Here is a 57,518-nt window from a genome sequence, read left to right as displayed (position 1 = left end):
CCGGGGAATCGGGCCCGGAGACGTCGTGGCCCTGAAGCTGACCAACCGCACCGAGTTCGTGGTGCTGCTGTTCGCGACCTGGCGGCTCGGCGCCACCATCACCCCGGTCAACCCGACCCTGACCGACGTCGAGGTCGCTCGGCAGCTCGCCGACTCCGCCGCACGGCTGCTCGTCGTCGAGGACGGCACGACCCTATTGGGTGGCGTTGCCACTCTCGCCGTCGACGAGCTGTTCCAGGAGGCGACCGAGTCCGATCACACACCACCTGCGGACACGTCCGCACTCGCCCTGCTGATTTACACCAGCGGCACGACCGGGGTGCCGAAGGGCGTGATGCTCGACCACACCAACATCGACGCCATGGCCGAGATGGGTGTGCAGGCGCTGCAGCTGGGGCCGGCAGACCGATGCCTGCTGATCCTGCCGCTCTTCCACGTCAACGGCATCGTCGTCAGCGTCCTCACCCCGCTACTCGCCGGCGCGAGCGTCGTCATCGCCGGCCGATTCGATCCCCGAACCTTCTTCGACCTCGTCGAATCCGAACGCCCCACCTACTTCAGCGCGGTGCCGACGATCTACAGCATCCTGGCGGCGCTTCCGGCCGATGTTCGGCCCGACACGTCCTCACTGCGGTTCGGCATCTGCGGTGCCGCACCCGCCTCAGCGGAGTTGCTGACCCGGTTCGAGGACCGGTACGGGGTTGCCCTCCTCGAGGGCTACGGGCTGTCCGAAGGGACCTGCGCCTCCACCCTCAACCCTCTCACCGGACCCCGGCGCGCCGGAACGGTAGGGATCGCTTTCCCCGGTCAGGAGATGCGCATCGTCGACGAGAACGGCGTCGAACTGGGCCCCGGGGTGGACGGCGAGGTCGTCGTGCGCGGCCCCAATGTGATGCGCGGCTACCTCGGCCGTCCGGAGGACACCGCACAGACCGTCATCGACGGATGGCTGCACACGGGCGATGTCGGCCACCTCGATCCGGAGGGCTACCTGACCCTGGTGGGGCGCTCGAAAGACATGATCATCCGCGGCGGGGAGAACATCTATCCCAAGGAAATCGAGGACGTCCTCGCCGGCGACCCGTCCGTGCTCGAGGCCGCCGTGATCGGCGTTCCCGACACCATCTGGGGTGAGGTCGTCGTCGCCTATGTCCAGCCGACACCCGATTCGACCGTCGATCCCGCTGCGTTGCAAGCGCTCTGCGCGCGCAAACTCAGCCGCTACAAGCGCCCCACCGCGCTCGTCGTGGTGGACACCATCGCCAAGAACGCGGTCGGCAAGATCGACAAGGTTGCACTGCGGGCCGCCCACACAGCGCTCTCTGCAACGTCGTGACCAACGAATCCGTCTGAAAGGAAACCTCTATGACGTCCCTCCACGACCCGTTACCACTGCCTTGCGGCCAGGTGCTCCCCAATCGAATCATGAAGGCCGCGTTGAGCGAAGCGCTCGGCGACGCGCGGAACGCTCCCGACGGCCGCCTCGAGCGGCTCTACACCACCTGGAGTCGAGGCGGGTACGGTCTACTCGTCACCGGCAACGTCATGATCGACCGCACCCAGCTCGGTGAGCCGGGCAACGTCGTCATCGAGGACGAACGCGACCTCGACGCACTGACAAGCTGGGCCAAGACGACCAAAGACGCCGGCGTACCGATCTGGGTGCAACTCAACCATCCGGGACGCCAGTCGAACCCGCTGGCGCTCGGGCACACTCCCGTCGCCCCCAGCGCGGTCCCGCTCGATATTCCCGGCGCGGTAACCCCGCGTGAGCTGACTCCCGGCGAGATCGAGGACATCATCGAACGTTTCGCCGCCGCCGCTCTCGTTTGCGAGACAGCGGGTTTCGACGGCGTGCAAATTCACGGTGCACACGGCTACCTCGTCGCCCAGTTCCTCTCACCGCTGGCGAACCGGCGCGACGACGACTGGGGCGGTGACCCGGAGCGGCGGATGCGGTTCGTCCTCGAGGTCGTGCGCCGCATCCGCGCGAGGGTGTCGCCCGGCTTCGCGGTCGGCATCAAACTCAACTCGGCCGACTTCCAACGCGGCGGATTCACCGAGGACGAGTCGCGCGGCGTGGTCGCGGCACTGGCGCAGGAAGGCCTCGACCTGATCGAGGTCAGCGGCGGAAGCTACGAGTCCCCCGCCATGATGGGCACCGCCGCGGCCAGTACACGCGCCCGCGAGGCGTATTTCCTCGAGTACGCGCGCACGGTCCGCGCGCTGGCAGGAAATGTCCCGCTGGCGGTCACCGGCGGTTTCCGCTCCCGCACCGCCATGGATCAGGCGATCGGGGCCGGCGAATGCGATGTCGTCGGTATCGGCCGACCCACCGCAACGACGACCGACGCAGCCGACGTGATTCTCACCGGGCGAACCGACACCCTCACCACACACCAACTGCGATCCGGGATGCGAGGCGTCTTCGGCAAGGTGGTCGACCTGAAAACACTCGACGGGGTACTCGACCTCGGCTGGCACACCGACCAGCTGCACCGCATAAGCGCCGGTCTCGAACCCGACCCGAATCGGGGGCGCCTCGCCACCACGGTGGCACTGCTGCGCCGCAACGGCCGGGGGTCCTTCGGACGCAAACGCGGCGGCTAGCACAGACTCCGGACGGGTCGGAGGCTCAACGTTCGATGATTCGTCCGCGGTCCTGCATGTTCACGATCGCGGCTGCGGTGGCCGCGATCGTCCGGTCGCCGTCGTGGGTCAGCCCGTCGAGTGCCCGCCGGGCCGCGGTGCCGGGAATCTCGGCAAGGGCCTGCGTTATCCGCAACCGCGTGGGCGCGTCCTCGGCGCCACCGAGCGTGTCCTGCAGGGCCTGGACGATGTCGTCGGCCGAGGGTGAGACCGTCGTCAGCAGGCCCAGCACTTCGGCGGCCTCCACATCGCGCCGCCCCTCGACGACCATCTCGATCAGGGCGGGTATCGAGTCGACGCTTCCGCGGCTGCCGAGAGCGAGGGCCGCGTACCCGCGGACCGTGGCGTCCGAATCATCGAGGGCTCGTCTCAGATGAACCGCCGCCTCCGCGGTGTGGATTGCCGCTATCGCGGTAGTGACGCGACGCCGGACATCGACCTCCTCCGCGTCGAGACCGTCGGCCAGATCCGCGAGTACCGGGCCGGCGGCCCGCGCCAACGACCACTGCAGCGCTCCGGCCACATTGGTGTCGTCCTCCGACAGGATGGCCTCGACCAGCGCTTCGACGGGCAGCGACGCAGTCCCGTCCTGAGACAGGATCGCTTGCTGACGGCGGGCCGCGGACTCCGATTCGAGCGCACGCAACAGACTGACGACGCGCAGGACGTCGTCCCACTCCGCAGGCGAGGCGGCGTCGACGCGTTCGAGCTTGCCGAGCAGTTCCTGCTCGGCAGCGATCCGCCGGCGCGTGTGCCGGATGAGGTCTCCCACCAGATCGGCCGGTGCGAAATCGGGCTCGTCCAGTGCCCGCTTGGCCTCGTTCAACGACAGCCCCAAGGTCCTCAGGCTCTCGACGTGGAAGAGGCGTCGGATGTCGTCGGCGGAGTACTCGCGGTAGCCGCCGGACGTGCGGCCCGTGGGCTTCACCAGTCCCAGCCCGTCGTAGTGGCGCAACATCCGCGTGCTGACACCACAACGCCGGGAGACCTCACCGATCAACATTCCATCGCCTCCTGCTACGCGTCCGGACCGGTGACCGCGACGCGTTTCGCCGTCTCGACCGAGAGGGTGAACCCGCTGTCGGGGTCGTGACAGAGCCGCTTCGTCGCCTCCGCATGCGCTCGAATACGCGGATCGGGATTCGTCCCGGCCGCGTCGAGGACCGGGAGGACAGCGTCCCCGAGTCCCACCAGAGCACGGCTCAGACTGAGCTGCATGTGCTGGTCGCCCCGTCCGAGTTCGGTCGTCAGATCGGCCGCGAGGGCAGCCTCGTCGCCGGGCGGCACGAGTGCCACGGCGGCCCGCCACGCGCTGCGCGCGACCTCGTCGTGCTCGTCGTGCAGCAGTGCCGACACGGCGGGCCAGGCGAGCCGGTCCCCGATCTTGGACAGGGTGTGCAGCGACTGACTGCGAGCCTGCGCGGTGTCCGACCCGAGCTCCCGGACCAGTCTCGGCACCGTGAGCTCGGTCGGGAAGCGGCACAATGCCCAGGTCAGCATGTCCCGGACGAAGAAGTCCGGTTCGACGGCGCACCGATCGACGAGAGTGTCCGTGAGATGCGGATCGGGGCGTGTGCCTGCGGAGAGCGCCGCCCGCAGCCGACCCGACGGGTCGGCTGCGGACAGTGCGTCGACGAGGTGGGCATTCGACCCACCGTGGTTGGTTGTGTTCACGACAACCACCTCCTTCGCCGACCATTCGAGTCCTTGTCACTGTGTCAGGGTCAAGGGCTCGTTGTCAGGAGGCTGTCGTCTGCCGGTCAGCTCGTCATACTGGCGAACATGCCGGGCTCGTACGAACCCGCCGGATTGCGCACGATCACGTTGATCCGGTTGGCGGCGTTGATCAGGGCGACCAGCGAGACCAGCGCGGCGATCTGGTCGTCGTCGTAGTGCTTGCGCACCTGGGCCCAGGTCTCGTCGGACACGCCGTGGTGGGCGTCGGCGAGCCGGGTGCCTTCCTCGCTGAGCGCCAGCGCGGCCCGCTCTGCCTCGGTGAACACGGTGGCCTCGCGCCAGGCCGCGACGAGGTTGAGCCGGACCGGGGTCTCGCCGGCAGCTGTGGCGTCCTTGGTGTGCATGTCGGTGCAGAAGCCGCAGCCGTTGATCTGACTGGCCCGGATCTTGACCAGTTCCTGAGTGGCCTTCGGCAGTGGCGATTGGTCGATCACCAGGGACGCGTTGGCGAACCTCTTGCCGAACTTCAGGGCGATCTCGTTGTCGAACAGGTTGAATCGGGCGTCCATGACTTCGTCCTCACTCGTGGTGTCGTGTACTGCTCGGAACGAACATGAGATGCCGGCGACCCGATCCTTGTGACAAATCGTTCACGCCGCTGCCTCGCGGTCACGTAATTTGGCAGCGGGCAACACGGCTGGGTGTCACAAAACGGCGGGGTCCGGTGTCTGGTGTGTGACACAGTCGAGAGTGAAGAGGAGCCACCCATGGCCGGCACGTCGCAGACCACACCCGCAGATCGCGGCGGGAGCCAGGACGATCGTTCGGACCCCGCCACCGAGGCGTTCGTCGCCCACCGCAATCTGCTGTTCACCGTCGCCTACGAGATGCTCGGTTCGGCCGCCGACGCGGAAGACATCCTCCAGGAGACCTGGCTGCGGTGGGCGGGGGTCGATCTCGACACGGTCCGCAATCAGCGTGCGTACCTGGTCCGGATCACCACCCGCCAGGCGCTCGTCCGGCTGCGCACACTCAGCAGGCGCAAGGAGTCCTACGTCGGCCCCTGGTTGCCCGAGCCGCTGCTGACCGCGCCCGATGTGGCCGAGGACGTCGAGTTGGCCGACAGCGTTTCGATGGCGATGCTGCTGGTGCTGGAGACGCTCGCGCCGACCGAGCGGGCCGTGTTCGTGCTGCGTGAGGTGTTCGCTCTGGAGTACGGCGAGATCGCGGACGCCGTCGGCAAGAGCCCGGACGCCGTCCGTCAGATCGCGCACCGGGCGCGGGCGCATGTCGCGGCGCGCAGGCCGCGCGGCGTCGTATCCCCGGCTGAGTCCCGAGACGCACTCGAGGCCTTCCAACGGGCGCTCGAAACGGGCGATCTGCAGAGCCTGCTCGACCTGCTCGCACCGGACGTCGTCCTCCTGGGTGACGGTGGCGGAGTCAAGCAGGCCGTGCTGCGGCCCATCGTGGGGGCCGACAAGGTGGGTCGCCTGCTGGCGGCCGGCCTGCCCCGGATCGACGGCACGGTGTCGGTCGAGCCGGTGCAGATGAATGGCTCCCCCGCGCTGATCGTCCGGCTCGACGGGGAAATCGACGACGTCGTGGCGGTGCGGATGGACGACGGCAAGATCACCGGGCTCTACATCGTGCGCAACCCGGAGAAGCTGTCGCGCGTCGAGCGGGAAACCGCGGTGAGCCGCTGAGTCCGAAAGCCGTCTACCTCGTCGCCGCTTGGTGGCGGTCGCGCCACGCTCGCTCCCATTGCCGGGTCAGGGCGGGGTACACGACGAGGTATCGGAAAGGCGCGATGGCGGTCATGTAGAGCCGCCCGAACCATCCGTTGGGCTTGACGAGAACGGTCATCTGCAGTTCGTAATCGCCGTTCGCTCCGCTCGCCCAGCCGAGATGCATCACGGTGTGCACGGTCTTGTTCGCCAGCTCGCGGGCGGACTCCGTGTCGAGCTCGTACACCGCGGTGAGGGGCATGCCCGCGTCGTCCGGGCCGCGCGGAGCGGACCGGAGATCGCTGGGCAGGCGGTCGCGGAGCGAGGCAACCCGCTCACCGACACCAGTTGAGGCATTGTCCCAGCCGAAGAGTGCCCCGAGTTTCCATCGGGCGGCGAACAGGAACCTCACCAGCCAGGGCTGCTTCGCGGGTCCGCCTGCGGCTCGCATCGCCGCGAGCATCGTCGGGAAGTCGTCGGGCCCGGCTCCGGGAGTGCGGAACGACCACACGTCCTCGACGTCGAAGTCTCGCGTGAATTCGTGGATGCGCCAGGGCTGCTCGATGTAGGTGGCCTCTGCTATTCGTGGCACTGTCGTCCCCGATCTATACGGCACCGTATATTTCATCTATACGGTACCGTACAAATTGAACGCGATCAATGGAGGTGGCCCGATTCCCGCCGTCGCCCGCACGACACGAGCCCGCTGGATAGAGGCGGGCCTCGACGCCCTCGCGCGAGGAGGGCCCGACGCCGTCCGCGTCGAGACTCTCGCCGCCGAACTCGGCGTGACGAAGGGCGGGTTCTACGGCTACTTCGACGGCCGTCCCGCGTTGCTCACCGAGATGCTCGACGAGTGGGAACGCCGCTGCACCAAAGCCGTTATCGCCCAAGCCGATGCCGAAGGCGGCACCCCCGCCGACAGAATCCGGCGCGTGGGGCAACTGACCTACTCGGAGGACTTTCAACGGATCGATCTCGCGATCCGGGCCTGGGCCCACCACGACCGGTCCGTCGCGGCGCGCCTGCACGCCATCGACAACGAGCGGATGGACTTCCTGCGAAAGATGTTCGGCACCTTCGTCACCGACCCCGACGAAATCGAGGCACGCAGCACCCTCATGTTCGGACTTGCGATCGGCCGCCACTTCATCGTCGCGGACCACCCCGGGTACACCAAACGCGAAGCCATCCAACTCGCCGGAGAATTCCTCCTGCGCCCGTCCGGTACGAACAGCTCAGCCGGGTAAGGGTTTCCGACTGCTGACTCAGTCGAGGTGAGCCGACAGCAGCCACGCCGGCAACTTGGACCGGCCCTGCTCGTCGTGCTCCCAGCTGGCGGCCTGTTCCGGGCCGAGCAGCGCGTGGATGAAGGCCGGGCGAATGTCGTCGATGGTCCAGAACTCGGCGACGGCCTCGCGCAGCTCGTCGTCGGTCACCGGGTTCGGGCCCTCGCCCTCGGGGAAGGCGCCCTTCGCGAACACCAGGATGTAGTAGGACGCGCCGGGCGCGGCCGCCCGAGCGACCGCGTGCAGGTAGTCGCGCCGCCGATCGACGGGAAGGGAATGGAACAGGGTGCTGTCGACGATCGTGGAGAACCGGCCGTCGAAACCCGTGAACGAACTGATGTCCGCCACCTGATATGTCGCCGTCGTCAGTCCACGCTCAGCGGCGGCCGCCTGAGCCACCGCGATGGCCGTCGGCGACAGGTCCAGGCCCACCACCGTGTACCCCTGCGCCGCCAGCTGAAGGGACGTCTCGGCATGTCCGCAGCCCGCGTCCAGCACGTCGCTGCGGAACTTGCCCTCCGCGATCAGCCCGGCGATCTCGGGCTGCGGCTCACCGATGTTCCACGGCACCGGTCCCGTAAATTCCTCCGCGTCGCCTCGGTAGATGTCGTCCCACGGCGCAACCTGGTTGTCCTCGGTCATGACATCGACGGTACGCCCGCACTACCGTGCCGATGTGGATCTTTTCTCGCACTCGTGGTCGGCGTTACGCACGGCGGTCGCCGACCTGCCGGACGAGGACTTCGCACAGCAGTCCGGCTGTAGCGGCTGGCTCGTGCGGGATCTGGTGTGCCACCTGATCATCGACGCGCAGGACGTCCTGATCACCCTCGTCACCCCCGCCGACACGGAACCGACTCGCGACGCCGTGACCTACTGGGACCTCGCCGACACGCCGCCGACCGGCGACGACCCGCTCGACGCGCTGATCGTCCGGCTGGCCGCCGCGTACCAGGAGCCTCGGCTGCTCAAATACCACTTCGACGACGTCGGCTCCGCCGCCGGCCGCGCCGCCGAACTCGCCGACCCGAATCTGCGGATCAGCACCCGCGACGAGGTCCTCACTGCAGGCGACTACCTCTCCGCGTATGTCCTGGAATCGACGCTGCACCACCTCGACCTGATCGCTTACCTCCCAGGCGTGGCGGAACCGCCCGCAGAGGGCCTCGCCCGGTCCCGCGACTTGCTGGAGAAGATCGCCGGGGCCGCATTCCCCGCGTCGTTCTCCGACAGGGACGCACTGCTGGTCGGCACCGGACGGCGGGACCCGACCGACACGGAGAAGGCCGAACTCGGCGAGCTGGCGACGAAACTCCCGCTCATCCTCGAATGACTCGGATTACGTCTACCTCAGTGATGAGTCAGCTGGATCACGCCGTCGGGCAGATTTCATCGAACGTATCGCGGACCGGATGAATCGATCTGGACGAATTCCGGTATCAGCCGAATCTGCGGGACGCTATGGACTTCTGCGTGAGGAAGCTGAAATCAAACGCGCTCGAGGTACGGGCGAGGTTCGGGTGCGAAGGAATCAGGCCGAGGCGGCAGGGTCCTCCTCGGACCCCAGATTCCGCACCAGCCACCGATCGTCGACGAGATGCATCAGGATCGGAAACACCGGCCGAGGAACGTTCGGCTCCCACACACCGCTGTCGAGCGTCGACATCTCGTGCACATAGAGCACCTCCACACCGGGGCCCACGATCCTTGTTCCGGTACCGATCCCCCACGTCGCCGGGTCCGGCAGCATCGCCCGGAACGACCGCACATGCACACGCTCGAAATGCACCCACAGCGGATGCTCCGGCACCGGACCCGCGAGGGCCGCCGCGACCGCCTCACCCTCCCAACCGTCGACAGTCATCTGATAATGGTTGTCCCGCACCCACCGCCATGCGAGTACCGACCGGAAGTCGGGATCCACGTTCGGCCACACCGATAACAGATCACCGTCGACGCACACCGACGTCAAGAACGCCCACGCCGCACTCACCAGCTTCGTATGCCCGAGGAACCGCAATAATTCCGCCGGATCCATCGCACGAAGCTCGAGGTAGGCCTCCCGCATCTCGGGCAGCAAGGCGCTGACCTGTTCGTCGGTCAACTCAGGAAAGGAGGACGCAGCCGGCACCGCACCAATGTCGGGAGCCTCGCCCCGGGCGACGAGCAAGGCGCGGACGGCGTTGACGAACTGTGGGGTCAGCCGCTCGAGCGACTCGAGCAGTTCCCCCACCGTGCGCGGCGGGAGCATGTTCCGTTCGAGCAGTACGTGCATGCTCTCGAGCACTGCTTCCGGGTCCAGATCGAGCAGATCACAGAGGAATTCGTCGGGGTGGATCGCCTCGACGTCGAACGGATCGAGGGCCGCCGGCGGGAAATCCTGCAGGGTGGCGGTCACGATCACACCCGCACCGGACCGCACCGCCGCAGCCAGGACGTGCCGGTCCTTCGGATCGTTGGTCATCGCGGGGATCAGCTCACGGTATCCGCGTGATTCCTCCTCTGCGAGGGGGAATGCTCTGCGCATCTGCTGCACTCGCCGCGCCGCCTGCTGCGGCGACGTACCGAACCTCTCCCCGGACAGGTTGCGCTCGACCTCGTCTAGCAGATCCGCTGTCCACACCGGCCGGAACAACTCGGAATCGGCCAGCGTCAGCAGCAGGTTGTTCAGGGCCTGGGGAAGCATGACGCACGTGTCGAGAACTACCCGCAAGGTCGTCATAGGTCACCCTGCCCAGATCAACGAGTCGACACGAAGCCGTCAGCGGCATCGCCCGGGTCCGGGGGTTCCTCGTGCGCCATCTCCTCGAACACCTGGCCCCGGCGCGCCCGCTCACCCTGCTGGAATTCGAGCACGTCCGCCAACTCCACCCGCCGATGCCGGCCCGGCGACGTGTACGGAATCTTCCCCGCTTCCAACAACCGCACCAACGTCGGCCGCGTAATGCCCAACAGGTCCGCGGCCTCCTGCGTCGTCAACACCGTGCGATGAGGTTCCACCGTCACCGCCTGACCCCGATCCAAAGCAGCAACCGCGTCGACGAGCAACCCCCGAACACTGTCCGGCAACGGCACCGACCCGCCCGGGGACGAGATCGACACCTCCTCAGAACCAGCAAGAACGGCCTTCAGTGCTGCGAGAAGATCCCGATCGTCGGTGGCAGGCGGCAATACCGTGTGGTTCGACCCAGCGCCCATACCTCACCATAAAACGAAAAAAACGAACACACAATGCGACTGGGCGCGGCAGCGTAACGGATGACGGACTCAGGAACGAGATCGCGAGCACCATTCCCAGCCAGGCGAGACGGCATGGGCTGTGGTCATCTGGCCTCCCTGTCTGTCCTCGCCGGTGCGGCGAGGGTGATCTCGGACAGGCTGCACCGGAACTCGTCATTCGACAGCTGCGGACGGCTGATTCTCCCGAGTAGTCTGTCTGGGCATGGCACGGGATGAGCGTGGTGTGACAGCCCAGAGTGAGGACTTCGCTGCCTGGTACAACGAGGTGGTGTTCAAGGCGGGTCTCGTGGATCGAGGTCCGGCCAAGGGCACCATGGTGATCCGGCCGTACGGGTACCGGCTGTGGGAGCTGTTGCAGTCCGAGCTGGACCGTCGCATCAAGGACACCGGTCACGAGAATGCGTACTTCCCGTTGCTGATTCCGGAAAGCTACCTGGGCCGGGAGGCCGAACACGTCGAAGGGTTCTCCCCGGAACTGGCGGTGGTCACTCGTGCCGGCGGGAAGGTTCTCGAGGAGCCGTTGGTGGTGCGGCCGACGTCGGAGACGGTGATCGGCGAGATGATGGCCAAGTGGATCAGCTCGCACCGCGACCTGCCGCTGCTGTTGAATCAATGGGCGAATGTGGTGCGGTGGGAGTTGCGGCCGCGAATGTTCCTGCGCACGACAGAGTTTCTGTGGCAGGAGGGTCATACCGCGCACGTCGACGAGGTTTCCGCCCGCCGCGAGACGATGCTGGCCCTGGACATCTATCACGAGGTGGCGCGTGAGTTGGCCGCGATCCCGGTCGTTCCGGGTGAGAAGACACCCGGCGAACGGTTCGCCGGTGCGGTGGCGACCTACACGATCGAGGGCATGATGCGTGACGGCCGTGCACTGCAGTCCGGCACCTCGCATTACATGGGCACCAAGTTCGCGTCGGCGTTCGACATCCGGTTCACCAGCGAGGAGGGCCGAGAGAAGCTGTGTCACACCACGTCCTGGGGAATGAGCACCCGGATGATTGGTGGCATCGTCATGACGCACGGCGACGACAAGGGCCTGGTGTTCCCGCCGCGGTTGGCGCCCCACCAGGTGGTGATCGTGCCGATCACCCGCGGCGGCAACGTCGCGGTCGAGGAAGCGGCCGACGAGCTGGCCCGCCGCCTGCGGTCGGTAGGGGTGCGGACCCATGTCGATGCCCGTCCCCACCTCACCCCGGGTTTCAAGTACAACGAGTGGGAGATGCGCGGCGTCCCGGTCCGGCTCGAGCTCGGCCCGCGAGATCTGGAGGCCCGCACCGTGATGATGGTGAAACGGCTCGGCGACGACGGCAAGCAGGCCGTGCCGATCGGCTCCCTGCCCGAGACCATGCCGGGGGTCCTGGACGACTTTCAGGCCTTCCTGCTCGCTCGGGCCACCGCGTTCCGCGACGACCACACCCGAACCGTCGACAACTGGGAGGATTTCGCGGACGCGGTGTCGACCGGGTGGGCACTGGCCCTGCACTGCGGGATTGCCGCGTGCGAGGAGGAGATCAAGTCCCTCACTGCTGCCACCCCGCGATGTGTTCCGCTCGGCGGCGAACCGGAGGCAGGTGGGTGCGTGCGATGTGGCGCGGCGTCGGCGTATGGCAAGCGGGTGATCTTCGGGCGAGCGTACTGACGGGGCGTACGTACAGGGGTGGCTATCACCACCCCTCGGGGGACTATTCGAAGGCCGGGCACTCGACGGACGCTGGGGATCTCGAAAACCGACTACTCGGAGAGAAACCCCACGACCGAAAGGAACCCCCCATGCCCCGCATCCTCGGTGCCACCGTCCCTGACGTCCACGAACACGATCCGCCGGGCGCCGCCCTGCCCGCGGCCGAATCCGTCCAAAAAGAAGCCCGTCACCACTGGGCCTTCGCCCGGATAGGCCTGTATCTGCTGCTCGCCTCCCTACCACTGCTCGCGATCTCGGCGCAGGTGTTCGGTGTCGTGCCGATGAATGCCACCGGTGCGCTGGTGATCATTCCGCTCGCCGCCACCCTCGCCGTGTTGTGCGTGTTCGCTCCGCACCCGATCGACCGCATCGTCGGCCACGGCCTCGGCTGGGGGATGTTCGCGTGTCTGGCCTACGACGTCTTCCGCCTCGACACCGTGTATCTGCTCGGGTTGTGGGGCGACTTCATTCCGAAAATGGGTACGTGGCTGCACTCGGGAACCGACACCCGGACCGGCGCGATCGTCGGCTACCTGTGGCGGTACCTCGGCGACGGCGGCGGCATCGGAATCGCCTTCTTCCTCATCGCCCTCGCGCTCGGCCTCCAACATCGGTCACGCCGCGTCGTCCTCCTCGCGTTCGTCACCTTCGCGGTGTTCCCGGTGTGGGCCGGGCTCATCGGAACGGTCGCCCTGTCGCCGCACGGACAGCACGACATGTTCCCGCTCACGCCGACGACGATCACGTTGTCGCTGATCGGGCACCTGATCTTCGGGCTCGTGCTCGGTCTCGGCTTCCTGCGCGCGCGGGGCCGACTCGGCCAGCACTGGCCGTGGCCGCCGCTGCTCCCGGTGCGGTCGCGGGCCGGTACGCCGCAGCCGCGCAGTGAGGCGCTGGTGCCCGCGTGCGGCGAGTGCGGCGCGACCGCACGGTAGGACCCTCCCCAGGTGAGTGGCGAAGCGTGCTCGGGCACGTTTCGCCACTCACGTGTGGGTGAGGTGCCGGTCCTTCACCTTCCGGCCCACCGCCACGGACAGCAGCATCAGCAGTGCCGCCCCCACGAAGCAGGTGGCGTAACCGAGGTGCGGGGCGAGGAGTGAGATGACCAACGGGACGGCGAAGCCGACGTAGATCAGGCAGTAGAACACCGCCACGGTCTGCGCGAGTTCGTTTGCCGGTGCCAGTCTTTCGACGGACGCGAGACCGGAACCGAGCAGTATGCCGTAGCAGGCTCCGAGGAGGAAGGCCGCGACGACGATCGCGGCGACGGCCGGCGCCCCGTCCGTGTACGCGACCACGGTCGCGGCGCCGAAGCCCAGCACCCCGAGGGTGATGCCGACCCGGATTCCGGCGGCGGCGTCGTCCTGCTGCGACCACCGTTTGGCCCACGGCTGGATCACCGCACCGGTGATCAGGGTCAGCGCCGCGACGAGCCCGGTGAAGGCCACCGACGTGGACCGCAGCGACTCGGAGACGAGCGGCGGAAGGGTCGCGAACGACACGGTCGCCACACCGAACACCCACGGTGCCCAGGGTGCGATGCCCCATCGGAACTGGGGTGTCGCCAGCGCCGACAGGGGTGTGGCGGTGAGGTCGGTCGCCCGGACCCGAACGTCGGGCACCGCCCACACCAGCGCCAGGGCTCCGAGCATCAGCGCGATGTGCACCAGGTACGGGAGCAGTTCGGGGGCGGGGAGCCACTGCGCGATCACGCCGGCGAACAGGGCTCCGCAGCCGAATCCCGCGGACAACGACACGGCGGCGCGGCGTGCACCCGCCCCGGCCGGGGCGGTGGAGCCGAGTTCCTTCATCCAGGCGGTGCCGGCGCCGAACGCCATGCCGGACGCGAGTCCGGCCAGCACCCGGCCCAGGTAGAGCAGGTCGGGGACGGCGGCGCCCGCGATGAGGACGAGGGAGGAGACGATGCCGACGGGGATCATCGGGCGGATCACCGCGCGCCGCCCGAACCGGTCGGACACGCGCCCGAAGTACAGCAGAGCGGGCACCAGCCCGACGACGTACGACGCGAGCATCGCGGTGAACGAGCCGTTGCCGAGACCGAGATGTTCGCGGTAGACGAGCTGCATCGGGGCGAACTGGTTGGCACCCCAGCTGACCGCGAACAGCGCGGCGGCGAGGCGGACCCAGGGCGGAAGCATCACCTGATCCTCCCAGAGCCCGTAGCGCGGCGAAGTATCAACTCTTCACAGCTCGGGCCACGGTTTCCTGTGCACACTGGCCGTGTGCGGCGGGTCCGGCGATGTCTAGCGTCGACCCCTGAGCACGAGCCGAGGAGGACATGTGTGGGGTAACGACGGCAGTTGGGTCGGCTCGGACGCGCAGACGATCGCCCGCGCGGTGACGAACCGGGAGGTGTCCGCGAGCCAGGTGCTCGACGACCACCTGGCGCACATCAAGGCCCGGAACCCGGAGCTGAACGCCGTCGTCACCGTCGCGGAGGATCAGGCGATCCGGGCCGCCGACGACCTCGACATCCGGATCGGCCGAGGGGAGGACGTCGGTCCTCTGGCCGGGGTCCCGTTCACCGTGAAGGACCTGATCGCCACCGCGGGTGTCCGGACGACGGCGGGATCGCGCGCGCTCGAGCACAACGTGCCTTCTGTCGACGCGCCCGCGGTGGCCGCGATGAGGGCGGCCGGCGCGATTCTCGTCGGGAAGACGAACACCCCGGAGTTCGGGGCCAGCGGCCTGACGCACAACGACCTGTTCGGGTACACCGTGAACCCGCTGCGGCCCGGCGGTGTTCCCCGCTCCCCCGGCGGTTCGAGCGGCGGCGAGGCGGCGGCGATCGCGTCCGGGATGAGTGTTGTCGGTCTCGGCACCGACTTCGGCGGCTCGGTCCGCTGGCCCGCCCACTGCACGGGTCTGCGGTCCGTGCGCCCGACGATCGGCCGGGTGAACCCCGACGGACAGTATCCCGGCGTACCGTCGGGCGATCACGTGCTGACCAATCCGGCGACCATGCACGGCACGCTGCAGACGATCGGCCCGATGGCGCGGACACTGGACGATGCGGCGCTCGTGCTGCGGGTGCTCTCGTCCCGGCAGTACCGCTGGACGGACCCGGCTTCGGTGGACCTTCCGCGTCTCGACATCACGTGGGCGCCCGGTGACGGAACCGTGCCCGTCGGCGAGGAGATCGCCGCGGCCGTCGCCGGCGCCGCCGGCAGGCTCGATGCCCGACCGTACCGAGGGGCGGCGCTGTCGGAGGGGAACGAGCTGTTCGGTACTTTGCGTTCGGTCGAAACCCACACCGACATAGAAGAACTCGGCACCGACTTCGGAACGAACATCGCCACGATGCTCGCCGACGCGCGGGACGTGGACCGGCGCCTGGTCGAGCGACTGTGGGCGCAGCGAGCGGAACTCGTCCACCGATTGCTCGGCGAGATGGGCGACGTGCTCGTCCTTCCCGTCGCCTCGATCCCGGCGCCACCGCTCGGCGAGGAACTGTTCGACGTCGGTGGGCAGTCGCTCACGTGGGCTCAGGCCCTGGCGAGTTGCCGCGCGATCAGTGTGACGGGTCTGCCGTCCGTCGTCGTTCCGGTGGGAAGCACCCGGTCCGGGTTGCCGATCGGCGTGCAGGTCGTCGCGCGCCCATGGTGCGAGCACGTGGCGTTGGCCGTGGCCGCCCGGTTGTGAGGCGACCACGGCCGACGCGGGTGTCAGATCACCCGGTCTCGCCGCAGGCCCTCGATGTCTTCGTCGCTCAGCCCGAATTCACCGAGCACCTCGGCCGTGTCCTGTCCCAGCACCATCGGCGGCGCATTCCGGATGGGCAGGGTCTCGTCGTCCACCCAGAACGGACCACGGACCAGCGGCACTTCACCGCCGTTCGGTGTGGCCACCGGCTGCACCATCTTCAGCGCCTGCACCTGCGGGTCGGCGAAGGCCTGATCGATCGTGTGGACGGGACCGCACGGGATGCCCGCCGCGCGAATCGCCGTCACCCATTCGGCGGCCGGCCGCACGGACAGCAGTTCGAGGAGTTCCTTGGTGAGCCGATCGCGGTGCGCGAGTCGCGACTGGCCGGTGCGGTATTCGGGCCGGTCGGCGAGTTCGGGATCCCCGAGAACCTGGCACAGCGACTCCCAGTGCCGATCCGAGCCGGTCGCGATGATGATGGGGAAATCGGCCGTGTCGAACGTGCCGTACGGCGTGATCGTCGGGTGCGTGTTGCCGTTCGGCTCCGCGACGCGTCCGGTGCTCAGATAGTTCTGCGCCTGGAACGACATGATCGACAGGGCCGATTCGAGCAGCGACGTCTGCACGTGATGGCCGGCGCCGTCACGGCCCCGCGACACGAGTGCCGCCGTGATGCCCAGCGCCGCATAGATACCGGACACCGTATCAATGATCGGGATGCCGACGCGCATCGGCGTGTGGTCGCCCGCGCCGGTCACCGACATCAGGCCCGACATGCCCTGCGCCACCTGATCGAGTCCCGGGGAGAACTGCTCGGGTCCGGTCGGGCCGAAACCACTGACACTCATGACGATCACTCCGGGATTGTCCTCGGCGAGCGACTCCTGATCGAGTCCCATGTCCGCGAGGACGCCGGGTCGGAAGTTCTCGACGATGACGTCCACGTCGACGGCCATGCGGCGCAGCAGTTTCCGACCCTGCTCGCTGCGCATGTCGAGCGCGACGGACCGTTTGCCGCGGTTGACGGAGGCGAAGTACAGGCTGTCGCTGCCGTCGAACGGCGGCCACTGCCGGGAACTGTCGCCACCGGAACGGGTCTCGACCTTGATGATGTCGGCGCCGAAATCGGACAGCAGTGCCGTGCACAGCGGACCGGCGAGGGCCCGCGTGAGGTCGAGGACCCGGATCCCGCTGAGCAACTGGTTCATGGTGGATCCTCGGTTCTCTGTGAAGGAAGGGGGACCGTCCGAGAATTGCGGACCCGCCGATCGATAGCGATGGCGAGAATGCACAAGCGGCCGCTGGGGATTTCGGCGCATTGTGTGCCGCGACGGCCGGTCGCCGCCGGTTAGCGTGAGGGTCCCGACGAAGCACCCGAGGAGTACGAGGCGATGCGCGACATCCTGACGGGCCTGCAAGCGTGGTTCGATCGCGGCGAGAACTTCGTCCTCGCCACGGTGGTGCGCACCTGGAAGTCGTCTCCGCGGGCACCGGGCGCGGCGATGGCCGTGTCGGAATCCGGTGAGGTGCTCGGAAGTGTGTCCGGTGGGTGTGTCGAGAGCGCGCTGTACGAGACGGCGCGGGACGTGCTGGCCGACGGGCGCAGCCGGACCGAGGTGTTCTGCGTGGCGGACGACGACGCGATCGGTGTCGGTCTGACGTGCGGCGGCACCATCGAGGTGTTCGTTCAGCGTATCGGGCACAACGACTTCCCGGACTTCGCGGACGTGGCGCGCAGGATCCGCGGCGGTGAGCCGATCGCCGTCGTGACGGAGACCGGCGACGGAGCACGGACCCGGCGCTGCGTGATCACCGGGGACGGGGCCGCGGGCGACCTCGACCTGCCCGAGACCGATGTCGATAATGTCCGCCGTCGCCTCGACGCCGGTGAGTCGCGGGTGTATCAGCTGCGGTCCGAGACGGTATGCATGGTCGAGATCTTCGCGCCCCCGCCGCGGATGTACATCTTCGGGGCCATCGACTTCGCGGCGGCCATGTGCACGTTGGGCGCGTTCGCCGGCTACCACGTCACGGTGATCGACGCCCGCGCCGTGTTCGCGACGCGCGCCCGGTTCCCGGACGCCGACGACGTCGTCGTGATGTGGCCGCACCGCTTCCTCGAGACCGCGCCGGTCGACCACCGAACGGTCCTCGCGGTGCTCACCCACGACGAGAAATTCGACATCCCACTGCTGGGCCTGGCCCTGCGATCGGACGCCGCGTACATCGGCGCGATGGGCAGCCGGGCCACGCACGAGCGCCGGGTCGCGCTGCTGCGGGAACAGGGGACGACCGCGGCGGAGCTGGCACGGCTGCACTCCCCGATCGGCCTAGACCTTGGCGCGCGTACTCCCGAGGAGACCGCGGTGTCGATCCTCGCCGAGATGATGAAGACGACCCGGGGCACCACCGGGCTCGAGCTCCAGCAGCTGAGCGGTTCGATTCACCGTGATGTCGAAGTCCAGGAGTGCGTAGCCGGCGGGCCACCAGTCGCATCACGGCGTGGGTAATCGGACGCAGTTTCGGGTAACCGGACGTGGAGCGACGACGCGGGATGTCAAGGCGGTGGAAGGGGCGTCTCCCGCGCCGGTATGGAACCCCTGCGGCGGCACCCAGTCCTTCCTTTCACCCGATACAGAGGCCTCATGAACATCATCACCGCACTTCCCCTGGCCGTACTGCGCGCGCAGTACACGATCGTGCGCTACCCCCTTCACCTGATCGACGAACAGGTCATCGCACACCTGGCACCCGCAGCACCGGCCCGACGGCTGTACCGGGGCGGCCTCGGCCTGCTCGATTGCGCCGTCGGCAGCGTTCTGGGTCACCAGGACCGTGCCCATCGTGGCGCCGACGCCCCACCCCGCATCACCCTGGTCGCCGGCACCGCCCCCGACACCGATGACGATCCCGGCGCCTCGGATATCGCTGCCGCCGAGGTCGAGACCGCCTCTCGGTCCGCGACCGTAGGGAACGCCGAGCTGAACGAGAAGGCGGCCCATCAACTCGACACCGATTCGCTCGCCGAGAACCTCGACGACGTAGCCGACACCGCCGACCCGGCGACCACCACCGTCATAACCCGGCTTGCGGACGCCGCGAGCACCGAACCCGACACGACACTGACCGGTGAGCTGGCCGACCGCGTAGCCGAACTCGCCCGGGCCGACACCCCACCACCGGGCACCCGGACAACCCCGACCGGCAAACGCCACTAATCTGCGGAGATCACGCGGTCACGCCAACTCGGCTGCCCAATCGTCGAAGCTCTGCCACCCCACCTCGGGGTAGAGCCGGCGCAGTTCGCCGATATTCGCGTCGTATCCGGTGTCGGTAAGGAAGCGGAACATCGCGCGCATGTCCGGCGATGCGATGGCGTCCGCGTCGGACGCATGGGCATGAACCGGCGTGCCCAGTACCTCGCCGAGCACTTCGGCCATCCGACGTGGCGTCGGATCGTCCGACGCCAGGTCGATTCGTGTCCGGGCAAAGCGGTCCGGGTCGTCGAACACGAGGGCGACGAACCGACCGAGGTCCCGGCGCGACAACTGCTGCAGCGGGGTGTCGACCGGCAGAGGCAGATCGAGCCGGCCTCGGCGGATGCTGTCGAGGCCACCGAGCAGGTTGTCATAGAAGTAGGTCGGCCCGACGATCGTGTACGAGACCGAGGAGTCTCGCAGCAGCGACTCGGTAGCAGCCTTCGTGTCGAAATGTGGGACCCCGGTGCTCTTGTCCGCGTCGGCCACCGAAGAAAACACCACGTGGGGAACACCGGAATCACTGAACGCGCCGACAAGCGCGGCACCCTGAGCGATTTCCGCCTCCGGGCCGTCCTCGAAAGGCGTTGTCATGGCGAACACGCCCGCGCACCCCTCGACGGCAGACGCGATCGCCGCCCGATCGGTGATATCAGCCACGGCAATGTCGACGCCTCGCAGGCGCAACGCGTCTGAGCGCGAAGAGCTTCGACGGACCAGCGCTCGTACCTCACGTCCTCGTTCGAGGAGCGCGTCGACGACGGCGCCTCCTTGACCACCCGTTGCTCCGACGACCGCATACGGCTCACTCATGGGCACAAGATCTCTCCTTCTCGACCGCGCCAGCCTACTCGCAGGCTCCGGCCGCTCACCGTGACGTCTGCCCTGGTCGGTGCGACGATGGTTATGATCGGGTCCAGCGGGAAAGCACGCGACCTGCCCGGCTGTGCGGTAGGCGCGCGCCCGATGCCGATCCACGAGTTGCCCTTCGTGTACATAGGTTTCGTACGCATCCGAGTGCGCCGCGTGACCGTCGTTTGACGGTTATTCGGTTTCGACTTAAGGTCACACTTTCGCGCCATTCGGGGCGAGTATCGGATCAGGTGAGCAGGGTGTTGCAGTGACGGCGAGGGATGTCGGTAGTTCCGCTCCCGGGTTCCGCGCAGCCGCCGACACCGGCGACGGGCCTGGTCGGGACGTTGCGCCGCAACCGTTCGCCGACGTGCTGGTGTCCGATCTCCTCGTCTCCCCGACCCTCGTCGCCGGCGAGACCGGCACCTCGCGTGAGGTGTCGAACGTCGCCGTGATGGCGGTGCCGGACATCGGACCGTGGCTCCGCACCGGGCAGTTGCTGCTCACCACGTCCGCGGTTCTCGGCCGGCTGGTCGAGCCGATCGACGCGTTTCTCGCCCGACTCGACAGGCGGGGCGTCTCCGGGCTCGCCGTCCGGCTCGACGACCCCACCGCGACGTTGCCGGCCGAGATGTCCGATGCGGCCGACGAACTCGGGCTTCCTCTCGTCGTGGTCGCGGACCTGTACTCGCAGACACACCCGCTGGCGGCTGCGCTCGCGGAGTTGTCGGCCCGGCAGGTCGACGCCGTGTTCGAGGCGGACCGGCTGCGGAGAGTGCTCGTCGACGTCGTGATGGCCGGCGGAGGGTTCGCCGAACTCGCCGACGCCGTCCACGGTGAACTGGGCGGGGCCGTGCTGATCACGACACCCGACGGACGTCAGTTGTGCCGGGCCGGGGACGAGTCCGAGCTGAACCGGCTGGCGTCGAGTGCGGCGCTCGACTCCACCGGGCGGGTCCGCACCGATTCGACGGAGGGCGGGCTGGGCCTGCACCGGCTGGGCGACGAGTTCATCGCCGTCTCAGCGATTTCGGCCAACGGCATCGATCACGGGCGGCTGGTGCACTTCAGCACCGGACACCCGCTGCGCAGCGAAGACCTGTATCTCGTCGAGCAGGCGGCGGCGGTGTGCGCCCTGGTGGTCGCCCGCGAACTGGTCGTGTCCTCGGTGGAGGAGAAGCACCGCGCGAACTTCGTGCGGGACCTGCTGCTCGGCCGCGGCGGCGAACACGAGCACGTCGTCGCGCACGCCAAGACGTTCGGCTGGGACCTGGACCGTCCCGTGGTCGTCGTGGTGATCGAACCCGATCCGGTCGGTGAGGACGAGCCGTCGATGCCCACCCGGATGCCGCTCGTCGAGCGACAGGCGCGGGCATTCACGAGTGCCGTCGCGGGCCGTGACACGGGTGCCGCGGTCACCGCGCTGGCGACGGAGACGGTGATCCTGATGGGGGTCGGCACCGACACGATGAACCTCGTCCACGAACTCGTCGCGTACGTGCGCGGCGACGGCGGCGGTGGGCGCAGACCCTTCGGGGTGGGAGTGTCCCGGCCGACGGACTCGGTCGACGGCATCCCGGCCCTCTACGGCCAGGCCCGGACCGCGCTGAAGGTGGGACGGCAGATCACCGGCGCCTGGGCCGTGACGCATTTCGACGACCTCGGTGTCTACCGGCTGCTGAGCCTCGTCGAGGACGACCGCGAACTCGAGTCGTTCGCGCAGGAGACCCTGCGTGAGCTGACGGCGGACACACCCGAGGCGCAGGACATGCGGCGCACCCTCGAGGTGCTGCTCGCCACCAACATCAACATCGCCGAAACCGCACGTCAACTGCACTTTCACTACAACACCCTGCGGTACCGGGTGGTGAAGCTGGAGAAGATGCTCGGGTCGTTCACCGATCACCCCGAATTGCGCCTCGACCTGTCGCTCGCCCTCAAGATCATGGCGATGCGCGGCATCAATTCCTAAAGTTGCCAATTTCGCCGGGCACGCACTGGCAGATTCTTCTCACGCCGGGTGGCTGACGCTGTAATAACGTTGCCCTCCTATCGAGGTGCAAATGTGACATGCGGCACATCATCGAAGCTGGCCGTCGGCACCCCTGCACCGTCACCTGTCTGAAAGGTCCCCCTATGCCTATCTGGACACTGCACGGAGATGGCAAGACCATCGCGCCCGGGGAGGTCGTCGCCCCGAGCGAACGGCTCAGCTGGGGTCGCACGATCGGGCTCGGCGGGCAGCACGTGGTCTCGATGTTCGGGGCCACGTTCGTCTTCCCGATCATCATGGGTCTCAATCCTCAACTGGCCGTGATGTTGTCGGGATTCTGCACCCTCTTCTTCCTGCTGGTCGTCAAGGGCCGGATTCCCAGTTACCTGGGGACGTCGGCCGCGTTCGTCGGCGGCATCGCCGCCATCCGCGCCCAGGGCGGCACCTCGGCGCAGGTGACCGGGGCGATCCTGGTGTCGGGTCTCGTGCTCGCCGGGATCGGCGTGCTGATCCACTTCCTCGGCGGCGGGGTGGTGTTCAAGATCCTGCCGCCCGTGGTCACCGGTGCCGTCGTCATGCTGATCGGGTTCAACCTGGCCCCGGTCGTCGCCGGAACGTACTGGCCGCAGGACCAGTGGGTCGCGTTGACGGTGATGGTCGTGCTGGTGGTGGCGAGCGTCGCGCTCCGCGGATTCCTCGGGCGGGTCGCGATCTTCCTGACGCTGCTTTTCGGATACGTGCTGTCGTGGGTGCTGGACCTGACGACCGGCATGATCACGTCGTACGACCCGGTGGCCGGCGGAGTCACCGAGCACTTCCGTGTCAACTGGGACGGCGTCTCCTCGGCGTCGTGGATCGGGCTCCCGCCGTTCTCGGACGAGGCGAACGGCATCGTGGGCATCCACGCGCCGTCGTTCAGTCTCACGTTCATCGTCCTCGTGCTGCCCGGTGTGATCGCCCTGATCGCGGAGAACGCCGGACACGTCAAGGCCGTCGCCGAGATCACCAAGACCGACCTCGACCCGATGATGGGACGCGCCCTGATCGGCGACGGCCTGGCCACCACCATCGCGACCAGCGTCGGCGGATCCCCCACGACGACGTACGCCGAGAACATCGGCGTCATGGCCGCGACGAAGGTGTATTCGACGGCCGCGTACGCCGCGGCAGGCGTCATCGCGATGCTGCTGGGTTTCTCCCCCAAGTTCGGTGCCGTCATCTCCGCGACCCCCGGCGGTGTGCTCGGCGGAATCACGGTGGTGCTCTACGGGATCATCGGCCTGCTCGGCGCGAAGATCTGGAAGGAGAACGGCGTCGACTTCGGCAACCCGCTCAACCTGATGCCCATCGCCGCCGGCCTGATCATCGCGATCGGTGACACCGAGCTGACGTTCACGGACAGTTTCTCCCTCAGCGGCATCGCGCTCGGCACGATCGTGGTGATCGGGATGTACCACCTGTGCCGCGTCATCGCCCCGAAGGACGCCGACGACGCGGGGGCCGGCGGTCACACCCCGAAGCCGACCGCGGACGACGGAACGGCCCCGGATCGGGTCGGTCAGCTCACGTGATCTGCCATCGGTGGGACGTGAGTTTTGTCACTAGTTCACGAAACGTCGAGCGCACGATACGGGCAGGATCTGAGGAATGAAACCGTCGCCACTGACTTATCACCGACCTCGGTCGATCGACGAGGCCTGTCAGATCCTCGCGGACGTGGCTCACGAGGGAAAGGTGCTCGCGGGTGGGCAGTCGCTGATCCCGTTGCTGTCCATGCGGCTGGCCGCGCCGGCGCACCTCGTCGACATCGGATCGATCCCCCGGCTGGACGCGGTGTCGTCGTCACGCGAGCTCGGTGTCACGTTCGACGCACTGGCCACCCATTCGGTGCTCGAAGCCGACCGCGGCGCGGCCCAGGTGCAGCCGCTGATCGGCCGCGGGCTGCGTCTGGTCGCACACCCGACCATCCGCAACCGCGGCACGACGGTCGGCTCGATCGTCCACGCCGACCCGTCCGCCGAGATGCCGGCCGTGCTGGCGCTGCTCGGCGGCTCGGTCACCGTGCGTTCGGTGCGCGGGGGCCGGGAGATCCGCTCGACCGACCTGTTCGCCGGGCCGCTCGAAACGACGCTCGAGGCGGACGAGATCGCCACGAGCGTCACCGTCCCGGCCGCCGAGCCCGGTGTCGGGACGGCGATCGACGAGATCGCCCGCAGGCACGGCGACTACGCACTCGTCGGGGTCGCGGCGCAGGTGCGGGTCGAAGGCGGTGCGGTTTCGGAGGCCCGGATGACGTACGTGTCGGCCGGCGAACTCGGTGAGGTCGTCGACTACACGGACGTGCTGCGGGGTGCGTCCGCGACGGACGACCGGGACCCGTTGTGGCGGAATCTGTCCGAGTTCGCGCGGGAACGGATCGGCACCGAACCCGACATCCACGCCACGGCGCGGTACCGGTCGCAACTGGTCGCTGCCCTGACGGCACGGGTCGGGTTCGCGGCCGCGCAGGATGCAGTACTCGACGGTGCCGCCGTGCACGCGTCGGCGGGAGGAAGGTGACCATGGCAAAGGCAACGGGCAGCATCGACGAGCAACTCGCCGAACTGCAGGAGGAGACGGGCGAACAGCACGTCGCGGTGACGTTCACGCTCAACGCGGTGACGCAGACGGTGGTGCTGCCGTCGCGCACGCTCGCGTCCGACGCGATCCGGCACCATCTACGCCAGACGGGGACACACGTCGGCTGCGAGCACGGGGTCTGCGGCGCATGCACCGTGCTGCTCGACGGCAAGCCGGTGCGGTCGTGCCTGGTGCTCGCGGCGAGCCTCGAGGGCCGGGAGGTCACCACCGTCGAGGGTCTCGTCGAACCCGACGGCACCCTGCATCCGGTGCAGCAGGCGTTCATCGACTGCCACGGTCTGCAGTGCGGATTCTGCACTCCCGGCTTCGTGACCACCATCGCCGCGTTCCTCGAGGAGAACGATTCACCCACCCGCGAGGAGGCCACCGACGCGATCGCGGGCAACCTCTGCCGGTGCACCGGATACCAGAACATCAGGGCGGCCGTGCTGCGTGCCGCGGAGATCAAGCGCGAGCGTTCGGGCGAGTTCCCGCTCGGCGAGGACGACGAGTCGTCGCGGGCCTCACTCGCCCCGAAGGTCCGTGGCACGACCAACCCGGTCGGTGGAAGGGCAGGGCGAGCATGAGCGTCACGAAACCCCGCACCGAGCCCGCGCCCACCACGGGTGCCGACGCGCCCGCCGCGTCGGAGAAGTTGTTCGGCAAGCCGATTCCCCGCACGGAGGACGCCCGGCTCCTGTCCGGCAACGGCCGCTACCTCGACGATCTGGGGCACAACGCGCTCATCGCCGCGTTCGTCCGGTCACCGCACGCGCATGCCCGCATCACGGGGATCGACATCGACGCCGCACTCGATCTGCCCGGTGTGCACGCGATCTACACGTACGACGACCTCGTGGACGACTCCCCGGAAATGGCGGAGAACCTCCCCCTCCTCATCCCGCATCCGGCGATCACCGCCCCGCGCAACGGGTATCCGCTCGCCAAGGACGAGGTGAACCACGTCGGTGAGGCGATCGCGATGGTGGTCGCCGACAACCGGTACATCGCCGAGGACGCGTGCGCCAAGATCGACGTCACGTACGAGATGCTCCCACCGGTCGTGGGCATCGACGTGGCGCGGCAGGCGGGCGACGCGGTGCACGCGGACGTCCCCGACAACGTCGCGGCGCACCTGCAGCACGGATTCGGCGACGTGGACGCGGAACTGGCGAACGCACCGCACCGGCTGACCCTGAACCTCGAGATCGAGCGGTCGGCGTCGATGCCGATGGAGGGCAAGGGCGTCTACGCGCGCTGGGACACCGACGAGCAGGCGCTCACGTTCTGGACGTCCACGCAGACGTCCACGTCGGCCCGCGCCGCGATCGCGGCACGACTGAAGATGGCGCACAACAAGGTCCACTGCATCGCACCCGACGTCGGCGGTGGTTTCGGCGTCAAGATCGTCCACCCGTGGCCGGAGGAGGTCATGGTCACCTGGGCCGCGCGGCGGCTCGGGACGGCGGGCATCTCGAGCGAGGTCAAATGGGTCGAGGACCGGCGCGAGCACTTCGTGTCGAGCGCGCACGAGCGCGGCCAGATCCAGGAGGTGACGGTCGGATTCGACGACGACGGCACCCTCCTCGCGTTCGATTTCACGTTCTGGCACGACAACGGCGCCTACCTGCCGTACGGCATCATCGTCATGCTGAACACGTCGACGCAGGTGCTCGGGCCGTACAAGCCGAAATCTTTCCGGGTGGACGCGTACTCGCTGTACACGAACACGGTCATCGTCACGCCCTACCGCGGCGCCGGCCGACCGCAGGCCGTGTTCGCGATGGAACGGGCGATGGACGCGATCGCGAAGTATCTCGGCAAGGACGTCATCGAGGTCCGCGAGCACAACTTCATCCGTCCCGAGGAAATGCCGTACGACTTCCACCTCACGTTCCAGGACGGCCGCCCGCTGATCTACGACACCGGCGACTACCAGGCCGGGATCGACAAGCTCAAGACACTCATCGACTGGGACGGGTTCGCCGACTACAAGAAGCAGGCGAAAGCCGAAGGCCGGGCAGTGGGCATCGGAATCGGCGCCTACGTGGAAGGCACCGGGCCCGGCCCGTACGAGGGCGCCCACGTCCTCGTCGAGACGTCCGGGAAGGTCAAGGCCGCAACGGGTCTGACCACCCAGGGGCAGGGCCACCAGACGGCGTTCGCGCAGATCGTCGCGGACGACCTCGGCGTGCCGGTCACCGACGTGGAGATCGTCACCGGCGACACCCGTCGATTCGGCTACGCCGTCGGCACGTTCGCGTCCCGCGGCGCCGTGATGTCCGGATCGGCGTTCCACGTGGCGGCGCAGATGGTGGCCGAGAAGGCCCGCACGATCGCCGGTGAGGCGCTGAACCTCGATCCCGCCGAACTGGAACTTCGCGGTGGGCACGTGTGCAAGATCGGCACGCTGCCCGGCGCCGAGGGCACGTCCATCTCGCTGGGTGTGGTCGCGGTGCTGTCGAATCCGCTGCGCTACGCGTTCGACGACGCGTCGAGGCAGGCCACCGGATTCGCGAAAGCCGACACCGACATGACGATTCCGCCGGTCCGGGAGGGCGAGCAACCCGGGCTCGAGGCCACCGGCTACTACTCGCCCCCGACGTCGACGTTCGCGTCCGGTGTGCACGCGGCGATCGTCGAAACCGATCCGGTGACGGCGGAGATCCACGTGCGGCGGTACGCCGTGATCCACGACTGCGGCAACGTCATCAATCCGCGGATCGTCGAGGGCCAGGTCATGGGCGCTGTCGCGCAGGGTGTCGGCGGCGCGCTGTACGAAAGGATCGTCTACGACGAGCACGGCCAGATGCTCAACGCGTCGTACATGGATTTCCTGATGCCGTTCGTCACCGAGATGCCCGATTCGCTCGAGATGGACCACACCGTCACCCCGTCCGGTCTCAATCCCCTCGGGATGAAGGGCGCAGGCGAGGCGGGCGTGATCCCGACGTCCGCCGTCATCGCGGCTGCGATCGAGGACGCGGAAGGCATCCCGATCACCTCCATGCCGATATCCCCTTCAGAGTTGTTCGAGCTTCGCCTCGCACACGCGTCGTCACAGAGCAAGGAGAACGAATGAGAATCGCCGGCACCGCCCTACTGACGGCCCCACCGGAGGCCGTGTACGACAACCTGCAGGACGGACGGGTCCTCGCGGCGACCATCCCCGGGGTGCAGTCCCTCGAGCAGCTCAGCGACAACCATTACAAGTTGTCCATCACGGCGGGTGTCGCGTCCATCAAGGGTACCTATGACGGCGAAGTGATTCTGTCGCAGCAGAATCGGCCCGAGTCGTTCGTGATGACGGCATCGGGTGCGGGCGCCCCCGGCACCGTCAAGGCCGACGTGACGGTGCGGCTCGAGGAACGCGACGGCGGCACCCTGCTCAGCTACGACGCGGACGCCGTCGTCGGCGGCATGGTCGGCGGCGTCGGGCAGCGGATGATCACCGGCGTCGCGAAGAAGATGGCCGGGGTGTTCTTCAAGGGCATCGACGGCGTGATCGCCAACGGCATTCCGGCGGCCGAGGTGGCCGCGGCGCCGGGCGAGGTTCCGGCGGTCGCCGGCGTCGCGGAGGCGGCCCCGGTTCCCGCGGCAGCCGCCGCGCGGGTGCGGGTGCCCGAGGGCACCTCCACGGCAACCGTTCTCGCGTCGGCCGCGCTCGGCGCCGGCATCGCCCTCGCCGGTGTTCTCGTCGGCGGCATCCTCGTGCGGGGCACCTGCGCGAAGTAGCGCCGCAAACACCTCGTCACACAGCACCCCGAACCGTCCGGTTCGGGGTGCTGTCGTCTGTCCGGGCCATCCGGGCACGGGCAGCGCCGAACGAGGACCGGTGAGTTCGGCGATATGTGACAAAGAAACCGGGCGGCGGAAGCGGTGCAATTGCCTTACAGAGACGAGCCCAGGAGGAATCGTGGAATCCAGAAAGATTCGGGTCGGTATCGACACCGGCGGAACATTCACCGACGTCGTGGCTGTGGACGAGGAGTCCGGAGCCGTCGTCACCACCAAGACACCCTCGACGCCTGCCGACCCGGCGCAGGGATTCCTCACCGGAATCGAGAAGGTGCTCGCCAAGCTCGGCGAGACCGGCGACGCGATCGGCGCCGTCAGCCACGGCACCACCGTCGCCACCAACAAGCTGCTCGAAGGCAAGGTCGAGAACCTCGGGTTCATCACCACCGAGGGTTACGAGCACGTCCTCGAGATCGCCCGCCAGTCCGTCCCCGACGGCTACGGCAACTCCTACTTCTGGGTCAAGCCCGACCGCATCGTCCCCGCCGACCGCGTCCGCACCATCGGCGGCCGGCTCGCGTTCGACGGCAGCGAGATCCGTCCCCTCGTCGAGGACGACGTCCGCGAGGCCGCCCGCTTCTTCGCCGAGCGCGGCATCCGCACCATCGGCGTGTGCCTCATGCACTCCTACGCCGACCCGAGCCACGAGAACCGCGTCCGGGATCTTCTGCTCGAGGAATACCCCGAGGCCACGGTGAGCATCTCCAACCAGGTGCTGCGCGAGTACCGCGAATACGAGCGGTCCATCACCACGCTGGTCGACGCGGCCGTGAAGCCGAACATCCGCAACTACGTGAACAACATCGCGAACCGGCTGCGCGAGTTCTCCTCCGACGAGGGTGAGGCCCGCGACATCCCGTTCTACGTGATGAAGTCGAACGGCGGCGTGCTCTCCGCCAAGGAGGTCGTGCACCAGCCGATCACGACGGTGCTGTCCGGCCCGGCGGCCGGCGCACTCGGGGCGGCGCTCATCGCGAGTGTCGCGGGTGTGGAGCAGGTCCTCACGTGCGACGGCGGCGGAACGTCGACCGACGTCACCGTCGTGGTCCGCGGTGAGCCCGCGCTCACCACCGAGGGGCGGGTGGGGGCGTACCCGTCGAAGATCCCGATGATCGACGTCGTCACCGTCGGCGCCGGCGGCGGCTCCATCGCCTGGCAGACCCCCGAGGGCACGCTCCGCGTCGGACCGCAGTCGGCGGGCGCCGACCCCGGCCCGCTCTGCTACGGCAAGGGCGGTAGCGAGCCGACGATCACCGACGCCCACGTGCTGCTCGGCCGCATCCCACCCCACCTGCTCGGCGGCGAGATCCCCCTCGACACCGAACTGGCCCGCAAGGGCGTCGAGCAGCTCGCCCACCAGCTGAAGCTCGACTTCGAGGCCTGCGCCACCGGCATCCTCGAGGTGTCGGCGTGGAACCAGGCCAACGCGCTGCGGCAGATCACGGTCAAGCGCGGCCTCGACGTCCGCGACTTCACCCTGGTCACGTTCGGCGGATCCGGTTCGCTGCTCGCCTGCCGGCTGGTCGACATCCTCGGTCTCAAGGACGTCCTCGTCCCGCTGAACCCGGGCAACGTGTCCGCATTCGGGCTGCTCACGGTCGACGTCCGCAACGACTACGTGCAGACCCACGTCTGCAGGCACGACCGCCTGAAGATCGAGGAACTGCAGTCGGGGCTGGACGCGCTCGCCGCCGAGGCGGAACGTGCACTCGCCGACGAGGGCTTCGGCGAGGCGGAGCGCAAGTACGCGCGCTCGGCCGACCTCCGCTACCTCGGCCAGGCCTTCGAGGTGCGGGTTCCCGTCGGTGAAGGTCCCGTCACGCAGGAGTTGATGGACGACGCCGCGGACAGGTTCCACCAGGCGCACAAGGAGCTGTACGGCTACGATTTCCGCGGCGACCCGCACCAGCACGTCGAGTGGGTGAACCTGCGCGTCAGCGGCATCGGCCCGATCAAGCGCCCGACGCTCAACGAGATCGCGGCGGGGACCGGAGCCGAGTCCGCCGTGACCGGCACCCGTCCGGCGTACTTCGACGAGTGGGTCACCACCCAGGTCTACGACCGGGCCCGGCTCGGCGCGGGCGACGTCCTCGAGGGTCCGGCGGTGATCGAGGAATTCAGCTCGACCATCCCCGTGCACCCCGGTTTCCGGGCAAGGATCGACACCTTCGGAAACATCCGCATCACCAAGATCGCCGACTCGAACGGAGCGAACCGATGACCGTCACCACCGAACCCGTTGCAGTGCAAGCGGTCAAGCCCTACCGGCTGACCCCGGTCCACGGCACGACGCCCGACCCGGTGCTGGTGGAGATCGTCGCCGGCTACCTCGCCAGCGTCGAGATGGAGGTCGAGACGTCGATCTCGCGGACCTCCCGCTCCCCGATGATCCGCGACGCGCACGACTTCCGGGCCGGCATCCACGACCGCAACCTCCGGAAGCTCACGGGCCGTTCGTATTCGGCGCTGGTGCATCCGGTGGCGCGGGACTTCCCGCTCGACACGATGAAGCCCGGCGACGTCTACTTCCACAACGACGTCTACCTGTCCGAAGGCGGCATCGGCCACCTCCCCGACCTCTGCGTCACCGTCCCGGTGTTCGCCACCCGACCGGGCGAGGAGGAACCGTCCGTCGTCGCGTTCGTGCAGGCGTTCGGTCACCACGACGACATCGGCGGGTGCTGCCCGGGATCGATGCCGTCCGGCGCGACCACGGTGTACGAGGAGGGCCTGATGGTCCCGCCGATCAAGCTGTGGGATCAGGGGGTGCCCAACGAGGCCGCACTGCGCATCATGACCCGCAACTCGCGGATGCCCGACGCGCTGGCCGCCGACCTCGACGCCGAGTGCTCCGCCTGCCTCATGGGCGCCCGTCGCCTCACCGAGCTGTTCGAGCGGTACGGCTGCGACACCGTCGAGGCCTGCTTCGACGCGATGATGGACGCGACCACCGAGACGTACCGGCGGGAAATCCTCAGCAAGATTCCCAAGGGCGAATACACGTGGGAGGACTACGCCGAACACGACGGCGTCGACGAGCCCATGCTGCACCGGCAGCGGATCACGCTCACCAAGACCGGCCCCGAGGACGAGGGCGGCGAACGCCTCATCCTCGACTTCAACGGCACCGGCCCGCAGGCCAAGGGTCCCATCAACCACTGCGGTGACTACGCCGACGGCAACTTCCTCATCAAGTGGCTCGCGCCGATCCTCCGCAACCTCGCCGACAGTCCCGAGCGGATGGCGGAACTCGACGTCAACGAGGGTGTCGTGCCGTTGATCGAGATGAAGTTCCCGGAGAAGGGCACGCTGATCACCCCGATCTTCCCGGCGCCCACCAACGCCCGGACTTTCGTGATCCTGCGGCTGCTCGGCGTGCTCGCCGGCGTCGTCGCGAAGGCCGTCGACGGGAACATGCCCGCCGACCAGGAGACCATCCGCTACACGGGGGTGTACGGCGAGGACTTCGACGGGCACTCGTACCTGATGCGGGAGGTCCTCGGCGGCGGGTCCGGCGGCAGGCACTACGCGGACGGGGAGGACACCATCCACGTCGTCCCCGACTCGCGGAACCTGCCGACCGAATTCACCGAGAGCCGGTTCCCGTTCATCGTCGAGAAGCTCGGCCTGGCGAAGGACTCCGGCGGCGCCGGACGCTACCGCGGCGGCCTCGGCTACGAGAAGCACATCCGGATGCTCAAGGACGCGAACTTCATGTCCATCGCCGACCGGTCGATCCTCTCCTGCTGGGGAGTCAAGGGCGGCAAGGCCGGACGACCCTTCTCGGTGGTCCTCGACCCGGGCGGCCCGAACGAGCGCGAGTTCGACGCGCTGACCGACGCCGAACCGATCAAGGCCGGCGAAGTGGTGCGCATCCGCACCACCGGTGGCGGCGGCTGGGGCGACCCGCTCGACCGTCCGATCGAGGAGGTCGTCCGGGACGTGCTGTGGGGCAAGGTGTCCGCGGAGGGTGCACGCGTCGACTACGGTGTGGTGCTGGCCTCGTCGACCGGGGAACCGGTCGCGGACGTCGACGCCACGGACGCGCTCCGCGAGCAGATGCGCGCGGACCGCGGCCTCGACGAACCGTTCTTCGACCGCGGTCCCGGCTACGAACGCCTGTCCGGTGGTGCGAAGTTCGCCGAGTTCGACTTCATCGATCGGTGATCCGATGACCGAGTCACTCTCCCGCGGCGCCGAGATCGCCGTCATCGGCGCCGCGGGGAAGACCGGAGCCGCCGTCGTGGCGGCGCTCGGGGGGCTCGCCGACGTACGCCGGGTGGTGCACACCGCCCGGCGTCCCGGCGACTTCGCCGTCGACCTCGAAACGGGTGCGGGACTGGACGAGGCGCTGTCGGGTTGCCGGGGCGTGTACTTCATCGCCCCCAACGTGCACCCCGACGAGCCCGCGCTGCTGCGGAACACGATGCGCGCCGCAGCGTCGGTGGGCGTCGAGCATCTCGTCTACCACTCCGTGGCCTGGCCGTACACCCCGCTCATGCCCCACCACGTCGACAAGGCGCGGTGCGAGGACGCGCTCCGGACGTTCGGCGGGCTCCGGTGGACCGTCCTGCAGCCGTGCGCCTACGCCGAGAATTTCGGGGCGGTGCTGGCGGGCACGGCGACGACCGTCGAACTGCCCTACAGTCCCGACGCGGCGTTCTCGTTCGTCGCACTCGCGGACGTCGCCGAGGTCGCGGCGCGCGTCCTCGCCGAGGGCCCGGACATCCACCACGGCGCCACCTACGAACTCGGCGGCCCGGAAGCCCTCAGCGTGCGGGACCTGTGCGACCGGGCGGGTGGCCCGGTGTCGGTGAAGCAGGTGTCCGTCGACGAGTGGATGTCGCGGCACGGGCGGAACCTGACGGACGACGGTCGCGCCCGGTTGTCCGCGATGTTCGAGTTCTACGACCGGTACGGGTTCCTCGCGGGCGGCGCGCTGTTCGAGTCGCTGCTCGGGCGCCCGCCCACCCCCGCCATGTGAGTGGCAAAGCGTGCTGGGGCACACTTTGCCACTCACCTGGGGTCAGACGCCGATCCGGCCGCCCGACTTCCACACCGCCACGACGGCGGGACGCGGCTGCGCGTCGCCGCCGTCGGGCCAGTGCGACGCCGGGTTGTCGGCGCTGGCGTCGTCCAGTTCACCCGGGTGCTGCACGCACACCGTGACCCGCTCGTCGCCGACGATCGGACCGCAGGTCTCGGCGCCCTTGGGCACGGTGAGGAACTGCTTGGTCTCCCCGCGGTTCGGGCCCTCGAGGACGACGCTGAACAGGCCGTCGTTGGACTTCAGCGCGTTGCCGTCGGTGGAGATCCACAGGTTGCCGTGCGGATCGAACGCCAGGTTGTCGGGGCAGGAGATCGGGCTGACGCTCGCCTTGTCGAACCCGCCGAAGTACGTGTCGGCCTCCGTCGGGTCGCCGCAGACGAGCAGCAGGTTCCACGTGAACGCGGTGCCGGCGTGGTCGTCGGTGAGTTCGAGGACCTGGCCGTTCTTGTTGTTGTTCCGCGGGTTGGCCTCGTCGGCCGCCGCCGCGCCGTCGACGCCGCGCTTGGTGTTGTTGGTCAGCGCCACGTACACCTTGCCGGTCGTCGGGCTGGGTTCGAAGTCCTCGGGACGGTCCATCTTGGTGGCACCGACCTTGTCGCCGGCCTGACGGGTGAACACCGCCACCTCTTCGGCGCTCATGCCGTCGACGAGCGACTCACCCCGGCCGTCCTCGCCGGTGCGCAGCAGCGGGATCCACTCCCCGGTGCCGTCGAACGTGCCGCTCGCCGGCAGCGTGCCCGACCCGTCGATCTCGTCCGCCGAGTTGCCACTGAACTTCGCGACGTACAGGGTGCCCGCGTCGAGCAGCGTCATGTTGTGGCGCAACGCGGCCTGGCTCCTGCCGTCCATCACCTTGCGGCTGGAGACGAACTTGTACATGTAGTCGAAGCGCTCGTCGTCACCGCTGTACGCCACGACGGTGCCGTCGTCGGTGACATGGATGGTGGCGGCCTCATGCTTGAACCGGCCCAGTGCCGTGTGCTTGACGGGTGCGGACGCCGCGTCCCACGGGTCGACCTCGACGACGTAGCCGAAGCGGTTGACCTCGTTCGGCTCCTGGATGAGGTCGAAACGCTTGTCGAACCGTTCCCACTTACGCTCGGAGGCAGCACCTTCCACGCCGTACCGCTTCAGCCGTGCGGCGACGGCGGGGTCGGTGACCAGTTCGGCGTTCGCGAAGTACTGGTTGAAGTTCTCCTCCCCCGACAGCACCGTGCCCCACGGTGTCACGCCACCCGAACAGTTGTTCAGCGTGCCGAGCACCTTCGTGCCCGTCGGGTCCGCGGACGTCTTCAGGAAGTCGCTGCCCGCGGCGGGACCGGTGACGACGAATTCCGTCGTCGCCGTGATGCGCCGGTTGTACGGTCCGAACTCGGGAGTGAGCGCGCCGGAGGCGGATTCGCCCTTCACCTGCACCACGGACAGCCCGTGGGCGGCGAGCGCGGTCTGGAACTGCTCCGGTGACGGGTTTTCGGCGTCGTAGCCCGTGAACATGAACGGCTCGGTGGTGTACTCGTGGTTGACCACCAGCAGGAAGGTGTTCGGCTGACCCTCGACCGGCAGGAGTCCGGCGAAGTCGTTGTTGAACCCGAACTGCTGCGCCTGCGCCTGGGCGGTCTGGTTGTCGAAGTCGAACGCGGGAGCCCCGGGCAGCACCGGGTCGCCCCAGCGGATCACCACGGCCTGCTCGTACCCGTCGGGGACGACGAGGGCGTCCTCGGTGTTGGGGGCGACGGCGTCGAAGTTCGTTCCGGTGGGCGCGGAACCGTCCGAACCGCCCGTGCCGGAGACGCTTCCGCTGCCGGAGTCGTCCGAGCAGGCCACCAGCGCGCTGCCCGCGCCGACGGCGAGGACGGCCATCCCCGTGCCGCGCAGCATCCCGCGCCGCGACAGGGCGGTGCGGGCGATGTCACGGAAATACTCGCCGTGCGAGGTGTTGGGCACGTCGTGGGAGCACGCGTTTCCGCACTTGTACTGACAAGTGACGGACGCGCGCGAGGACACTCCGTCGTGATTGACGAACAGTGCGAGGGGTTTCAAGCTCACCGTGGCTCCCGATTCGAATGTGGACAACTCCGGCACCGTAGAAGTCGTAAGCGAGACGAAGGGAACATTTGTATGAACGTGCGGACAACGAGGGGAGCCTAAGTTCTGGCAGAAATTGCTCCTAGCCAGCAGCCCGGCAGCCGTGCACCATTGAAAGATGGACCCCGTCGAAGCGCTGCGGGAAATTGCGTTCTGGCTCGAGCGCTCGCGTGACGAGGCACCGAGGATCGCCGCATTCCGGCGGGCGGCCGACGTGCTGACGTACGCGGACGAGGACGCGCTGGCCGACCTGGAGGAGCGCGGCTGGGTGTCGCCACCCGACATCGGGTCCGAGGCTGCCGCGATCATCCGTGAGTGTGCCGCGTCGGTGCCGTTGTACCTGACGTACCTGCGCAATGCGGCCGAACCGATCGGACTCGGCGGGACCGAACTGCTCGACGCGCTCCGCGGCGACCTGCACACCCATTCCGACTGGTCGGACGGCCGGTGCCCGATCCGGGAGATGATGCGCCGCGCCGCCGCCCTGGGCCACGAGTACTGCGCGATCACCGATCACTCGCCGCGGCTGACGGTCGCGAACGGAATGTCGTCGGAGCAGCTGCTCTCCCAGCTGAGCGTTGTTGCCGAACTGAACGCGGAACTCGCGCCGTTCCGCGTGCTGACCGGCATCGAGGTCGACATCCTCGTCGACGGCTCCCTCGACCAGGACGACGACCTGCTCGCCGACCTGGACATCGTGGTGGCCAGCGTGCACTCGCACCTGGACACCGACCGGGCGACGACGACCAAGCGGATGCTGCAGGCCGTGAAGTCCCCGCACGTCGACGTCCTCGGGCACTGCACCGGCCGGCTCGTCGAGGGTGCGCGGGGGCCGCGGCCCGAATCGAAGTTCGACGCGGAACGGGTGTTCGAGGCGTGCCGCGAGTACGGCACCGCGGTCGAGATCAACTCCCGCCCCGAGCGCCGCGACCCGCCGGGACGCCTGATCGACCTCGCGCTGAACAGCGGGTGCAAGTTCTCCATCGACACCGACGCGCACACCACCGGTCAGCTCGCCTGGCAGGGGTACGCGTGCGAGCGCGCCGCCGAACGCGGAGTCGAGCCGTCGGACGTGATCAATACCCTGCCCGTGGCCGAGTTGCTGGAGTGGGCCGGAACACCGATCCGGCAATGATCCGCGTCGGCGTCGTCGCGCTCGTCGTCGTGGCTCTGCTGGTCGCCGCCGTGTGGGTATTGCAGCGACGACTGATCTACTACCCCGACAACTCCCCGGTGCCGCCTGCCGACCGACTGATCGCCGGGGCCGAGGACGTCACGCTGACCACCTCGGACGGCCTCGAACTCGGTGCCTGGTACGTCCCACCTGCGAGCGGGGACCCGCGCATGACTGTCCTCGTGGCCGCCGGGAACGCCGGCAACAGGGCGGACCGGGCGCTGCTGGCGTCCGACCTCGCCGCCGCCGGTTTCGCCACACTGCTCTTCGACTACCGCGGGTACGGCGGCAACCCCGGCCATCCCGGCGAGGACGGGCTGGCACTCGACGTCCGGGCGGCCCGCCGACACCTCGTCGACGAACGTCGCGTGCCGCCGGAGCGGCTGCTCTACTTCGGGGAAAGCCTCGGCACCGGCGTCGTCACCGAACTCGCCACCGAGCATCCGCCTGCGGGCCTGCTGCTCCGGTCGCCGTTCGTCGACCTCGCCGCCGTCGGCGCAGCGCACTACCCGTTCCTGCCGGTCAAGCTGCTGCTGCGCGATCGATTCCCCGTCGCGGAGTACGTCGCACGCATCGCTGTGCCCACCACCGTCGTCTACGGCACCGCCGACATCGTCGTCCCGCCGGAGCAGAGCGCTCGCGTGGCCGATGCGGCGCTCGGCCCGGTGGAAACCGTCGTGCTGCCCGGGGCCGGGCACAACGACGACGTGATGTTCGGTGGCGCGGAGATCGTCCGCGCCACCGCCGATCTGGCCGCGAGGGCGCTCCGCGCCCCGTGAGCCTTTTTGGTACCCGGGACTACCAAAAGGGCGCACGGGCGCGTCAGCGCACTATGACGACGTCCAGCGTCCGCGGACCGTGGACGCCCTCGACGCGGTTGAGTTCGATGTCGCTGGTGGCGCTGGGACCGCTGATGAACGTCAGCGGCTTGGTCGCGTCGAGGGTCTGGAAGGCCTGCGGCACGGTGTCGACGATCTGATCGGTGCGCACGATGCAGATGTGGTGGTCCGGGACCAGGGTCAGTGCCCGCCGCCCCTGACCGGCGCCGCCGTCGAGCACGATCGTCCCGGTGGCGGCGATCCCGAGGGTGCAGCCGGTGACGACGACGTCGAGCGCGTCGAGTTCGAGCGTCGACAGTTCGGCGGGCGCCCCGTCGACGACGACGTCACGTCGCGGCCGCCACGACAGCGGCAGGTCCGGCGGGACGACGGCGCGCGCCCCCTCCGCGATCAGCCCGGTGACGACCTCGACGACCGTGCCCTCCTCGGCGCGGTGGACCTGCGCGCGGTAGTCGTCGACGGTGTGGGCGAAGAACTCGACGTCCCCGGGGCCCGACGCGGGCTGCCGGTGGTAGTCGCGGGGAACGGGTTCGGGGGCGGGCGCTTCGGCGAGCGCCGACCGGATCCGGGTCAGGATCTCTTCGCGTGCGGTCATCGTGTCGTGTCCTCGTGAGTGCGGGCCCACCATTGTCGGAAGGTCTCCTTCGGCGGGGAGGGGAGGTCGCGGCTCGCGGTCCACTTCGACCCCGGGTACGGCAGCGACGTGATGCGTCCCTTCTTGCCGCCCAGCACCCGGCCGATCTTGGACGCCGTCTCGGCGGCGGCGAACCGCTTCTCCGACCCCATCACAAAGCCGGCGGCCTTCATCGCGAGGTCCTGGCCGCCGGGAAGCCCGTGCCGCTCGGAGTCGACCTGCTCCGCGCGCAGGTGCACCAGGATGCTGGGGATGTCGATGCGCACCGGGCAGGCGTCGAAGCAGGCGCCGCACAGCGTCGAGGCGAACGGCAGCGAGGCGTTCGGGTCGTCGTGGCCGGTGGTCCCGGTGAGTTGCGGGCTGAGGATCGCGCCGATCGGGCCCGGATACACGGACCCGTACGCGTGACCGCCCGCCCGCTCGTAGACGGGACACACGTTCAGGCAGGCGCTGCAGCGGATGCAGTGGAGCGCCGACCGCCCGACCTCGTCCGCGAGGACGTTGGTGCGACCGTTGTCGAGGAGGACGACGTGGAAGTTCTGCGGGCCGTCGCCGGGATGCACCCCGGTCCACATGGAGGTGTACGGGTTCATCCGCTCGGCGGTGGACGACCGCGGCAGCAGTTGCATGAACACCTCCAGGTCGGTGAACGTCGGGACCAGTTTCTCGATGCCCATGAGGGTGATGAGGGTGTCGGGGAGGGTGAGGCACATCCGTCCGTTGCCCTCCGACTCCACCACCGCGAGGGTCCCGGTTTCCGCGACCCCGAAGTTCGCGCCGCTGATGGCCACCTTCGCGGAGAGGAACTTCCGCCGGAGGTGTGCCCGCGCGGCCATCGCGAGTGCCCGCGGATCGTCGGTGATGTCCTTGTCGATGCCCGGCATCGATTTCAGGAAGATCTCACGAATCTCGGCGCGGTTGCGGTGGATGGCGGGAACGAGGATGTGGCTCGGCTTGTCCTCGCCGAGTTGGACGATGAGTTCGGCGAGGTCGGTTTCGATCGCCGCGATCCCGTTCTCCTCGAGATGCTCGTTGAGGCCCGTCTCCTGGGTGGCCATCGACTTGACCTTCACGACCTCGTCGGAGCCGGTGGCCCGCACGAGGTCGGTGATGATCCGGTTCGCCTCCTCCGAATCGCGCGCCCAGTGGACGGTGCCGCCGCGGGCGGTGACGTTCTCCTCGAACTGCACGAGCAGTTCGGGGAGCCGCGCCATCACGTCCGCTTTCAGGGCGCTGCCCGCCCGGCGCAGTTCCTCCCAGTCGTCGACCTCGGCGACCGCGGCGATGCGCTTGTTGCGGATGGTGGTGGTGGCCGCGCCGAGGTTGGCGCGCAGCTGGGTGTCGGCGAGCGATTTCCGCGCCGCGTCGGGGAAAGATTCTGTGCCCCGGATGTTTCCGGTGCCCGCATGGAAGGTGGGCGAGCCGAGGAACGTGGTCATGCGGGGCTCCCGATCTTCTCGGTGCTCGCCAGGATCTCGGCGAGGTGGACGGTGCGGACCCCGCTGCGCAGCCGGGACAGTCCGCCGCCGATGTGCATCAGGCAGGACGAGTCGCCGGCGCTGCACACCTCGGCGCCCGTGCTCAGGACGTTGCCCATCTTGTCGGCGAGCATCGCGGTCGACGTCTCGGAGTTCTTCAGCGCGAACGTTCCGCCGAAACCGCAACAGGATTCGGCGGCGGGCAGTTCGATCAGCGTCATCCCGCGCACCGCGCGCAGCAGTTGCAGCGGCTTGTCCGCGACGCGCAGCATCCGCAGCGAGTGGCATGTCGGGTGGTACGTCACCCGGTGGGGGTAGTAGGCGCCGACGTCGGTGACGCCGAGGACGTCGACGAGCAGTTCCGACAGTTCGTACGTCCGGGACGCGACCTCCTCGGCGCGCGTCGCGAGCGATTCGTCGCCGTACCGGCGGGCGACCATCGCGTGCTGGTGCCGGACGGATCCGACGCAGGAACCGGACGGCGCCACCGCGACGTCCCAGGACGGTCCGCTCTCGAACGCCTCCACGTGGTGACGGACGAGAGGCAGCGCTTCGGCCTGGTAGCCGGTGTTGACGTGCATCTGCCCGCAGCACGTCTGCTTCGGTGGGAACACGACCTCGTGGCCGAGCCGCTCGAGCAGGCGGACCGTCGAGGTGGCGGATTCGGGGAACAGGGCATCCGCCAGGCACGTGGCGAACAGGGCGATTCTCATCGGGTACTCCAACCGGGCTGGGCTGTGGTCTGACCACAGTAGCGCACTGTGGTCAGACCACACCAGGTAAACTTTCGTCGTGCGCACACACGAGGTCGTCCTGCATCGCATCGAGCAGGATCTGGCGGCAGGCAAACTCACCGTCGGCGGTCGTCTGCCCGCCGAGCGCGCACTCGCGGAGGAACTGGGGGTCGGACGCTCGTCCGTCCGCGAGGCCATACGCGTGCTCGAGGCCATGGGCATCGTCCGCACGGCCGTCGGGTCCGGACCGGACGCAGGCGCGATCGTGGCCGCCGACCCGGCCGCATCCATCGGCGCGGCCATCCGACTGCACATGGCGACGCGCACGCTGCCCATCCACGACGTCGTCCAGACGCGCACACTGCTCGAGTCGTGGGCGGTGCAGGAAGCCGCCGGACAGGCCCCCGACCTCGACTTCGCGACCATCGACACACTGCTCGACGCGATGGACGACGAGGACCTCTCTCCCGAGGCGTTCCACCGGCTCGACGCCGACCTGCACGTCGCGATGGCCGGACTCGCGGGCAACGTCCTCGTCGAGGCGATGATGGTCTCGCTCCGCGACTCCATTCACGGCTACGTCATACAGGCCGTTCCGCTCCTCGACGACTGGCCTGCGGTCGCGACCCACCTCCGCTGCGAGCACCGCGGCATCGTCGCCGCCCTCCGCGGCGGACACGGCGCCGAGGCCGCCGGCCTGGTGCGGGAGCACATCGAGGGCTTCTACGGACGCTTCGCGCCCGTGCGTGGGTGACGTGTAGAGGCGGGCGGTGATCGGGCGAGTACAGCATCGGCACCGCCGCCGAGTGGGAGAGGTGACCAGACCGGTGATCCGTCGTGTCGCTGGTGCTCGAAGCTAGGATCGTGTGACACAGGCGGCAATACCATGCAGTTCGCGGGCGTGGTTTCGTGGGGAGAATCGGGCCATGGCGGACGAGCAGCGCAAGACGGTCGGTGTCTTGTCGCGCGCGTTCGCCATCATCGACGCCGTCGAGTTACGACCGATGATCACGAGCGAGCTTGCGCGCACTGTCGGCTTGTCGAAGTCGACCACCCAACGTCTCGTGGCCGAGCTCGCCCACTATGGCTACCTGCGTCGAGATGCCGAGGGTCGATACTGGCTCGGGTATCGCTTCACTGCAGCGGGGATGACCGATATCGCCATGCCGGTGCTTCGGGAGCTGAGCGAGGGCACCGGTGAGTCCTCGCAGTTGTGGGTCCGGCGCGGTGACCTGCGCTTGTGCGCCGCCAGTGTCGAATCGTCGAACGAACTGCGGGCCACCATGCCGGTCGGCACCACATTTCCGCTGGCGGAAGGGTCGAGCGGTCACGTGCTGGCCGGCGATTTCGACAACGACCCCGTCGCGCGACGCCGCGGCTGGTGGCAGACGCTCTCCGAGCGGGTTCCCGGCCTCGGCTCGGTCAGTGCACCGGTACGAGTGCACGGCGAGATCGTCGCGTCGGTATGCGTGTCGGGCCCGTTGCACCGGCTCGGTGACGATCCCGGACCCCGCCTCGGTCCCTCGGCCGTCGACGCCGCTCATCGCATCGAAAAGTCACTTCTCGACTCCTGACCCCGGCGGTTGCGTCTTTTCGTGTCATCTCGACGTGGGCCGGCCGCCATGCCTCGTTGCGCTCTGTGATCCGGAGCACTATGGTTGCCCCATTATTCGGGCCATAATGACCCAAATAATGGGCCACCACGAAGATTGATCGCATCGCCGACAGGAATCGGAGCGTCATGAACAACGCCACCACAGGTCCGCTCGACGGCATCACTGTCCTGGAGCTCGGTAACTTCATCGCAGCGCCCTTCGCGACCCGGCTGCTGGCTGATTTCGGCGCCGAAGTCATCAAGATCGAGCGTCCCGACGGTGGGGACGAGCTGCGCGGTTGGCGTCGCAGCAGGGGCACCACCTCGATGATGTATCGCACCATCGCCCGAAACAAACGATCGGTGACGCTCGATTTGAAGAGCGCCGAGGGGCAGCAGCTGGTGCTGGACCTGGCCGCCCAGGTCGATGTCGTGATCGAGAACTTTCGCCCTGGCACGCTCGAACGCTGGAACATCGGGCCCGAACAGTTACAGGCAGCGAACCCGGACATCGTCCTGGTCCGGATCTCCGGTTACGGCCAGAACGGCCCCTATGCGCAGCGCGCCGGCTTCGGTGGGGTCGCCGAGGCGTTCGGCGGATTGCGTTATGTGACCGGCTATCCCGACCGTGAGCCGGTGCGTCCGGCAGCACCGCTGGGCGACACCCTCGCCGGTCTCTACGGCGCGGTCAGCGCGTTGATGATGCTTCTGGCCAAAGCCCGCGGCGGCGACCACCCGAGGCCCCAGGTCGCCGATGTCGCACTGTACGAATCGGTCTTCATGACGATGGAGTCGCTGACCGCTGACTACGACGCCTATGCCATGGTGCGCGAGCGCACCGCCGGCAATCTTCCCGGTGTGGTGCCCAGCGGCTCCTACCCGTGTGCCGACGGCTCGGTTCTGATCGCCGGGAACGCCAGCGGGGTCTTCGCAAGGCTGATGAACGCCGTCGGCCGCCCAGACCTGGCGAGTGATCCCGACCTGGTCGACGGCACCAAACGATATCTGCGGGAAGACGATCTCGACGAGGCGATCGTGGCATGGACGACGACCCGATCCACGAGAGACGTCGTCACCGAACTGTCCGACGCCGGTGTCCCGGCCAGCGACGTCTACGACGCCGCCCGCATCGTCTCCGACGAGCACTATCTGGCCCGCGGGATGATCCAGCCGTTCAAGGTCGACGTCGAAGACGGCTCACCCGAGGAGGTGCGCTTCCCCGGCGTGGTACCTCAGTTCGATGGCCAGGCAACGAAAGTCGGGTGGTTGGGGCCTGATCTCGGTGCCGACACCGAGCCCGTACTGGGCCGGATGCTGGGCCTGACACCCGACCGCCTGAACGCACTGCGCACAGCAGGCATCATCTGACCCGCGGGCATCCGCCGCCCCTCTGCTCCCTGGTGCAGCCGCACCCTTCCCGTTTGCCCCGCACGGAAAGAACACGGTCCCATGGTCTACGCCATCTCCATCCTCGCCCTCGTACTGATCTTCACCATCGCCACCAAGGTGCCGATCAACATGGGCATCCTCGCCTTCGCCGGCGCCTTCCTCGTCGGCGGATGGGTGTCGGGGATCCCGATCGACGACATCGTCGACGCATTTCCCGGTGACATCTTCCTGATCGTCGCCGGGATCACCTTGCTGTTCGCCATCGCCAAGGCCAACGGCACCATCAACATCATCGTCGAATCGGCCCTACGCCTGGTCCACGGACGGCGCTGGGCGCTGGTGTGGATGATGTTCCTGCTCTCCGGCGCGCTGATGGCGCTGGGATCACCGATGGCGGCAGGCATGCTCGCCCCCATCGCGATGCGGCTGGCCGGGAAAAAGAAGATCAACCCCCTGTTGATGGGCATGGCCATCAACCACGGTGCTCTGGGCTGCGCGTTCTCGCCCATCACGATCTACGGTGCCTTCGTCAACGGATTGATCAAATCCGCCGGGTACGAGGCGAACCCGCTGCTGCTGTTCATCGTTCCCTTCGCACTGAACACCCTGTTCCTCGCCGTACTGTTCGCCATCTACGGCCGCGACCTGCTCCACGAGCTGCCCGAAGACCGTGACGAGATCACCGGCGCCGGCGCCAGCGCAGGCGCATCGACCCGCCCCCATCCCAGCCCGGGATCTGGCACCGCCTCCGCGACCGCCGTCCTGCCTGACGTCGATGTCATCGGCCGCACCCCGTTCAACCGGGAACGGGTCGCGACGCTCATCGGAATCCTGCTCCTGGCAGTAGGTTCGGTGGCCTTCAACGTCGACGTCGGAGTCAGCTCGATCTGCATCAGCACGGTTCTGCTGCTGATGGCCCCGAAGAAGATGCCCCGGATCGAAGACAAGGTGGCGTGGCCGGCGGTCGTGCTGGTGTGCGGCATGCTCACCTACATGACGGTGCTCAAACAAAACGGCACCCTCGACTTCCTCGGCGACGCCGCCACCCACCTCGGCTCCCCTCTCGCCGCCGCGCTGATCCTGCTGTACGCCGCCGCGATCATCTCCGCGGTCGGGTCCTCGATCGGCACCCTGGGCATCGCGCTGCCGCTGGCCGCACCCATGCTCGCCGCCGGGGAACTCGGCGCGCTGGGTTTCATCATCGCGCTGGCCTTCGCCTCCACCGTCGTCGACGTCAGCCCCTTCGCCACGAACGGATCCATCGTGGTGGCCGAGGCCGACGTCGAAGACCGTCAACGGTTCCAGCGCAGCGTCCTGGCCTACTGCGGCCTGGTCGTGCTCCTCGCCCCGCTGGTGGCCTGGGCCCTGATCGTCGTTCCCACCTCGCTCTGATCCCCGGCCACCCCAAGAAGGTTCTCGCATGCCCGTCACCATCACCGACGTCGTCCTGCGCGACGGTCTACAGGACGAGAACGTCCTCGTCGCCACCGACGACAAACTCACCATCGCCGACGCGCTGGTGGCAGCCGGAGTCCGGCAGATCGAAGCCGTGTCCTTCGTCTCGCCCACCCGCGTCCCGCAGATGGCCGACGCCGACGCGCTCATCGCCCGGTTGCAGCCCTACCGCGCCACCACGCAGGTCAGCGCGTTGGCGCTGAACGCCACCGGGGTCCACCGTGCAGTGGCCGCCGGAGTCGACGTCGTGCACATCGCGGCGTCGGCCAGTTCCGCACACAGCCGAGCGAACGCCGGCAAGTCCGCTGCACAGGCCCTCGAGGACCTGTCCCAGGCGGTGGCCGGCTACCCGGAGCAGCGGTTCCTCGGCGGGATATCGACCGCCTTCGTCTGCCCGTTCGAGGGAACCGTCTCACCCGCACGTCTGGTAGAAGTCGCCGAGCAGTTCGCAGCCATGGGGATACGCGCCCTGGGGCTGGCCGACACCCTGGGCACCGCCACCACCGAGCACGTGCTCAACGCGGTGGGCGCCGTGCGCGAGGCACTGCCCGACCTCACCATCGGACTGCACCTGCACAACGCCGACGGCCAAGCACTCACCACCGCCCTGCAAGCAGCACGCAATCTGGGCATCGCACACTTCGACAGCGCGGTCGGCGGATACGGCGGGTGCCCCTTCGCGCCGGGCGCACACGGCAACCTCGCGACCGAGGAGCTGGTCGCACATTTTCACCGTCATGATGTGGAAACCGGCGTCGATCAGGCACAGGTGACCGCGGCAGCATCGTTGGTCAAGCGTGTCCTCGCAGCCGCACCGCAGCTCTCGGTGTGATGGTCGACCGGTGAGCGAGCGCGAACCGCCTCAGTACGCCTCGAGGATCTGCGCCTCGGCGTCTTCGAGGTAGGTCTTGAGTAGCTGACCTGCGGCTTCGGTGTTGCCCGCGACCAGTGCGTCGTAGATCTCGTGATTGCGGGTGAGGTACGGGCCGTGGAATCGGTGGGCGTCGTCCATGACGTGGAAGACGAGCCGCGCCTCGTTCCACACGCTGCGCATGAGTTCGTCGATGCGATTGCTGTTGTTGAGGCTCGCGAGGGCGCTGTGGAAGTGGATGTCGGCGGTGCCGACTCCGGTCCAGTCCTCGACGGCGTACCGCTCGTCGGCCAGGTCCAGGGCCTCGGCCACGCGCGACAGGTCGCCGGTGGCGGGGTCGAATCCGTTGACGCCCGCACATTCGACGACGCGCCGGCAGATGTACAGCTCGGTGATGTCCTCGGCCGTGGGCACGCGGACGAAGACTCCGCGGTTGAGTTCGTGCGCGACCAGTCGGTCTTCGATCAGGATCTGGAAGGCCTCGCGCACCGTGTTGCGGGAGACGTCGAGGGCGGCGCAGATGTCGGGTTCGGAGAGACGCGCCCCTGGTCGGAACGTTCCGTCGATGATTGCGTCCCGCAGAATGCCGGCCACCCGGGTGGTCCTGCTGGTGCGTTCGAGCAGGCCGCGGTGAGCGGCCAGGCGGGAATGCGCATCGCCGCGAAGGGCATTCGAGCTGGTCAAGTCCACTCCTCAGGTTTCGATCTCGACCGCAATCATAGTTGTGAGCTCGGTTCCGCGATGAATTCCATGTTAAACGATCCTCTCAGGGTATTGCAGGATCGTTGAACGATTTGTACCGTGATGGGAGTTACACCGTTTCTTCCGGCAGTTACATCCCTTCTTCAGGCGAGGTGCCATGACCACAGATACACAGACCGAGGTCGCGCAGGCGCGCCCCTTCGACTGGTTCCGCACCCTCGGGCCGAAGGGAAAGAGAGCCTTCATCGGCGCGTTCGGCGGGTACGGACTCGACTCCTACGACTTCCAGGTCCTCCCGCTCGGCCTCGCGGCCATCGCCGCCTACTTCGGCCTCACCACCGGACAGGCTGGCCTGCTGACGACGGTGACGCTGGTCGTGTCTGCGCTCGGCGGTGCCCTCGCCGGCATCCTCGTCGACAAGATCGGCCGGGTCCGCACCCTGCAGGTCACGGTCGCGACGTACACGATCTTCACGGTGCTGTGCGGCTTCGCGCAGAACTTCGAGACGCTGCTCGTCTTCCGCGCCTTCCAGGGCCTCGGCTTCGGCGGCGAGTGGGCGGCGGGTGCGATTCTCGTGGCCGAATACGCCCGGGCCGAGTACCGGGGCCGGGCCGTGGCGTTCGTCCAGAGCGCGTGGGCAGTGGGCTGGGCGCTGGCGGTGATCGTCTACACGGTCGTCTTCCAGCTGTTCGATCCCGACGTCGCGTGGCGAGTGCTGTTCTTCACCGGTGTCCTGCCCGCGTTCCTCATCATCTGGGTTCGCCGGAATCTGAAGGATCCCGAGGTCGTCACGAAACGTCGTGAGTCCGCGGGCAAGGAGACCGGCTCGTTCGCCGCGATCTTCCGCGGCGGACTGCTCAAGACCACCGTGCTCGCGTCGCTGCTCGCCACCGGCGTGCAGGGCGGCTACTACACGCTGGCGTCCTGGCTGCCCACATTCCTGAAGACCTCGCGCGGACTCGACGTCGTCGGCACCGGCGGCTACCTCGCCATCCTGATCTCGGGTGCGTTCCTCGGCTACGTCAGCGGCGGCATCCTCACCGACAAGCTGGGACGCAAGCGGACCATGCAGCTGTTCGCGGCACTGTCGGCCGTCTTCATGGTGGGCTACACCCAGGTGCCCGAGGGCGCGAACATGTTGATCCTCATCCTGGGCTTCCCCCTCGGCTTCTGCACGTCGGCGATCTTCAGTGGATTCGGATCGTTCCTGTCCGAGCTGTACCCGACGCAGTCCCGCGGCACGGGCCAGGGCTTCACGTACAACTTCGGCCGCGCGGTCGGCGCCGTGTTCCCGGCGGTCGTCGGTTTCCTGGCGGCCACCCAGTTGGGTATCGGCGGCGCGATGATCTTCGGTGCGCTCGGATACGCCATCGCCGTCTTCGCCCTGTTCTTCCTCCCCGAGACCCGCGGGATCCAACTTGACTGACTCACCGGCCGACCTCCGCTCCGCGTTCCGTTCGGGACGTGTCACCCCGACCGCCGGTCTGGCGCCCGGATTCGCCCAGACGAATCTCATCGCCGTACCGGAGGACTGGGCCTACGACGTCCTGCTGTTCACGCAGCGGAACCCCAAGCCGTGCCCCGTCCTCGACGTCGGCGACGTCGGCTCCCGCACGACGATGCTCGCCCCCGGCGCCGACATCACCACGGACCTGCCGCTGTACCGCGTGTGGAAGGACGGCGAACTGGCCGACGAGACCGCGGACGTGTCGGGGCTGTGGCGGGACGACCTCGTGGCGTTCCACATCGGGTGCAGCTTCACGTTCGAGCACCCGGTGGCCGCCGCCGGGGTCCCGCTGCGGCACGTCGAGCAGGGCAGCAACGTCCCGATGTTCGTGACCAACCGTGAATGCAGGCCCGCGGGCCGGATGAGCGGACCGATGGTGGTGTCGATGCGGCCCGTTCCCGAACATCAGGTCGCGCTCGCCGCGGCGATCTCGGCGCGGATGCCTGCCGTCCACGGTGGGCCCGTGCACATCGGCGATCCCGCGGAACTCGGCATCGCCGATGTCGCGGCCCCCGACTTCGGCGATCCGGTGAACTTCGAGCCCGGCGACGTGCCGATGTTCTGGGCCTGCGGGGTCACCCCGCAGGCGGCGGTGATGGCGTCCCGGTTGCCGTTCGCGATCACCCACGCGCCCGGGTACATGCTGATCACCGACACCCCGGACAGCGAGTACGTGCTGGAGGTTCCCGATGCGCGTTGATCTGAACTGCGACCTCGGTGAGGGCTTCGGGCAGTGGACCCTGGCGGACGACGAGGCCCTCCTCGGCATCGTCACCAGCGCGAACATTGCGTGCGGGTTTCACGCGGGGGATCCGATGATCATCCGCCGGGCCTGCGAGGGTGCGGCCGAGCGCAACGTCGCGATCGGTGCGCACGTGGGTTTCCGGGATCTGGCCGGATTCGGCCGTCGTGAACTTGCGGTGTCGCCGGCGGATCTGCGCGACGAGACGCTGTACCAGATCGGCGCGCTCGCCGGGTTCGCGCGCGCCGCCGGGTCCCGCGTGTCGTACGTCAAACCGCATGGTGCGCTCTACAATTCCGCCGCGCTCGACTACGAGCGGGCCGAGGCGATCGCGTCGGCCATCGGTCGGTTCACCGAACCGCTCGCGCTGATGGGTCCACCCGGCTCGCAGTTGCAGCGTGCGGCGCAAACCCACGGCATCGAATTCGTCGCCGAGGGTTTCGCCGATCGCCGCTACACCGCCGCGGGCACGTTGACCCCGCGCTCGGTGACCGGCGCCGTCATCGACGATCCCGACGTCGCCGCCGACCAGGCCGTGCGCATGGTGTCGAGCGGAACGGTGGAGTCGATCGACGGCGCCGACGTCGCGGTGTCGGTGCACAGCATCTGCGTCCACGGCGATTCGCCGGGGTCCGTGCGCACGGCCCGCCAGGTTCGGCACGCCCTGGAGAGCGCCGACGTCACGCTCGGGTCCTTCGCATGACCACCCCGAGCGCAGGCACCCGGATCCTTCCGGCGGGCAACCGGGGCCTCCTCGTCGAACTGGAGTCGGAACCCTTCGTGGTGTCGCTGACCGAACGCCTCCGCCGCACCCCGGTCCCGGGGGTGGAGGACGTGCTTCCTGCGGCGCGGACGGTGCTCGTGACCACGACTCCGCGCACCGACCTCGACGAGGTGCGCCGCGCGCTGCGGACGATGACCGTCGACCTCGAGGTGTACGAGGACAGCCGCGCAACCGAATCCGAGCCGGTCACCATCCCGGTCCGCTACGACGGCGCCGATCTCGCCGACGTCGCCGACCATCTGCGGATGAGCCGCGAGGACGTGATCACGGCGCACACGGCGGCCACCTGGCGCTGTGTATTCATCGGATTCGCACCGGGTTTCGCCTACCTGAGTTGCGGCGACGACCGGCTCACCGTGCCACGGCGGGCCCAGTCCCGGACCGTGGTGCCCGCCGGGTCCGTGGCCCTCGCCGGTGGCTACGGCGCGGTGTATCCCCGGTCCTCACCCGGTGGATGGCAGATCATCGGAACCACGGACTCCCCGATGTGGAACCTCGACGCGAACCCTCCGGCGCTGCTGCAGCCGGGGCGTCGCGTCCGATTCGTCGACGAGGAAACACTGTGAGTGAACTCGAAGTACTCGAAACGGGTCCGCTCAGCCTGATCCAGGACCTCGGCCGCCCCGGCTACCTGAGTTCAGGTGTGGGTGTGTCCGGCGCCGCCGACCGCGGATCCGCGAAGCTGGCCAATCGGCTGGTCGGGAACGACGAGAACAGCGCGTGCATCGAGGTGTTGATGGGCGGCCTCGCCCTCCGCGCGCCGCAGGTGACCGTCGTCGCCGTCACCGGGGCACCCGCTACGGCGCTGCTCGACGGAATCCCGATGGGGCACGCGAGCGTCATCGTGATGCAGCCGGGGCAGACGCTGCGCCTGCAGTACGCGCAGGTCGGCCTGCGCAGCTACGTCGGCGTCCGAGGCGGCGTCGCGGTGCCGGACGTGCTCGGCTCCCGCAGCACCGACACCCTCTCCGGAATCGGCCCGGAAGCGTTGAAACCCAACGACGTTCTGCTCGTCGGCACCGCGGCGACGAGTTTCCCGAACGTCGAGGTCGCGCCCGTCCCCCCGATGGAGGCGGGAACGCTGTCGGTGCGGGTCGTCGGCGGCCCCCGCGACGACTGGTTCACCAACCCCGAAGCGTTGACCACGGGGGTGTGGGCCGTCTCCCCGGACACCGACCGCATCGGGGCGCGCCTGAACCGGCACGGCGACGCGCCTGCACTGGTGCGGACGTCCGAGGCCGAACTCCCGACCGAAGGTGTCGCGCTCGGCTCCATCCAGGTTCCGCCGAGCGGGCAGCCCGTCGTCTTCCTCGCGGACCATCCCATCTCGGGCGGTTATCCCGTCATCGGCGTCGTCGCGGACGAGGACATCGACCGGATCGCCCAGGCTCGACCCGGACAACTGATTCGCTTCACCACTGCGTGATCAGCTTCGCTCCGACCCCACTACAGGAGATCACCCCATCGTCATGAACAGCATCGGCACGGAACTCGACACCCCCTGGTCCCACGAGCTGTGGCGCAGCACGCTGCTCACGGAACCGCATCGTCTCGACACCGGCGTCGCGCGCCACTACGCGTCCGCGCTGCCGATCAGCTACGCCACCGAAACCGATCCGGCACAGGCGATCCGCGACGTCGCCGAGGTGGAGCGCCTCGACGTCGACAGTGTGGCGCTGACGTTCACCACCACCGAGGCGTCCGCGCCGTACGAGAACCTCAAGATCTACGCGGTCGGGAAACCCGCGCCGCTCAACGAGGTTCTGCCGATCCTGTCCAGCCTCGGTGTCAACGCGCTCGACGAACGGCCGGCCGCGCTGACCCGCCCGGACGGGCATCGGGCCTGGATCTACGACCTCACCGTCGATCTGGTCGCCGTGACGGACGGTCACGGGGTGACCCGGGACAGCCGGATCGCCGACGCGTTCCGGGCCGCGTGGACGGGTGAGACCGAGGTCGACGGGTTCAACGCGCTCGTCCTGCACGCCGGGCTGGGCTGGCGTCAGGTGACCGTCCTCCGCGCGTACGCCGCCTACCTGCGTCAGGCCGGGCTTCCGTACAGCCGCAGCAACGTCGAACGAGTCCTGCTGAGCAACAGTGCAATCACGCAACTCCTCGTGGAGTTGCACGCGCTCCGCCTCGACCCGGGGATCGAACGCGACGCCGCAGCGGAAGACGCGCTCGAGGGCCGCATCGTCGACGCGATCGACGCCGTCGCCGGAATCGACGCCGACCGGATCCTGCGGGCACTGCTGTCCCTGATCCGCGCCACCACCCGGACGACGTACTACGCCGGTGACCGTCGGCCCGCGCGCGCTCTCGCGTTCAAATTCGATTCCTCGTCGATCGACGAATTGCCGCTGCCCCGACCGAAATACGAGGCCTACGTGTATTCGCCTCGGGTGGAGGGCGTGCACCTGCGATTCGACGACGTCGCCCGCGGCGGCATCCGGTGGTCGGATCGCCGCGACGACTTCCGCACCGAGATCCTCGGACTCGTCAAGGCGCAGGCGGTCAAGAACGCCGTCATCGTCCCCGCGGGAGCAAAGGGCGGCTTCGTCGTCAAGGACCCGCCCGTGCCGACCGGTGACGCCGCCGCCGACCGGGAGGCGACGGCGTCGGCGGGCATCTCCTGCTACCGCGAGTTCATCTCGAGCCTTCTCGACATGACGGACAACCTCGACATCACGACCCGGCAGGTGATCGCGCCGGAGGGCATCGTCCGGCGCGACGGTGACGACACCTACCTCGTGGTCGCCGCAGACAAAGGGACAGCGGCGTTCTCGGACGTCGCCAACGCGATCGCACTCGAGCGCGGGTACTGGCTCGGCGACGGATTCGCGTCCGGCGGATCCGTCGGCTACGACCACAAGGCGATGGGCATCACGGCCCGCGGCGCGTGGGAAAGCGTCATGCAGCACTTCCGCGAGATGGGCGTCGACACCCGCACCGACGACTTCACCGTCGTCGGCGTCGGCGACATGAGCGGCGACGTCTTCGGAAACGGGATGCTGCTCAGCCGCCACATCCGCCTGCTCGCGGCATTCGACCATCGGCACGTCTTCATCGACCCCGATCCCGACCCGCAGCGGTCGTGGGACGAGCGGGCACGGCTCTTCGGGCTCGGCAGGTCGAGCTGGAAGGACTACGACAAGGCGGTCCTCAGTGACGGCGCGATGATCGTCGACCGGTCCGCGAAGTCGGTTCGGCTGACACCGCAGGCCCGGCGCGTGCTCGGAATCGACGACGATCGGGCCCTCACCACCGTCGAACTCGTGCGTGCCGTTCTCGGTGCGCCCGCCGACCTGCTGTGGAACGGCGGCGTCGGCACGTACGTCAAGGCGACGACGGAGAGCCACGCGGACGTCGGCGACAAGTCGAACGACGCGGTCCGGCTCGACGCGCCCGAACTGCGGGTCCGGGTGGTCGGCGAAGGCGGCAACCTCGGGCTGACCCAGCTCGGGCGGATCGAGTACGCGCGCAACGGCGGTCGCGTCAACACCGACGCGCTCGACAACTCCGCCGGCGTCGACTGCTCGGACCACGAGGTCAACATCAAGATCGCCCTGGCGGGCGCGACCGCCGACAACACCCTCACCGCGCAGGACCGGCGAGCGCTGCTGTCCGACATGACCGACGACGTCAGCAGGCTCGTCCTCGCCGACAATCGCAGCCAGAACGAGATGATGAGCCTGAACCGGGCGCAGGCCGGCACCCTCGTCAGTTTCCACTCCCGCATGGTCGACGACCTGGAACGGCGCGGACACGTGGACCGCGCGATCGACGTGCTCCCGACGTCCGCGCAGTTCGGCGCGCTCGAACGTGAGCAGAAGGGGTTGACGAGTCCGGAGCTGGCGCAGCTCACCGCGCAGGTCAAGCGATTCATCAAGAGCGAGGTGTCGGGCACGACCCTCCCCGACAACGGGGTCTACGCCGGCCGGCTTCACAACTACTTCCCGCCGCGCCTCGGCCGGGAGTTCGCGCACACGGTCGCCGCGCATCCGCTGCGTCGGGAGATCGTCACGACGTCGGTCGTCAACGACATGGTCGACCGGGCGGGGATGACGTACGCCTTCCGGCTGCGGGAGGAGACGGGCGCCGACTCCGCGGAGGCGGTGAACGCCTTCACCGCGGTCGCCGAGATCTTCGACCTCGGAGCGACTTTCGAGCGGATCAGGGCAACGGCCGACACCACTCCGACGGCCGGGACGAACGCACTGACGGTGCAGACCCAGCGACTGATCGACCGCGCGTCGCGGTGGCTGACTACGCACCGGCCGCAACCGTTGCCGCTCGAGGCCACCATCGCCCGCTACCAGCCGGTCGTCCGCGACCTCGGGCCGCGCGTGCGGGAATGGTTGCGGGGCGACGAGATCACCGCGGTGGAGCGGCGCACCGAGGCCCTCACATCGCGTGGGGCGGAGACCGGGCTGGCCGCGGACGTGGCGGACCTCCTGCACACGTACTGCCTCCTCGACATCGTGGACATCGCGGAGATCTCGCAGCACCGCCCCGAGGACGTCGCCGAACTGTACTTCGCGCTGTCGGCGCACCTGCACATCAACACCGCACTGACCGCAGTCACGGCTCTCCCCCGGCTGGACCGGTGGCACGCCCTCGCCCGCCTGGCCCTGCGCGACGACCTGTACAGCTCACTGCGCGCCATCACACTCGACGCGCTGTCCGTGAGCGAACCCGGCGAGGACGCGGCCGACAAGGTCGACCAGTGGGAACAGCACAACGCCGCCCGGCTCTCCCGCGCGCGTGCGCTGCTGACGGAGATCGAGTCGGAGGTCGCCACCGAACCCACGCTGGCGCTGATCTCCGTCGCGGCCAGGCGGATCCGGGCGATGACGCGGTAGGCGCTTCGCGCCCGTGCGCCTTTCTGGTTGTTCCAGCTACCAAAATGGCGCACAGGCCGCGGAGCGGCCTACAGCACCTGGGACAGGAACTGCTGCAGCCGTTCGGTTTCGGGCTTGTCGAACAGCTGGTCCGGCTTCCCGGTCTCGACGACGGCGCCGTGGTCCATGAACAGCACCGTGTCGGACACCTCGCGGGCGAATCCCATCTCGTGGGTGACGACGACCATCGTCATGCCGCCCTTGGCGAGGTCGGCCATCAGCGCGAGGACGCCCTTCACCAGTTCGGGGTCGAGTGCCGAGGTGGCCTCGTCGAAGAACATCACCTCGGGCTTCATCGCGAGGGCGCGGGCGATCGCGACGCGCTGCTGCTGTCCGCCCGACAGGTTGCCGGGCCGGGAGTCGGCCTTGTTGGCGAGCCCGACGAGTTCGAGCTGCTCGAGCGCCAGCGACCGCGCCTCGTCCTTGGACATCCCCTTGAGCTTGCGGGGTCCGAGGGCGATGTTGTCGACGACGGTCTTGTGCGGGAACAGGTTGAAGTGCTGGAACACCATGCCGATGCGCTGCCGCAGCTTGTCCGGGTTGTCCTTCAGCACCGACTTGCCGTCGAGCAGGACGTCACCCTGATCGGGTTCGTGGAGTCGGTTGAGGACCCGCAGCAGGGTGGACTTTCCGGAGCCGGACGGTCCGATCACGGTGACGGTGTCGCCGGCGTCGACGTGGAGGTCGACGCCGCGGAGCACCTTGTTGGTGCCGAATGCGAGATGCAGGTCGGTGCCAGTGAGAGAGACGGCCATCGCCTTATCCCCTTTCCACGACGATGGACTGTTCCACCGGGTCGAGCGTGCCGGACGTGTCGGCGCGGCCGGTGCGCAGACGGTTGTCGATGTAGTTGACGAGGTGGGTCAGCGGAATCGTCATCGCCAGGTAGAACAGGCCGGCGGCGACGAGCGGCGACAGGTTGCCGGTCTGCGCGTTGAGGTCGCGGCCGACGGCGAACAGTTCCCGCTGGCTGACGAGCAGGCCGAGGAAGTAGATCAGCGACGAGTCCTTGATGAGGGAGATGAACTGGTTCATCAGCGCGGGCAGCACCCGTCGCACACCCTGCGGGACGACGACGAGCGTCATCGACTTCCGGTAGCTGAAGCCGAGCGCCCGGGACGCCTCGAGCTGTCCGGGTTCGACGCTCTGGATGCCGGACCGGAAGATCTCACCGATGTAGGCGGACGCGAGCAGTGACAGCGCGGCGGCACCGAGCCAGTAGGGGTTGTTGCCGGTGAGTCCCTTGACGATGGGTCCGGCGCCGAGTCCGACGATGAGGATGATGACGACGGCGGGCAGCCCGCGGAACACGTCCGTGTAGATGCGGGCGGGCCAGCGGAGCCAGCGGGTGCGGGAGATGCCGGCCATCGCGAGCAGCATGCCGAGGACGGTGCCGACGATGCCCGACGCCAGCGCGAGGATCAACGTGTTCGGCAGACCGGTCTTGAGCAGATCGGGGAACGCCCGCGTGTAGAGGTCCCAGTTGAAGAACGTGTCCTTCAGCTGCTGGAGTGTCGACTTGGGTTCCGCGACCGGGGTTTCGGTCGTGTTCTGCGAGTTCTGGGCGGCGAGCGCGGCGAAGTCGGGCAGGTCGGGCATCGGCGCCGCCTTGCTGCCGGGCTTCCAGCCCTCGGGCAGTTCGCGGGGCACCCAGTCGGAGTACAGCTGCGCCCAGGTGCCGTCGGCGATGACGGCGTCGAGCCCGGAGTTGAGGGCGTCGATGAGCGGCTGGTTCTCCTTGTTGACGGCCCAGCCCACGAAGTTGTTGACGCTGAAGGTGTTCTCGACGATCGACGTGGGATCGCCCGGCGCGATGGCGCCCTCGGCCTGCTGGGACGGCGCCACCCAGGCGTCGATCTGCCCGGACTTCAGGTTTGCGTAGGCGGTGGCGTAGTCGGGGAACTTCACCGGGTTCAGCTTCAGCGTGTTCACGACGTAGTCGTCCTGGACGGTGCCCTGGACGACACCGATCCGAGTGGTCGCGGTCAGGTCGTCGAAGCCCTGGATCGGGCCGCCGTTGGGAACGACGAGGGAGAAGTAGCCGAAGTCATAGCCGTTGGTGAAGCCGACGGTGTTGCGGCGCTCGTCCGTCGTCGTGATGGAGGAGGATCCGACGTCGAAGCGGCGCCCGGCCACCTGGGCGAGCAGTCCGGCGAACTCGGTGCCAACGAAGTCGACGCGCAGGCCGAGCTTGTCGGCGACGGCCTTCAGCAGTTCGTTGTCGTAGCCGGTGAACTGGTTCTCCGAGTTCACGCAGATGCTCGGCGGTGCGTCGGACAGCGTGCCGACGGTGAGCACACCGGGGGTGATGAGGTTCAGCTTCGACGCGTCGATCTGGTCGATCGGAGTGGTCGACGGCGTCGTGTAGCGGTCCTCGGCCGCGGCGCCTGCGGCGGCGAGGTTGGTCGGGGCGGCGGTGGCCGCGCCCACGCCGGGTGGCGAACACAGATCCTGCGGTGCCGCCCCGGACGTTTCCCCGTCACTCGAACACGACGACAGGGTCAGCGCCAGCAGGGCGGTGAGCAGTAGCGCCACCACCACACGGATCTTCGCTCCGACGGAAGAAAACATGGTGAGCAGCGTAACCCTGGCGGTCGGTATTTCCGGGGTCGGAGGACGTCGGGGGCGACGGCCGTCACTCTCCTTGTTTGTCATACAAACAAAGTCGAGTTATTGTTTGTATGACAAACAAGTAGGAGGCAGTCATGGTGCCGCAGACGGGCCGAGCAGCGCGAGCCACCCGGGAGTCCGGTCGCCAGACCCGCGACGCCCTGTTCACCGCCGCCACCGAACTGTTTCTCGAGCACGGCGAGGGCGTCCCGATCACGCAGATCTGCGCCGCCGCCGGGGCCCACCCCAACCAGGTCACCTACTACTACGGTTCCAAGGAACGGCTCTTCGTCGAGGTCGCGTGTGCTGCCGTGCTGCGCGCCGGCAAGCGGGCCGAGGACGACGCGGCGACGGCGGAGACCGTCGGCGACTACACGGAGAAACTCGTCGGCTCCCTGCTCGGGCCGGGCGCCCCCAGCGTCGAACTCTTCACGTCGGCGATGCTGATGACGGGACGCCGCAGTGAACTGCGCGACCTCATCACCGACACCCTCCGGACCCTGCACTCGTCGGGCGAGGAC

At 68.3% G+C, this 57,518-nt stretch carries 50 protein-coding genes (2 of these 50 running past the window's edge); 33 read left to right on the top strand and 17 right to left on the bottom strand.

Translation table 11 applies throughout. From position 1 onward, the window contains the following. Both QM841_RS20535 and QM841_RS20530 read left to right on the top strand, forming a co-directional pair. Window positions 1-1,336, top strand: partial view of a class I adenylate-forming enzyme family protein gene (locus tag QM841_RS20535; protein ID WP_283333344.1) — the 3' portion only. Its footprint begins 134 nt before the window's first position; only the last 1,336 of its 1,470 coding nucleotides appear in the window; its start codon lies off the left edge, out of view; it ends in the stop codon at window positions 1,334-1,336. Between the two features lie 29 nt (window positions 1,337-1,365). Next, window positions 1,366-2,610, top strand: a complete 1,245-nt coding sequence (locus QM841_RS20530) for an NADH:flavin oxidoreductase/NADH oxidase family protein (RefSeq protein WP_283333343.1) — start codon at window positions 1,366-1,368, stop codon at window positions 2,608-2,610. Window positions 2,611-2,635: 25 nt separating this feature from the next. On the opposite strand, the gene QM841_RS20525 is transcribed toward QM841_RS20530, so the two are convergent. From QM841_RS20525 to QM841_RS20515, 3 genes are all read right to left on the bottom strand, one after another. After that, complete coding sequence (locus QM841_RS20525) at window positions 2,636-3,652, bottom strand: MerR family transcriptional regulator (protein WP_283333342.1); 1,017 nt, start codon at window positions 3,650-3,652, stop codon at window positions 2,636-2,638. A 14-nt stretch (window positions 3,653-3,666) separates the two neighbouring features. After that, on the bottom strand, window positions 3,667-4,332 hold the full coding sequence (locus QM841_RS20520; protein WP_280779264.1) for a HEAT repeat domain-containing protein: 666 nt from the start codon (window positions 4,330-4,332) through the stop codon (window positions 3,667-3,669). A 77-nt stretch (window positions 4,333-4,409) separates the two neighbouring features. Then, window positions 4,410-4,895 carry a carboxymuconolactone decarboxylase family protein gene (locus tag QM841_RS20515; RefSeq protein ID WP_105418064.1) on the bottom strand — a complete coding sequence of 162 codons (486 nt, stop codon included), beginning with the start codon at window positions 4,893-4,895 and terminating at the stop codon, window positions 4,410-4,412. A 198-nt stretch (window positions 4,896-5,093) separates the two neighbouring features. On the opposite strand from QM841_RS20515, the gene QM841_RS20510 reads away from it, so the two are divergent. Next, a complete protein-coding gene (locus tag QM841_RS20510) occupies window positions 5,094-6,029 on the top strand; it encodes an RNA polymerase sigma-70 factor (RefSeq protein WP_009476517.1) in 936 nt (311 codons plus the stop codon). A gap of 13 nt (window positions 6,030-6,042) precedes the next feature. On the opposite strand, the gene QM841_RS20505 is transcribed toward QM841_RS20510, so the two are convergent. Further along, on the bottom strand, window positions 6,043-6,642 hold the full coding sequence (locus QM841_RS20505) for a DUF2867 domain-containing protein (RefSeq protein ID WP_283333341.1): 600 nt from the start codon (window positions 6,640-6,642) through the stop codon (window positions 6,043-6,045). Here QM841_RS20505 and QM841_RS20500 point away from each other — a divergent pair. Next, entirely contained in the window at window positions 6,620-7,300 is a 681-nt protein-coding gene (locus QM841_RS20500; protein ID WP_283333340.1) for a TetR/AcrR family transcriptional regulator, read from the top strand. The genes QM841_RS20505 and QM841_RS20500 overlap by 23 nt on opposite strands. 18 nt (window positions 7,301-7,318) lie before the next feature. Here QM841_RS20500 and QM841_RS20495 read toward each other — a convergent pair whose 3' ends face one another. Further along, the gene (locus tag QM841_RS20495; protein WP_283333339.1) at window positions 7,319-7,981 is read right to left on the bottom strand and encodes a class I SAM-dependent methyltransferase; all 663 of its coding nucleotides are present in this window, start codon (window positions 7,979-7,981) and stop codon (window positions 7,319-7,321) included. A 34-nt stretch (window positions 7,982-8,015) separates the two neighbouring features. On the opposite strand from QM841_RS20495, the gene QM841_RS20490 reads away from it, so the two are divergent. Further along, the gene (locus QM841_RS20490; RefSeq protein WP_283333338.1) at window positions 8,016-8,672 is read left to right on the top strand and encodes a maleylpyruvate isomerase N-terminal domain-containing protein; all 657 of its coding nucleotides are present in this window, start codon (window positions 8,016-8,018) and stop codon (window positions 8,670-8,672) included. 198 nt (window positions 8,673-8,870) lie between these two features. Here QM841_RS20490 and QM841_RS20485 read toward each other — a convergent pair whose 3' ends face one another. After that, window positions 8,871-10,061 (bottom strand): PIN domain-containing protein, encoded by a 1,191-nt coding sequence (locus tag QM841_RS20485; RefSeq protein WP_283333337.1) that lies wholly within the window; start codon window positions 10,059-10,061, stop codon window positions 8,871-8,873. A 17-nt stretch (window positions 10,062-10,078) separates the two neighbouring features. Continuing rightward, window positions 10,079-10,537, bottom strand: a complete 459-nt coding sequence (locus QM841_RS20480; RefSeq protein WP_349307412.1) for a helix-turn-helix domain-containing protein — start codon at window positions 10,535-10,537, stop codon at window positions 10,079-10,081. Between the two features lie 244 nt (window positions 10,538-10,781). On the opposite strand from QM841_RS20480, the gene proS reads away from it, so the two are divergent. Together proS and QM841_RS20470 are read left to right on the top strand one after the other, a co-directional pair. Further along, complete coding sequence (gene proS / locus QM841_RS20475; protein ID WP_283333335.1) at window positions 10,782-12,221, top strand: proline--tRNA ligase; 1,440 nt, start codon at window positions 10,782-10,784, stop codon at window positions 12,219-12,221. A gap of 131 nt (window positions 12,222-12,352) precedes the next feature. After that, window positions 12,353-13,198 carry a hypothetical protein gene (locus QM841_RS20470; protein ID WP_283333334.1) on the top strand — a complete coding sequence of 282 codons (846 nt, stop codon included), beginning with the start codon at window positions 12,353-12,355 and terminating at the stop codon, window positions 13,196-13,198. A gap of 48 nt (window positions 13,199-13,246) precedes the next feature. Here QM841_RS20470 and QM841_RS20465 read toward each other — a convergent pair whose 3' ends face one another. After that, window positions 13,247-14,422 carry an MFS transporter gene (locus tag QM841_RS20465; RefSeq protein WP_283333333.1) on the bottom strand — a complete coding sequence of 392 codons (1,176 nt, stop codon included), beginning with the start codon at window positions 14,420-14,422 and terminating at the stop codon, window positions 13,247-13,249. Between the two features lie 142 nt (window positions 14,423-14,564). Between QM841_RS20465 and QM841_RS20460 the strand changes: the two genes are divergently transcribed. Further along, window positions 14,565-15,926, top strand: coding sequence for an amidase (locus QM841_RS20460; RefSeq protein WP_283333332.1), 1,362 nt, complete (start codon window positions 14,565-14,567; stop codon window positions 15,924-15,926). A gap of 23 nt (window positions 15,927-15,949) precedes the next feature. On the opposite strand, the gene QM841_RS20455 is transcribed toward QM841_RS20460, so the two are convergent. Beyond that, a complete protein-coding gene (locus tag QM841_RS20455; RefSeq protein WP_283333331.1) occupies window positions 15,950-17,137 on the bottom strand; it encodes a CaiB/BaiF CoA transferase family protein in 1,188 nt (395 codons plus the stop codon). A gap of 183 nt (window positions 17,138-17,320) precedes the next feature. Between QM841_RS20455 and QM841_RS20450 the strand changes: the two genes are divergently transcribed. Beyond that, window positions 17,321-18,439 carry an XdhC family protein gene (locus QM841_RS20450; RefSeq protein ID WP_283333330.1) on the top strand — a complete coding sequence of 373 codons (1,119 nt, stop codon included), beginning with the start codon at window positions 17,321-17,323 and terminating at the stop codon, window positions 18,437-18,439. A 135-nt stretch (window positions 18,440-18,574) separates the two neighbouring features. Then, window positions 18,575-19,147: a hypothetical protein gene (locus tag QM841_RS20445; protein WP_283333329.1), complete on the top strand. Its 573-nt coding sequence runs from the start codon at window positions 18,575-18,577 to the stop codon at window positions 19,145-19,147. 18 nt (window positions 19,148-19,165) lie between these two features. On the opposite strand, the gene QM841_RS20440 is transcribed toward QM841_RS20445, so the two are convergent. After that, on the bottom strand, window positions 19,166-20,005 hold the full coding sequence (locus QM841_RS20440) for an NmrA/HSCARG family protein (RefSeq protein ID WP_432422363.1): 840 nt from the start codon (window positions 20,003-20,005) through the stop codon (window positions 19,166-19,168). 301 nt (window positions 20,006-20,306) lie between these two features. On the opposite strand from QM841_RS20440, the gene QM841_RS20435 reads away from it, so the two are divergent. The 9 genes from QM841_RS20435 (at window position 20,307) to QM841_RS20395 (ending at window position 33,432) form a co-directional block, all read left to right on the top strand. Continuing rightward, window positions 20,307-22,010 carry a PucR family transcriptional regulator gene (locus QM841_RS20435; protein ID WP_283333328.1) on the top strand — a complete coding sequence of 568 codons (1,704 nt, stop codon included), beginning with the start codon at window positions 20,307-20,309 and terminating at the stop codon, window positions 22,008-22,010. Between the two features lie 164 nt (window positions 22,011-22,174). Continuing rightward, window positions 22,175-23,602 (top strand): uracil-xanthine permease family protein, encoded by a 1,428-nt coding sequence (locus QM841_RS20430; RefSeq protein WP_283333327.1) that lies wholly within the window; start codon window positions 22,175-22,177, stop codon window positions 23,600-23,602. Window positions 23,603-23,678: 76 nt separating this feature from the next. Then, window positions 23,679-24,590, top strand: coding sequence for an FAD binding domain-containing protein (locus QM841_RS20425; RefSeq protein WP_283333326.1), 912 nt, complete (start codon window positions 23,679-23,681; stop codon window positions 24,588-24,590). 2 nt (window positions 24,591-24,592) lie between these two features. Continuing rightward, window positions 24,593-25,237 (top strand): (2Fe-2S)-binding protein, encoded by a 645-nt coding sequence (locus QM841_RS20420; RefSeq protein ID WP_280779293.1) that lies wholly within the window; start codon window positions 24,593-24,595, stop codon window positions 25,235-25,237. Further along, on the top strand, window positions 25,234-27,732 hold the full coding sequence (cutA, locus tag QM841_RS20415; RefSeq protein WP_283333325.1) for an aerobic carbon-monoxide dehydrogenase large subunit: 2,499 nt from the start codon (window positions 25,234-25,236) through the stop codon (window positions 27,730-27,732). The genes QM841_RS20420 and cutA overlap by 4 nt, the downstream gene beginning before the upstream one ends. Further along, on the top strand, window positions 27,729-28,385 hold the full coding sequence (locus QM841_RS20410) for an SRPBCC family protein (protein WP_283333324.1): 657 nt from the start codon (window positions 27,729-27,731) through the stop codon (window positions 28,383-28,385). Before cutA ends, QM841_RS20410 begins: the two co-directional genes overlap by 4 nt. A gap of 181 nt (window positions 28,386-28,566) precedes the next feature. Beyond that, on the top strand, window positions 28,567-30,669 hold the full coding sequence (locus QM841_RS20405; protein WP_283333323.1) for a hydantoinase/oxoprolinase family protein: 2,103 nt from the start codon (window positions 28,567-28,569) through the stop codon (window positions 30,667-30,669). Further along, a complete protein-coding gene (locus QM841_RS20400; RefSeq protein ID WP_283333322.1) occupies window positions 30,666-32,615 on the top strand; it encodes a hydantoinase B/oxoprolinase family protein in 1,950 nt (649 codons plus the stop codon). Before QM841_RS20405 ends, QM841_RS20400 begins: the two co-directional genes overlap by 4 nt. A 4-nt stretch (window positions 32,616-32,619) precedes the next feature. Then, entirely contained in the window at window positions 32,620-33,432 is an 813-nt protein-coding gene (locus QM841_RS20395; protein WP_283333321.1) for an NmrA family NAD(P)-binding protein, read from the top strand. Between the two features lie 42 nt (window positions 33,433-33,474). Here the strand turns inward: QM841_RS20395 and QM841_RS20390 are convergent, their stop codons facing one another. Further along, on the bottom strand, window positions 33,475-35,544 hold the full coding sequence (locus QM841_RS20390) for a PhoX family protein (RefSeq protein WP_283333320.1): 2,070 nt from the start codon (window positions 35,542-35,544) through the stop codon (window positions 33,475-33,477). Window positions 35,545-35,701: 157 nt separating this feature from the next. Here QM841_RS20390 and QM841_RS20385 point away from each other — a divergent pair, with 157 nt between their 5' ends. Together QM841_RS20385 and QM841_RS20380 are read left to right on the top strand one after the other, a co-directional pair. Further along, the gene (locus QM841_RS20385) at window positions 35,702-36,718 is read left to right on the top strand and encodes a PHP domain-containing protein (RefSeq protein ID WP_133985771.1); all 1,017 of its coding nucleotides are present in this window, start codon (window positions 35,702-35,704) and stop codon (window positions 36,716-36,718) included. Further along, the gene (locus QM841_RS20380; RefSeq protein ID WP_283333319.1) at window positions 36,715-37,536 is read left to right on the top strand and encodes an alpha/beta hydrolase; all 822 of its coding nucleotides are present in this window, start codon (window positions 36,715-36,717) and stop codon (window positions 37,534-37,536) included. Before QM841_RS20385 ends, QM841_RS20380 begins: the two co-directional genes overlap by 4 nt. A 43-nt stretch (window positions 37,537-37,579) precedes the next feature. Here QM841_RS20380 and QM841_RS20375 read toward each other — a convergent pair whose 3' ends face one another. Genes QM841_RS20375 through QM841_RS20365 form a run of 3 tightly spaced genes read right to left on the bottom strand, consistent with a single transcriptional unit; the run spans window position 37,580 to window position 40,421 of the window. Continuing rightward, a complete protein-coding gene (locus QM841_RS20375; RefSeq protein WP_283333318.1) occupies window positions 37,580-38,191 on the bottom strand; it encodes a LutC/YkgG family protein in 612 nt (203 codons plus the stop codon). Next, window positions 38,188-39,669 (bottom strand): LutB/LldF family L-lactate oxidation iron-sulfur protein, encoded by a 1,482-nt coding sequence (locus QM841_RS20370; RefSeq protein ID WP_005571241.1) that lies wholly within the window; start codon window positions 39,667-39,669, stop codon window positions 38,188-38,190. The genes QM841_RS20375 and QM841_RS20370 overlap by 4 nt, the downstream gene beginning before the upstream one ends. Next, the gene (locus QM841_RS20365; protein ID WP_283333317.1) at window positions 39,666-40,421 is read right to left on the bottom strand and encodes a (Fe-S)-binding protein; all 756 of its coding nucleotides are present in this window, start codon (window positions 40,419-40,421) and stop codon (window positions 39,666-39,668) included. Before QM841_RS20365 ends, QM841_RS20370 begins: the two co-directional genes overlap by 4 nt. Window positions 40,422-40,500: 79 nt before the next feature. Here QM841_RS20365 and QM841_RS20360 point away from each other — a divergent pair, with 79 nt between their 5' ends. From QM841_RS20360 to QM841_RS20340, 5 genes are all read left to right on the top strand, one after another. Further along, complete coding sequence (locus tag QM841_RS20360; RefSeq protein ID WP_283333316.1) at window positions 40,501-41,196, top strand: FadR/GntR family transcriptional regulator; 696 nt, start codon at window positions 40,501-40,503, stop codon at window positions 41,194-41,196. Window positions 41,197-41,368: 172 nt separating this feature from the next. Continuing rightward, window positions 41,369-42,016 carry an IclR family transcriptional regulator gene (locus QM841_RS20355; protein ID WP_054247469.1) on the top strand — a complete coding sequence of 216 codons (648 nt, stop codon included), beginning with the start codon at window positions 41,369-41,371 and terminating at the stop codon, window positions 42,014-42,016. A gap of 167 nt (window positions 42,017-42,183) precedes the next feature. Continuing rightward, entirely contained in the window at window positions 42,184-43,404 is a 1,221-nt protein-coding gene (locus QM841_RS20350; protein ID WP_283333315.1) for a CaiB/BaiF CoA transferase family protein, read from the top strand. An 81-nt stretch (window positions 43,405-43,485) separates the two neighbouring features. After that, window positions 43,486-44,817 carry an SLC13 family permease gene (locus QM841_RS20345; protein ID WP_283333314.1) on the top strand — a complete coding sequence of 444 codons (1,332 nt, stop codon included), beginning with the start codon at window positions 43,486-43,488 and terminating at the stop codon, window positions 44,815-44,817. Between the two features lie 28 nt (window positions 44,818-44,845). Further along, window positions 44,846-45,712, top strand: coding sequence for a hydroxymethylglutaryl-CoA lyase (locus QM841_RS20340; protein ID WP_283333313.1), 867 nt, complete (start codon window positions 44,846-44,848; stop codon window positions 45,710-45,712). Window positions 45,713-45,742: 30 nt separating this feature from the next. On the opposite strand, the gene QM841_RS20335 is transcribed toward QM841_RS20340, so the two are convergent. Next, a complete protein-coding gene (locus tag QM841_RS20335) occupies window positions 45,743-46,441 on the bottom strand; it encodes a GntR family transcriptional regulator (protein ID WP_144288899.1) in 699 nt (232 codons plus the stop codon). A 169-nt stretch (window positions 46,442-46,610) separates the two neighbouring features. Here QM841_RS20335 and QM841_RS20330 point away from each other — a divergent pair, with 169 nt between their 5' ends. From QM841_RS20330 to QM841_RS20305, 6 genes are read left to right on the top strand one after another with little or no spacing between them, the layout of a single operon-like run. Then, window positions 46,611-47,879 carry an MFS transporter gene (locus QM841_RS20330; RefSeq protein ID WP_005571253.1) on the top strand — a complete coding sequence of 423 codons (1,269 nt, stop codon included), beginning with the start codon at window positions 46,611-46,613 and terminating at the stop codon, window positions 47,877-47,879. Further along, a complete protein-coding gene (locus tag QM841_RS20325) occupies window positions 47,872-48,660 on the top strand; it encodes a putative hydro-lyase (RefSeq protein ID WP_283333312.1) in 789 nt (262 codons plus the stop codon). Before QM841_RS20330 ends, QM841_RS20325 begins: the two co-directional genes overlap by 8 nt. Continuing rightward, the gene (locus QM841_RS20320; RefSeq protein ID WP_283333311.1) at window positions 48,650-49,405 is read left to right on the top strand and encodes a LamB/YcsF family protein; all 756 of its coding nucleotides are present in this window, start codon (window positions 48,650-48,652) and stop codon (window positions 49,403-49,405) included. The genes QM841_RS20325 and QM841_RS20320 overlap by 11 nt, the downstream gene beginning before the upstream one ends. Next, window positions 49,402-50,052, top strand: coding sequence for a 5-oxoprolinase subunit B family protein (locus QM841_RS20315; RefSeq protein WP_283333310.1), 651 nt, complete (start codon window positions 49,402-49,404; stop codon window positions 50,050-50,052). Before QM841_RS20320 ends, QM841_RS20315 begins: the two co-directional genes overlap by 4 nt. After that, window positions 50,049-50,912 (top strand): 5-oxoprolinase subunit C family protein, encoded by an 864-nt coding sequence (locus QM841_RS20310; RefSeq protein ID WP_283333309.1) that lies wholly within the window; start codon window positions 50,049-50,051, stop codon window positions 50,910-50,912. Before QM841_RS20315 ends, QM841_RS20310 begins: the two co-directional genes overlap by 4 nt. A gap of 43 nt (window positions 50,913-50,955) precedes the next feature. Beyond that, window positions 50,956-54,348, top strand: coding sequence for an NAD-glutamate dehydrogenase domain-containing protein (locus QM841_RS20305; protein WP_283333308.1), 3,393 nt, complete (start codon window positions 50,956-50,958; stop codon window positions 54,346-54,348). Between the two features lie 68 nt (window positions 54,349-54,416). On the opposite strand, the gene QM841_RS20300 is transcribed toward QM841_RS20305, so the two are convergent. Continuing rightward, entirely contained in the window at window positions 54,417-55,142 is a 726-nt protein-coding gene (locus QM841_RS20300; protein ID WP_005249317.1) for an amino acid ABC transporter ATP-binding protein, read from the bottom strand. 4 nt (window positions 55,143-55,146) lie between these two features. After that, entirely contained in the window at window positions 55,147-56,958 is a 1,812-nt protein-coding gene (locus QM841_RS20295) for an ABC transporter substrate-binding protein/permease (protein WP_283333307.1), read from the bottom strand. A 134-nt stretch (window positions 56,959-57,092) separates the two neighbouring features. On the opposite strand from QM841_RS20295, the gene QM841_RS20290 reads away from it, so the two are divergent. After that, window positions 57,093-57,518 carry the 5' portion of a TetR/AcrR family transcriptional regulator C-terminal domain-containing protein gene (locus QM841_RS20290; protein WP_280779321.1) on the top strand. The gene runs 210 nt beyond the window's last position, so 426 of the gene's 636 nt are visible here — the first part of the coding sequence; it begins with the start codon at window positions 57,093-57,095; its stop codon lies beyond the right edge, outside the window.

The organism is Rhodococcus sp. IEGM 1307 (assembly GCF_030056915.1).
GTDB lineage: Bacteria > Actinomycetota > Actinomycetes > Mycobacteriales > Mycobacteriaceae > Rhodococcus_F > Rhodococcus_F opacus_D.
The sequence above is the reverse complement of the archived record's forward strand: the minus strand, read 5'-3'. Positions and strand labels throughout refer to the sequence as shown.

What these genes read in the sequence shown, in the direction of transcription:
- QM841_RS20530 (WP_283333343.1), top strand. Translation starts at nt 1,366, where the DNA reads ATGACGTCCCTCCACGACCCGTTACCACTGCCTTGCGGCCAGGTGCTC.
- QM841_RS20525 (WP_283333342.1), bottom strand. Translation starts at nt 3,652, where the DNA reads ATGTTGATCGGTGAGGTCTCCCGGCGTTGTGGTGTCAGCACGCGGATG.
- QM841_RS20515 (WP_105418064.1), bottom strand. Translation starts at nt 4,895, where the DNA reads ATGGACGCCCGATTCAACCTGTTCGACAACGAGATCGCCCTGAAGTTC.
- QM841_RS20510 (WP_009476517.1), top strand. Translation starts at nt 5,094, where the DNA reads ATGGCCGGCACGTCGCAGACCACACCCGCAGATCGCGGCGGGAGCCAG.
- QM841_RS20495 (WP_283333339.1), bottom strand. Translation starts at nt 7,981, where the DNA reads ATGACCGAGGACAACCAGGTTGCGCCGTGGGACGACATCTACCGAGGC.
- QM841_RS20485 (WP_283333337.1), bottom strand. Translation starts at nt 10,061, where the DNA reads ATGACGACCTTGCGGGTAGTTCTCGACACGTGCGTCATGCTTCCCCAG.
- QM841_RS20480 (WP_349307412.1), bottom strand. Translation starts at nt 10,537, where the DNA reads ATGGGCGCTGGGTCGAACCACACGGTATTGCCGCCTGCCACCGACGAT.
- proS (WP_283333335.1), top strand. Translation starts at nt 10,782, where the DNA reads ATGGCACGGGATGAGCGTGGTGTGACAGCCCAGAGTGAGGACTTCGCT.
- QM841_RS20470 (WP_283333334.1), top strand. Translation starts at nt 12,353, where the DNA reads ATGCCCCGCATCCTCGGTGCCACCGTCCCTGACGTCCACGAACACGAT.
- QM841_RS20465 (WP_283333333.1), bottom strand. Translation starts at nt 14,422, where the DNA reads ATGCTTCCGCCCTGGGTCCGCCTCGCCGCCGCGCTGTTCGCGGTCAGC.
- QM841_RS20455 (WP_283333331.1), bottom strand. Translation starts at nt 17,137, where the DNA reads ATGAACCAGTTGCTCAGCGGGATCCGGGTCCTCGACCTCACGCGGGCC.
- QM841_RS20450 (WP_283333330.1), top strand. Translation starts at nt 17,321, where the DNA reads ATGCGCGACATCCTGACGGGCCTGCAAGCGTGGTTCGATCGCGGCGAG.
- QM841_RS20445 (WP_283333329.1), top strand. Translation starts at nt 18,575, where the DNA reads ATGAACATCATCACCGCACTTCCCCTGGCCGTACTGCGCGCGCAGTAC.
- QM841_RS20430 (WP_283333327.1), top strand. Translation starts at nt 22,175, where the DNA reads ATGCCTATCTGGACACTGCACGGAGATGGCAAGACCATCGCGCCCGGG.
- QM841_RS20425 (WP_283333326.1), top strand. Translation starts at nt 23,679, where the DNA reads ATGAAACCGTCGCCACTGACTTATCACCGACCTCGGTCGATCGACGAG.
- QM841_RS20420 (WP_280779293.1), top strand. Translation starts at nt 24,593, where the DNA reads ATGGCAAAGGCAACGGGCAGCATCGACGAGCAACTCGCCGAACTGCAG.
- cutA (WP_283333325.1), top strand. Translation starts at nt 25,234, where the DNA reads ATGAGCGTCACGAAACCCCGCACCGAGCCCGCGCCCACCACGGGTGCC.
- QM841_RS20410 (WP_283333324.1), top strand. Translation starts at nt 27,729, where the DNA reads ATGAGAATCGCCGGCACCGCCCTACTGACGGCCCCACCGGAGGCCGTG.
- QM841_RS20400 (WP_283333322.1), top strand. Translation starts at nt 30,666, where the DNA reads ATGACCGTCACCACCGAACCCGTTGCAGTGCAAGCGGTCAAGCCCTAC.
- QM841_RS20395 (WP_283333321.1), top strand. Translation starts at nt 32,620, where the DNA reads ATGACCGAGTCACTCTCCCGCGGCGCCGAGATCGCCGTCATCGGCGCC.
- QM841_RS20385 (WP_133985771.1), top strand. Translation starts at nt 35,702, where the DNA reads ATGGACCCCGTCGAAGCGCTGCGGGAAATTGCGTTCTGGCTCGAGCGC.
- QM841_RS20380 (WP_283333319.1), top strand. Translation starts at nt 36,715, where the DNA reads ATGATCCGCGTCGGCGTCGTCGCGCTCGTCGTCGTGGCTCTGCTGGTC.
- QM841_RS20375 (WP_283333318.1), bottom strand. Translation starts at nt 38,191, where the DNA reads ATGACCGCACGCGAAGAGATCCTGACCCGGATCCGGTCGGCGCTCGCC.
- QM841_RS20370 (WP_005571241.1), bottom strand. Translation starts at nt 39,669, where the DNA reads ATGACCACGTTCCTCGGCTCGCCCACCTTCCATGCGGGCACCGGAAAC.
- QM841_RS20365 (WP_283333317.1), bottom strand. Translation starts at nt 40,421, where the DNA reads ATGAGAATCGCCCTGTTCGCCACGTGCCTGGCGGATGCCCTGTTCCCC.
- QM841_RS20355 (WP_054247469.1), top strand. Translation starts at nt 41,369, where the DNA reads ATGGCGGACGAGCAGCGCAAGACGGTCGGTGTCTTGTCGCGCGCGTTC.
- QM841_RS20350 (WP_283333315.1), top strand. Translation starts at nt 42,184, where the DNA reads ATGAACAACGCCACCACAGGTCCGCTCGACGGCATCACTGTCCTGGAG.
- QM841_RS20345 (WP_283333314.1), top strand. Translation starts at nt 43,486, where the DNA reads ATGGTCTACGCCATCTCCATCCTCGCCCTCGTACTGATCTTCACCATC.
- QM841_RS20340 (WP_283333313.1), top strand. Translation starts at nt 44,846, where the DNA reads ATGCCCGTCACCATCACCGACGTCGTCCTGCGCGACGGTCTACAGGAC.
- QM841_RS20330 (WP_005571253.1), top strand. Translation starts at nt 46,611, where the DNA reads ATGACCACAGATACACAGACCGAGGTCGCGCAGGCGCGCCCCTTCGAC.
- QM841_RS20320 (WP_283333311.1), top strand. Translation starts at nt 48,650, where the DNA reads ATGCGCGTTGATCTGAACTGCGACCTCGGTGAGGGCTTCGGGCAGTGG.
- QM841_RS20315 (WP_283333310.1), top strand. Translation starts at nt 49,402, where the DNA reads ATGACCACCCCGAGCGCAGGCACCCGGATCCTTCCGGCGGGCAACCGG.
- QM841_RS20305 (WP_283333308.1), top strand. Translation starts at nt 50,956, where the DNA reads ATGAACAGCATCGGCACGGAACTCGACACCCCCTGGTCCCACGAGCTG.
- QM841_RS20300 (WP_005249317.1), bottom strand. Translation starts at nt 55,142, where the DNA reads ATGGCCGTCTCTCTCACTGGCACCGACCTGCATCTCGCATTCGGCACC.
- QM841_RS20295 (WP_283333307.1), bottom strand. Translation starts at nt 56,958, where the DNA reads ATGTTTTCTTCCGTCGGAGCGAAGATCCGTGTGGTGGTGGCGCTACTG.